We start from the raw sequence: 57,413 nt of genomic DNA, 5'->3' as shown, positions 1-57,413 counted from the left end.
GCCCGCCGCCGACGAGAAGCTCGCAGACCTGGTCGACCGGGCCGCAGAAGGCAGGAACCGCACGTGACCCAGACCCCGCGCACCCCCTCCGTCGACGACCCGTTCGCCGCGGCGCGCTTCGACTTCCGGGCCCCCGTGCCCGACGCCGCAGACCTCGGTCGCGTGCACTTCCTCGCGATCGGCGGAGCCGGCATGTCGGGTGTCGCGCGCATCATGCTGGCGCGCGGCATCCGGGTCACCGGCAGCGACGCCAAGGACGTGCCCGTCCTCAAGGCCCTCGAGAGCGAGGGGGCCGGCGTGTGGGTCGGCTTCCACGCGGGGCACCAGGAGCGCGCCGACGCGATCGTCATGAGCTCCTCGATCCGCGACGACAACATCGAGCTCGTCGCCGCCCGTGAGCGGGGGGTGCCGGTGCTGCACCGCGCCCAGGGACTCGCGGCACTCATGCAGGGTCGCCGCCCGGTCGCCGTGGCCGGCGCGAACGGCAAGACGACGACGACCTCCATGCTCACGGTCGCGCTGCAGGGCTGCGGTCTCGACCCGTCGTTCGCGGTCGGTGGCGAGCTGGCCAAGCACGGCACCAACGCCCACGACGGGTCCGACGACGTCTTCGTCGTCGAGGCGGACGAGAGCGACGGCTCGTTCGTCGTCTACCGTCCCGAGGTCGCGATCGTCACCAACGTGCAGCCGGACCACCTCGACTTCTACTCGAACTTCACGGTTGTCCAGGCCGCCTACGACGCCTTCGTGGACACGATCCGGCCCGGTGGACTGCTCGTGACGTGCGCCGACGACGCCGGAGCCGTCGCGCTGGCCGAGCGGGCCAGGGCCACGGGCACGCGCGTCGTCACCTATGGCTTCGACCCCTCCTCCGACGTCGTCCTGGGCGACCACCAGCAGGACGGCGTCACCGCGTCGGTCACGCTGCTCGACGAGGGCACCGAGCGGCGCATGACCCTCGGCGTGCCCGGGCGCCACAACGCGCTCAACGCCGCGGCCGCGTACGCCGCCGCCGTCCACGGGCTCGGCCAGAACCCCGACCGCGTCCTCTCCGGGCTGGCGTCCTTCACGGGGACGCGCCGCCGCTTCGAGCCGAAGGGCGAGGCCCGGGGAGTGGTCGTCGTCGACGACTACGCCCACAACGCGGGCAAGGTCGCAGCCGTCGTCGAGACGGCCAAGTCCCTCGTCGGCGACACCGGCCGGCTCCTCGTCGTCTTCCAGCCCCACCTGTACAGCCGTACGCGTGACTTCGCGGCGGAGCTCGGGGCCGGGCTGTCGCCGGCCGACGTCGTGGTGCTCATGGACGTCTACGCCGCCCGCGAGGACCCCGTGCCCGGTGTGTCCGGGCGTCTCGTCGCCGATGCGGTCACGGCGGCCCGGCCCGAGGTCGAGGTCCACTACGTGCCCTCGTGGTCCGAGGTCGCCGGACGCGTCGCGAGGCTGGCCCGTCCCGGAGACCTCGTGCTCACCGTGGGAGCCGGCGACGTCACGATGATCGGCCCGGAGGTGCTGCGGATCCTCGAAGAAGGGGCGCCATGATGCTCGAGCACAGCACGGCCCGTCGCCGCGTCGCGGGCACGGGGCTCGCGTCGTCACGCACGCGCTTCGAGCGACGCGCCGCGGCTGCTCGCCGCCGCCCCCGCCTCGTCGCGGGCGTCCTCGTCGCCCTCCTGGTGCTGGCGGGGCTCGTCGCCTGGCTGGGGTGGTTCAGCAGCGTCCTCACGGCGTCGCGGGTCGAGGTCCGAGGGGTGAGCGCGTCCGTGTCCGCCCAGGTGCGCAGGTCCGCGGAGGTGCCGCTCGGTGGGCCCCTGATGCGCGTCGACACCGATGCGGTGGCCCAGCGCCTGCTCGCCGACAAGGCCTGGAGCGCCGTCTCGGTCGGCCGCAGCCTGCCGGACACCGTCGTCATCACGTTGACCCCCCGGATCGCCGTGCTCGCGGTCCGTAACCCTCGAGGTGAGGTCGACGTCGTGGATCGGGACGGTGTCACCTTCCGCACCGTCGGCACGGCCCCCGAGGGCGTGCCGCTCGTCAGCTCCGGGGCCGCGCAGGTGACGAAGGAGGGGGTCGACGCAGCGCTGGCGGCCCTCGGGTCGCTCGACCCCTCGTTGCGCGCCGACGTCTCCGGGGTGTCGGTGTCGACGGCCGACCAGGTCTCCTTCACCGTCAAGGCCAAGGGCGAGAAGCGCAAGACGGTCGTCTGGGGTGGCGCGGCCGACGGCGCGCGCAAGGCAGAGCTGGTGAAGATCCTTCTGCCGGAACCGGGTTCGACGATCGACGTCAGCGTCCCGTCGTCGCCCGTAACCCGCTGACGCCCACCGGTCCGAGCCGCCGTCCGGGTCGGGGACCCGGCCGCGTGGCCGCGCGGCGTCCGTGGGAGGGTGAGGCCCGGCGGTCGGGACCCCAGTGTCCGGTGGTGCTGGTGTGGCCCGTGGGGCGCCCCCTTCGGAATTGGGGCAATCCCCGCGACGACACGCCGCGACGTGGGTTGATCGACCCTGTGCCTCGTCATACCGTCAGGGCACTGGTTCGTGACCAAACTGTAACCTTTATGTCTACGTTTAAGGTTTGAGGGCTACACGCTCGGAACGAGCCGCACCACCCGCACCACGCACTGTCCGTCCCCAGACCACCAGCAGCACCGGCACCATCAGTCAGGAAGGCCCACTCTCGTGGCAGCAGCACCGCAGAACTACTTGGCCGTCATCAAGGTCGTCGGCATCGGCGGCGGCGGCGTCAATGCCATCAATCGCATGATCGAGGTCGGCCTCAAGGGTGTCGAGTTCATCGCCATCAACACCGATGCCCAGGCGCTGCTCATGAGCGACGCCGACGTCAAGCTCGACGTCGGCCGCGAGCTGACGCGCGGCCTCGGTGCCGGCGCCGACCCCGAGGTCGGCAAGAAGGCCGCCGAGGACCACGCCGAGGAGATCGAGGAGGTCCTCAAGGGGGCCGACATGGTCTTCGTCACCGCCGGTGAGGGCGGCGGCACGGGCACCGGCGGCGCTCCCGTCGTGGCCCGTATCGCCCGCGAGCTCGGTGCCCTGACGATAGGTGTCGTCACGCGCCCGTTCACCTTCGAGGGTCGCCGTCGCGCCAACCAGGCCGAGTCCGGCATCGGCAGCCTCCGCGAGGAGGTCGACACCCTGATCGTCATCCCCAACGACCGGCTGCTGTCGATCAGCGACCGCAACGTCTCGATGATGGACGCCTTCCGCTCGGCCGACCAGGTCCTGCTCTCCGGTGTCCAGGGCATCACCGACCTCATCACGACGCCCGGACTCATCAACCTCGACTTCGCCGACGTCAAGTCGGTCATGCAGGGTGCCGGCTCGGCACTCATGGGCATCGGCTCCGCGCGCGGCGAGGACCGGGCGGTCCAGGCCGCCGAGCTCGCCATCAGCAGCCCGCTGCTCGAGGCGTCCATCGACGGTGCCCACGGCGTGCTGCTCTCGGTCCAGGGCGGCTCCGACCTCGGACTCTTCGAGATCAACGAGGCCGCCCGCCTCGTCCAGGAGGCTGCGCACCCGGAGGCCAACATCATCTTCGGTGCGGTCATCGACGACGCCCTCGGCGACGAGGTCCGGGTCACGGTCATCGCTGCAGGCTTCGACAGCGGCGGCCCCAGCCAGCGGCACGACGACCGCGCCCTCGGGCAGGTCATGGGTCGCTCGCAGGCGGCCCAGCAGCGTCCGGCCACGCCGGCGCCGCAGCACTCCAACGGTGTGCCGCAGGCGGCGCCGCAGCAGTCGATCCCCCAGCAGGCGCCGGCCGCACCGGTGCACCAGTCACAGCCGGCCCAGCAGCTGCCCACCCAGCAGCCGGCCGCGCCGGCGCCGCAGCAGCCCCAGCACCACGTCCCGGCCCCCGCGGCCCAGCCGGTGCAGCAGCCGCCTCGGCAGGTGACGTTCGACGAGGGCGACGACCTCGACGTGCCCGACTTCCTCAAGTAGGACCGAGGGCCGGCTCCGAGCCGAGATCCGTACCGACGGGCGGGAGATGCGTTCAGCGTCTCCCGCCCGTCGGCGTGCTGACCCGCTCTTGCCGGAACGGGTGCCCCCGACTCCCCGGGACCGGCGGGATAGGTTTGTCATCGTGTTCTACTGGCGCACCACCATCGCGAGCGACGGCGACTCGTGCGCCGTCGACCTCGGCTTCACGGGCCGGTCGGCGGGCCGGGGGAGCGGGCCGTATGCCGGCCTCAACCTCGGCGGTCACGTCGGCGACGACGCCGCCGACGTCGAGGGCAACCGCACGGCGCTCGCGCACGAGATCAACCTCCCTCGCGAGCGTCTCGTGCTCATGAACCAGGTGCACGGCTCCGACGTCGCGCAGGTCGACGGACCCTGGGGCGCCGAGCCGCCGGCCGTCGACGGGATCGTCACCCGCGCAACGGATCTCGCGCTCGCGGTGCTCGTCGCCGACTGCGTTCCCGTGCTGCTGCACGACGCTGCCGCAGGGGTCGTCGGGGCGGTCCACGCGGGTCGACCGGGGATGCTCGCCGGCATCGTCGGACGGGCCGTCGCAGCGATGCGAGACCTTGGCGCCTCGGCGGTCTCGGCCACCGTCGGGCCGTCCGTCTGCGGCCGGTGCTACGAGGTCCCGGCGGAGATGGCACACAGCGCTGCCGCGGTCTCCCCGGCAGCTGCGGCGCGGTCGTGGACCGGTACCGCCGCCATCGACGTGGCAGCCGGGGTCGTCGAGCAGCTCGCAGCGGCCGACGTTGCCGTGCAATGGGTTCCGGGGTGCACCCGGGAGAGCGGTGACCTCTACTCCTACCGTCGGGACGGCCGCACCGGCCGCTTTGCGGGTGTCGTCGCGCTGCGGCCGGCAGTCGCATGAGCCGTATGCCGTCGGGCGACGACCGGGCCCGCCGTGAACAGCTGGGCGAAGGTCTCGCGACCGTGCGCGAGCGCATCGAGCGCGGATGCGCCGAAGCCGGCCGCGATCCCGACGACATCACCCTCGTCGTCGTCACGAAGTTCTTCCCGGCGTCCGACGTCCTGCTGCTTCACGACCTCGGCGTCGGACACTTCGGCGAGAACCGCGACCAGGAGGCCGCAGAGAAGTTCCGTGAGGTCCGACACGTCCTCTCGGAGGGCGGCGCCCCGGCGCTGACCCTCCACTTCATCGGCCGGCTCCAGAGCAACAAGGCGGCGCACGTCGCGGGCTACGCCGACGTCATCCAGTCGGTCGACCGCACGAAGCTCGTGGGAGCTCTCGCGAAGGGCGCGCACACCTCCGACCGGACCGTCCAGGTGCTCCTCCAGGTGAGCCTCGACGGCGACACGTCGCGTGGCGGGGTCCTGCCCGGCGACGTCGACGCCCTCGCGGATGCCGTTGCGGCACAACAGCTCCTGGACCTGCGCGGCGTCATGGCCGTGGCCCCCCTGGGTGCCGACCCGGATGTGTCGTTCGCGCGTCTTCGGGACGTCGCGGACGGCATACGTGCTCGGCACCCGCGGGCCGACTGGGTCTCCGCGGGCATGAGCGGTGACCTCGAGGCCGGCCTGCGGCACGGTGCGACACACCTGCGTGTCGGCACGGCAATCCTCGGTTCACGCCCGTCACTTCTGTAACGTCGTCAACGATCACAATCCGACGTTTTGGGAGTTGGCCATGGCAGGGGCACTGCGCAAGACGATGGTGTACCTCGGACTGAGCGAGGAGGACCAGCGTCACGACCGTTACGACGACTACGACGCCTACGACGAGTCCGACCGCTACGACGACGAGACCGAGCACACCGCTGCCGTGACGCAGCTGCCCACGAAGCGACCGGTGGCCGCCGTCGTGCGCGACGTCGAGGTCGGGTCGCTCAACCGGATCACGACGATCCACCCGCGCACCTACAACGAGGCCAAGAACATCGGCGAGTGGTTCCGCGACCAGGTCCCCGTCATCATGAACCTCAGCGACATGGACGACGCCGACGCCAAGCGCCTCGTCGACTTCGCCGCCGGGCTCGTCTTCGGTCTGCACGGCACCATCGAGCGGGTCACCTCCAAGGTGTTCCTGCTCTCGCCCGCCCATGTCGAGATCTCCGCCGACGAGCCCGAGGCCCCGGCGGCCGCCACGCGCGGATTCTTCAACCAGAGCTGAGCCACCGACCCTCGGCCATGAGCGCAAACCGCGGTCGCAGGCGCAACGACCTGGGCCCCGGTTCACACTCCTGCCCCGACATCAGGGACACTGACCGACATGGACGCGTTCTGGACGATCTACGGGGTGGTGGTCTTCACCTTCTTCATCGCCCTCATCGGCCGCTTCGTCATCGACTGGGTGCAGGTGCTGGCCCGGTCCTGGCGACCCACCGGGGTCGTCCTGGTCCTGGCCGAGGCCGTCTACACCGTGACCGACCCGCCCCTGCGCGCCCTGCGCAAGGTCATCCCGTCACCGAGCCTCGGTGGCGTCCGACTCGACCTCAGCTTCCTCGTCCTGATGTTGCTGACCTCTCTCGCTCTCAACGTGCCGAGCTTCTTCTGACCGACCGGCCTTCACCCGTCCCGCAGCGCGGGTCAGGGGTCTCCACACGCCGATCGGTGAGCATGGCTTTGGTTCGTGACCGGAACGTTAGATACCGTTGACCCGAACCATTACGTCTGTATCGAGGTGACACATGGCGCTTACGCCTGAACAGGTGCTCAACAAGCACTTCCAGACCACGCAGTTCCGTCGTGGCTACGAGGAGCGGGACGTTGACGACTTCCTGGACGAGATCGTGGCGGAGATGCGTTCGCTCATCGAGCAGCGTGACGACTATCTGAAGCAGCTCAACGACTGCCGCGCGAGCAAGAACCAGTCGGCCGTCCGCGCCGACGGCGCGACGGCGGCCATGCCGGCCGTCGGACGCCCCGGTGACGACGCCAAGCTCGGCGGCCTCACCGCGAAGATCCAGGACGCGGAGCGCGCCTTCAAGGCCGCCACCGACCGTGCGGCCAAGGCCAAGGCCGACGCCGACAACGCCGAACGGGCCGCCAAGGAGCGCATCGACCGCGCCAAGGCCGAGGCCGAGCGAGCCGAGGCGGCCGCCAAGTCGGCCGTCGACTCCCAGGCCCTCAACGACGCCCAGGCCAAGCTCAACGGCCTCAACTCGCAGGTCGCCGACGCCGAGGGCAAGCTCGCCAAGGCGCAGGAGAACGCCCGCGCCGCCGATGAGCGTGCCGCCAAGGCGCAGTCCGATGCCGAGGCCGCGGCGGCCAACGCGGCACGCCTGCGCGAGGAGGCCGCCAAGGCCCCGGCGCCCGCCGCGGCTGCAGCAGCCGCTCCGGCCGCCGCCGGCAACGTCGACGCCGCAGGCGTCATCGCACTCGCGCAGCGCCTGCACGACGAGCACGTGGCCGCCGGCGAGACCCGCCGCAACGAGCTCATCTCGGAGGCCGAGAACCGCCACCGCGAGCTGCTCGCTGCGGCCCAGGCCCGCCACGACGACCTCATCAACACCGGCCAGAGCCGCCACGACCAGGCCACCCAGCAGGCCGAGCAGATCTCAGCCGCAGCCACGGCCCAGCGTGACCAGATGATCGCCGAGGCCACCTCGCAGCGCGACCAGATGATCGCCGAGGCCACGTCCAAGCGCGACGAGATGCTCACCGAGGCGCGCGAGCGTGCCACCGGGATGGTCGCGGAGGCCCAGCAGAAGAAGGCTGCTCTCCTCGAGGAGCTCGACAAGCAGAAGGGCCTGCTCGACCGCAAGATCGCCGAGCTGCGCGGCTTCGAGAAGAACTACCGCACCAACCTCAAGTCCTACATCGAGGGTCAGCTCCACGACCTCGACTCGAGCGTCCAGGAGCCGGCCCACGCCGGCGCCGGCGACGGCAACCAGGGCTGAGTCCCACCTCGAACAGACGCACGGCAGGCCGTCCGGGAACATCCCGGACGGCCTGTGGTGTATCCGAGGGGCGAACACTTCGCCCGCATAAGCGTTTCGCGTTTGTGCGCGACCCGTGCGGGGCTTATTGTCAGCCCCACTTGTCAGCGTCGACGGCGTGACCGACGGAGGGTCTGATGGCGGCGAAGAAGACGGCGGCGGCGACAGCCGCGGCCAAGCGGTCCACCGCGAGCAGGACGACGGGCGCAGCCACGAAGGCGGCGCCTGCGAGGAAGACTGTCACGAAGGCCGCGCCGGTGAGGAAGGCCGCGACGAAGGCCGCGGTCAAGACGACGGCGACGAAGGCTGCGCCGGCCACGAGGACGGCGACCAGGTCCGCGACCAAGGCCGCCCCGGTCAAGAAGACGGTGACGAAGGCCGCCGCCGCGAAGAAGGCCACGACCAAGGCCGCGCCGCCCGCGAGGACGGCGACGAAGGCGACCCCCGTCAAGAAGGCCGCCACCAAGTCCGCGACCAAAGCCACGAGCAAGGCCACGAGCAAGGCCGCGCCCGCCAAGAGGGCAGTGACGAAGACGGCTCCCGCGAAGAAGGCCGCGACCAAGGCCGCGCCGGCCACGAGGACGGCGACCAAGGCGACCCCCGTCAAGAAGACCGCGACCGCAGCCAAGGCCGCGACGGCCACGAAGACGGCGACCAAGGCGACCCCCGCGAAGAAGGCCGCTCCGGCGGCTCGCGGCACGACCCGGTCGACGGCGGCGAAGAAGCCGACCCCCACGACGTCCACCCGAGCAGGTGCCGCGAGCGCGAAGCCCGCCGCCAAGGCACCGGCTACCCGAACCAAGAAGGCACCAGTGACGACGAGCTCCACGGCAGGACCCCGCGCGGCGACCAAGAAGGCCGCGAGCAGCACCACGACCCGGACCAACGCGCGCAAGATCGCCGAGCGCCTCCGGGTCAAGGACGACGAGAGCCCGTGGAGCGAGGACGAGATCGGCGAGGTGCGCGGCGTCCTGCTCGAGGAGATCGACCAGCACCGCGTCGAGCTCAAGCTCGCCGAGGACGAGCTCGACGACCTGCTCCGCGCTTCGGGCGACGGGTCCGGCGACGACCAGGCGGACGCCGGGGCCAAGACGGCAGAGCGCGAGCACGAGATCTCCGTCGCGGCCAACGCCCGCGCGAGCCTGCGTCAGGCGGAGCACGCGCTCGAGCAGCTCGAGGCCGGCACGTACGGCATCTGCGAGAACTGCGGCAACCCGATCGGCAAGCTTCGACTTCAGGCCCGTCCTCGTGCGACCCTGTGCATGACATGCCAGGAGAAGCAAGACCGCCACTGACGCCCACGCACGCCACGTCGACCCCCCGCGCGGGGGTCGACGGCGTGTCCACCACTACATCGACCACATCGACCGAGACCGTGAGTTCGACGCCTGCCGACGAGACCCGACCGACAACTGACCGGCGCACCCGGATGTTCGTCGTCCTCGGGGCCGTCGCCGTCCTCGCCTACGTCAGTGACCAGCTGACGAAGGTGGTCGCGCTCGACGTGCTCGCCGACGGGGAGTCGCGTCCCTTCGTCGGAGAGTTCATCCGTTTCAAGCTCATCGGCAACCCCGGTGCGGCCCTGTCGCTCGGCGCGGGCAACACGTGGGTCATGACGGGCATCGCCCTCGCCGTGCTGATCGCGATCATCGTCGTCGCCCGCCAGCTCGGGTCATGGGCCTGGGCGATCGCGCTCGGGCTGCTGCTCGGCGCCGCGATCGGCAACCTCACGGACCGGTTCGTCCGCCCGCCCGGCGGCGGCCAGGGGCACGTCGTGGACTTCATCGACTACAACCGCTGGTTCATCGGCAACGTCGCCGACATCTGGATCGTCTCGGCCGCGGCGCTCGTCGTCATCCTGGCGCTGCTCGGGATCGGCGTCGACGGTCGCCGTGACCACGGCCGTCCCGCCACCCGCACCGTCGCGTCCGAGCCCAGCGCCGGCGACGGAGAGACCACGTCCGATAGCCCAGCGAACGGCGAGACCGACATGACGCAGCAGCCCGGCGGGTCGGCCGTGTCGACCGAGACGCCCGACCCGACCGAGACGCGCGAGAAACACGCCGTGCGGCGTCAGGGGGACGACCATGCCTGACGTGCGCACCGTGCTCGTGCCGGACGGCCTCGAGGGCGAACGCGTCGACGCGGGCGTCGCGCGGCTCTTCGGGGTGTCCCGCACCAAGGCCGCCGACCTCGCGGCAGACGGCGCCGTCGTGCTCGACGGCAAGGCCGTCGCGAAGTCCGAGCGGCTCTCGGCCGGCTCGATGCTCGAGGTGTCGCTGCCGCGTGCCGAGGAGGGCCCGAGCCTGAGGGTCGTCGCACAGCCCGTGCCGGGCATGTCGATCATCCACGACGACGACGACATCGTGGTCGTCGACAAGCCGGTGGGCGTCGCCGCGCACCCCAGCGTCGGCTGGAGCGGGCCCGACGTCGTGTCCGGGCTCGCCGCGGCGGGCTACCGCATCTCGACCTCCGGCGCCCCGGAGCGCCAGGGGATCGTCAGCCGGCTCGACGTCGGCACGTCCGGTCTCATGGTGGTCGCGAAGAGCGAGAACGCCTACTCGCGTCTCAAGCAGGCGTTCCGCAGCCGCACGGTCGACAAGACGTACCACGCCCTCGTCCAGGGCCTACCCGACCCGGTCGTCGGCACCGTCGACGCCCCGATCGGTCGCCACCCGGGCCACGACTACAAGTTCGCGGTGATGAAGAGCGGCAAGCCGTCGGTGACGCACTACGAGGTCCTCGAGGCGTTCCGCTACGCGAGCCTGCTCGACATCCATCTCGAGACCGGGCGCACCCACCAGATCCGCGTCCACTTCGCGGCGTTGCACCACCCGTGCTGCGGCGACCCGACCTACGGGGCGGACCCGAAGCTCGCGGCACGCCTCAAGCTGGATCGTCAGTGGCTGCACGCCGTGGGACTCGGCTTCGAGCACCCGGGCACGGGGGAGTACGTCCGCTTCGAGAGCCCCTATCCGGAGGACCTCCAGCGCGCACTCGACATCATCGCGACCTTGTGACCTTCACCCTCGACGCGAGGGTGAAGGTCACGGCGAGCCATTCCGTATGCCGCCTGGCGGCGTGGGGTCGGTGCTGAACCCGACCGGGGCGGTGCGTTCCGGGCCGAGCGGCCGCGTGTCAGTGGCGGTTCCGGCGCCGGAGTCTGCTCGTGGCCGCCGTCCGAGGGCGATCCCCAGCCCGAGGGCGACCACCGCGGCGACGGTCGTCGCCCACCACGGCACTCCACCCGGGGGCACGGCGTCACCGGTGCCGCGCGTCACCGGCGCCGCGACCGGGGCAGCTGCCGCAGGTCGTGCGACCGGCGGGGTCGTCGACGTCCTCGCCGGCTTCGCGTCGCCGTAGACGCCGAGGGAGGTCAGCGTCGCGAGGAGCAGCGCGGCGTCCTTGGGTCGGTGCAGCACGGCGGGCGCCTGGAAGAGGTCCTTGCCGTCGGCGAGGTTCATCGACGTCTCGACCCAGACGTCGTCGCCGTCGACGAGGACGGCGTCGACGCGCCACGGCGTGACGTCGTGGATCAGCCACGTCAGCCGGACCTGCGAGTCCATGAACGAGGCCGCGGGCATCGCGTCACCGGTGGGGGTGTTGTACGCGTCGAGGGCCTTCTCGAGGTTCGCGTAGGCCGTGCCTCCGGTCAGGGCGGCCGCGGCGCGAGACCCGCTGTAGTTGACGGCGAGGACCGAGGTCGGGCCTCCGGCGGAGGCCTGCGGGGCGACGGCGACGAGCAGGGCCGCGGCGACGGCTGCGGCGGCGGCGAGGGGGGCGAGTCTGCGCATGTTCTCCTCCGTGGGCGAGTGGGCCGGCGCACGGGCCGACGACACCTCAACACCGCTGCGGAAGTGGAGGTTCGCGGTCAGCCGGCGGACCGGGCCACGCGCAGCGCCTCGGTGAGGGTGTCCACACCCTCGAGGCGGTAGGTCACGTCGCCGGCCGGGGACGGGACGACCCAGACGAGGGTCGGCCCGGCGAGGCGCGGCGGCTCGGAGTGCGTGCCGCCGACCCGGTCCACCCACTCGACGAGGTGCGGCGACCCGAGCCACACCGCCTCGTGGTCGGCCACCGTGGTCGGCGTGACCGCCTCCCACACCGTCTTGAGGTAGCCCCACGACAACGAGCCGACGAACACGTCGAGACGCGTCGTGCCGGCGCCCGGCCCCCACACCAGCTCGGCGACGCGCCCGTCGTGCGTGACGGTGACGGACGTCGGCGGGCCGAGCGCCGTGGGCGCCCCGATGTCCGCGCCGACGAGGTGCTCTGCCTGCCCCAGCGTCACGGGCGTCGCCGGAGCACCACTGGTGCTCGTGCCGGTCGCCCGAGACGTCGTCGAGGGAGTCGGGGCCGGTGTGGGCACCTCCCGCACCACGATGCCGCCGATGCGGAGCAGCTCGACGACCGCGGCACGGACCGGCGGGACGAGAGCGAGCACGAGCACGACGACGGCGGCCGCTGCCCACCCGAGTCGGTGGGTCATGACGCGCGTCGGGCGTGGGGCGGCGGGGACCGGCGCCACGGCCTCACGCTGCGGCACGGGTGGCGGCTCGGCGTCCAGGCGGGCGAGCACGAGCGTCGCGAGATCCGCTCCGGGCGGCTCGGTCACAAGCGTGCGGCCGAGGGCGACGAGCTCGTCCTCGAGGTCGAGGTGGTCAGGCATCGGCCATCACCTCCCGGAGCGAGCCGAGGGCGCGATGGAGCCGGGACTTGACCGTGCCCGCCGGGATGTCGAGCGTCCCGGCGGTCTCGGCCTCCGACAGCTCGAGCAGGTAGCGGCAGGTCACTACGTCGCGCAGGTCGTCGGGCAGCCCCTCGACCGCGTCGATGAGCCCGTCGAGCCGGTCGCGCGAGACCGCGGCGTCCGCCGGGTCCGGGACGGCGTGCGTCACGGCCCTCTCCGCGGCCACCCGGAGCTCGCGCAGGGCGCGCCGTGACCGCCCGCGCTGCAGGTTGCGTGTCTCGTTGACGACGATCCGCAGCAGCCACGGACGGAAACCCGCGCCCTCGTGGAAGCGCGGCAGTGCCTGGTATGCCTTCACGAACGCCTCCTGCACGACGTCGTCGGCCTCGCTCCCGGCGCCGGAGAGCACCGCGAGCCGTTTGGCGATCGGGGCGTGGAGCGTGACGAGCACCGCGTACGCCGACGCGTCCCCCGCGCGTACGCGCGCCAGTGCTGCCGCCTCCTCGGACGTGTCGATCGCTGCCTCCGTCCCACCGACGACCATGCCTCGGCACCATCGTGCCGTCCCGACGCCCCCTCAACACCGCTCGCGCCGGATCGGTTCGCGCGGACCCCGCGACACCCGCACCGACACGCCGAGGAGTGTCCTCGCGGAGGCTTAGACTCGTCCACGATGTCGACCGAAGCCGCCCCGAGAAACGACCCGAACTTCGTGCACCTCCACGTGCACACGGAGTACTCCATGCTCGACGGGGCGGCGCGCATCGGCGACCTCTTAAGCGAGGCGGCGCGGATGGGCATGCCGGCCCTCGCGACGACCGACCACGGCTACGTGTTCGGCGCCTACGAGTTCTGGAAGAAGGCGCAGGGCACGGGCGTCAAGCCGATCATCGGCGTCGAGGCCTACATCACGCCGGGCACGCACCGCACCGACCGCACCAAGGTCAGCTGGGGCGACGGCGGCCGCGACGACATCTCGGGCAGCGGCGCCTACACCCACATGACGATGCTCGCCGAGAACAACCAGGGCATGCACAACCTGTTCCGGATGAGCTCCATCGCGAGCCTCGACCAGGTGTACACCAAGTGGCCGCGCATCGACCGCGACCTGCTCTCGACCTACGGCAAGGGCCTCATCGTCACGACGGGCTGCCCGTCGAGCGAGATCCAGACCAAGCTGCGCTTCGGGATGTACGACGAGGCGCGCGAGGTCGCCGGCGAGCTGCGCGACATCTTCGGCAACGACAACGTCTACGTCGAGCTCATGGACCATGGCCTCGACATCGAGCGCCGCACGCAGAAGGACCTCATCCGGCTCGCGCGCGACCTCAAGCTCCCGCTCGTGGCCACCAACGACCTGCACTACACCCGCGCCGAGGACGCCAAGGCCCACGCGGCGCTGCTCTGTGTCCAGTCCGGCTCGACCCTGATGGACCCCAACCGGTTCAAGTTCGACGCCGACGACTTCTACCTCAAGTCCGCCCAGGAGATGCGCCACCTGTGGCGCGAGCTGCCCGAGGCGTGCGACAACACCCTGCTCATCGCCGAGCGCTGCGAGGTGTCCTTCACCGAGGGCGAGGGGCGCTTCATGCCGCGCTTCCCGGTGCCCGAGGGCGAGGACGAGACGTCGTGGTTCATCAAGGAGGTCGAGACCGGCCTCTCGCGTCGCTTCCCCGAAGGGGTGCCCGACTACGCCCGCAAGCAGGCGGCCTTCGAGGAGGACGTCATCGTCTCCAAGGGCTACCCGGGCTACTTCCTCGTCGTCGCCGACTTCATCAACTGGGCCAAGCGCAACGGCATCCGCGTCGGCCCCGGCCGAGGCTCGGGTGCCGGCTCGATGTGCGCCTACGCCATGGGCATCACCGACCTCGACCCCATCCCGCACGGCCTCATCTTCGAGCGGTTCCTGAACCCCGAGCGAATGTCGATGCCCGACTTCGACGTCGACTTCGACGAGCGCCGGCGCGGTGAGGTGATCCGCTACGTCACCGAGAAGTACGGCGAGGAGCGCGTCGCCCAGATCGTCACCTACGGCACGATCAAGGCCAAGCAGGCCCTCAAGGACGCGAGCCGCGTCCTCGGCCACCCCTTCGCGATGGGCGAGAAGCTCACCAAGGCGATGCCGCCCGACGTCATGGGGAAGGGCATGCCGCTCGCCGACGTCTTCAAGCCCGACTCCAAGCGCTACAACGAGGCGGGCGACTTCCGCGTCGTCCACGACGAGGACCCGCAGGCGCAGGAGGTCGTCGCCACGGCGCTCGGCCTCGAGGGCCTGAAGCGCCAGTGGGGCGTGCACGCGGCCGGCGTCATCATGTCCAGCGAACCGCTCGTCGACGTCATCCCGATCATGCGCCGCCTGCAGGACGGCCAGATCATCACGCAGTTCGACTACCCCAGCTGCGAGTCGCTGGGCCTGGTCAAGATGGACTTCCTCGGCCTGCGCAACCTGACGATCCTCGACGACGCCATCGAGAACATCAAGCTCAACCGCGACGAGGACATCGACCTCGACGAGCTGTCCAAGACCCTCGACGACCGGGCCACCTACGACCTGCTCGGTCGCGGCGACACCCTCGGTGTCTTCCAGCTCGACGGCGGCGGCATGCGCTCGCTGCTGCGCCTCATGCAGCCCGACAACTTCGAGGACATCTCGGCCGCCCTCGCGCTCTACCGACCGGGCCCGATGGGCGTCAACGCCCACACGAACTTCGCGCTGCGCAAGAACGGCAAGCAGGAGGTCGTCCCGCTCGACCCCCAGCTCAAGGGCAAGCTCCAGCAGGAGATGATCGACGCCCTCGACCCGATCCTCGGGATGACCTACGGCCTGGTCATCTACCAGGAGCAGGTCATGGAGATCGCCCAGAAGCTCGCCGGCTACACACTCGGCAACGCCGACCTGCTCCGCCGCGCCATGGGCAAGAAGAAGAAGGAGGTCCTCGACGCCGAGTACGTCCCCTTCTCCGAGGGCATGAAGTCCCAGGGCTTCAACGAGGCCTCCATCGCGGCGCTGTGGGGCGTCCTCGTCCCCTTCTCGGACTACGCGTTCAACAAGGCGCACACGGCGGCATACGGCCTCGTGTCGTACTGGACGGGCTACCTCAAGGCCAACTACCCCGCCGAGTACATGGCGGCGCTACTGACGAGCGTGCGCGACGACAAGGACAAGTCGGCGCTCTACCTCAACGAGTGCCGGCACATGGGCATCAAGGTGCTGCCGCCCGACGTCAACGAGTCGATCGCCAACTTCGCCGCCGTCGGCACCGACATCCGCTTCGGCCTCGCGGCGATCCGCAACGTCGGGCTGCCCGTCGTGCAGGCCGTCATCAAGGCCCGCGAGGAGAAGGGCGCCTTCGCCTCGTTCAAGGACTTCCTCTCGAAGGTGCCGGCCGTCGTGTGCAACAAGCGCACCATCGAGTCGCTCATCAAGGGTGGCGCCTTCGACTCGCTCGGCGAGAGCCGCCGCGGCATGGTCGAGGTGCACGAGCGCTACATCGACGCCCTCGTCGAGGTGAAGAAGCAGGAGGCCATCGGCCAGGACAGCCTCTTCGGCAGCTTCGGTGACGACACCGGCGACGCTGGCAGCGCTGACGGGCCGGGCGCGTTCGACGGGCTGCCGCCGGTGCCGACGCTCGAGTGGGACAAGGCCAGCCTGCTCTCCTTCGAGCGCGAGATGCTCGGCCTCTACGTCAGCGACCACCCGCTCTTCGGCATCGAGCACATCCTCGCCACGCACGCCGACACCTCGATCGCCTCGCTCATGGGCGACGACCCCAAGGCCGACGGCACCCCGGTCACGGTGGCCGGCCTCATCACGAGCCTGCAGCTCAAGCGCACGAAGAAGGGTGACCTCTGGGCCATCGCGACCGTCGAGGACCTCGACGGCGCCATCGAGTGCCTCTTCTTCCCCTCGGCCTACATGACCTACTCGACGATGCTGGCCCAGGACACCGTCTGTGCCGTCAAGGGCCGCATCAGTGCCCGCGACGACTCGATCTCGATCTTCGCCCAGGAGCTGACGATCCCCGACATCAAGGAGGGCCCGCGCGGCCCGGTCGTGCTGACGCTCCCGCTCGGTCGGGCGACGCCGGCCGTGGCCGAGAGCCTCAAGCGCGTGCTGGGGGAGCACCCGGGGGCGACCGAGGTGCAGGTCAAGCTGACCCAGCCGGGGCGTTCGGTCCTGATGTCCCTCGACGACTCGCTCCGGGTCAACGCCACCTCCGCGCTCTTCGGAGACCTCAAGGCCCTGCTGGGTCCGGCCTGCCTCAGCTGATGCGCGAAGCCGACCGCCGGCGGCTGCGTCGGGCGCGGATGGCCGCGCTCGGCCTGACGCCCGCGCTCAGCAGCGACGGACCCGTGTCGGCGCTCGGGGTCGCCCGTGAGCTCGGCGCGTTGCAGGCCCAGGACTACGGGAGCGGGGTGTGGTCCCTCGGGGTGCGCTCGGGCCTCACGCTCGAGCAGGTCGAGCAGGCCGTGCTCGACCGCCAGGTCGTGCGCACGTGGCCGATGCGCGGGACGATCCACTGGGTGCCGGCCGAGGACGCCCGCTGGATGTGCGAGCTGCTTGCGGCCCCCCGCAGCACGACCCTCGCCACGCGGTTCGCCCAGCTGGGCCTCACCGAGGCCGACGTCGAGCTGTCCGGCCGGCTCTTCGAGGAGCACCTGCGCGAGCCGATGAGCCGACCCGAGGTCGCGGCTCTGCTCGTCGAGCACGGCATCGACCCGACCGACCAGCGCAACTACCACCTCATCGGCCACCACTGCATGAGCGGCCTCATCTGCCAGGGCCCGGTCATCGGCAAGCAGCCGAGCTTCGTCCTCATCGACTCGTGGGTTCCTCACTCCCGCAGGCTTTCCCGCGAGGAGGGCCTCGCGACGGTTGCGGAGCGCTACGTCCGCAGCCACGGACCGGTGACGGAGAAGGACCTCGCCGGCTGGCTCCTCAAGCCGCTCGGGCTCACGAGGGAGGCGCTCGCCCTCGTCGGCGACCGGCTCGTGCGCGAGGACGTCGACGACCAGACCTGGCTGACGCACGCCGAGGCCCGGCCCGCCCCGGACGGTCCGGGCGGCGTGCACCTGCTGCCCCAGTGGGACGAGTTCCTGCTCGGCTACAAGTCGCGTGACGTGACCCTCCCACCCGAGCACTTCGTCAAGGTCGTGCCCGGCCGCAACATGGTCTTCAAGCCGACACTCGTCGTCGACGGCGAGGTCGCGGGCACGTGGCGTCGGGTCCAGAAGCGGTCGCACGTCCTCCTCGAGGTGCAGCCGTTCGTCCCGCTGTCCGCGAGCCGGTGGCGCGAGGTGGAGCGGGCCGCGAACGCCTACGGCACGTTCCTCGGCACCGACACCGAGGTCGTACGCGTCGGGCCGGCCGACGGGACCGCCTGAGGTGGCGCGTGGGTCGGTCCCGCCGTCGCCGCTGCCGCCACGCCACGGTGTCGACGCCCAGCGCTTCCGGATGCCGCAGGACGGGTCCTGGTCATCACTGCGTGACCATCTCGTCGAACGGCTCTCGCCGGGGCTGACGGCCGCCGAGGTGGACCGGATGCTGGCCGCAGGTGAGTTCGTCGACGCCTCCGGAGCGCCCGTGCCGGCGGACGCGCCGTTCGTGCCACAGTCGGCCGTCTGGGCCCACCGCGACCTGCCGCTGGAGGTCGCACACCCCGAGGAGGTCGTCGTGCTGCACCGCGACGAGCGGATCGTCGTCGTCGACAAGCCCCACGACATGGCGACGATGCCCCGTGGACGGCACGTCGTACAGAGCGCCCTCGCCCGCACCCGCGTCCTGACGGGCGAGCACCGCCTCACCCCGGCGCACCGCCTCGACCGGCCGACGGCAGGTGTCCTGATGTTCACGACCGAGCAGCGCTGGCGCGGCGCGTACCAACGCGTCTTCGCCGAGGGCCTCGCCCACAAGCAGTACCTCGCCGTCGCGCCGGTCCGGGACGGGCTCGAGCTGCCGCTCGTGCGGCGGACGCACCTCGTCAAGGAGCACGGCATCCACCAGGCGCACGAGGTCCCGGGAGCCGAGCCCAACGCCGAGACGCTCGTCGAGCTCCTCGACAGGTCGACCGGTGCCGGGCGGGCGGGGGAGGACCTCGGGCTCTACCTCCTGACGCCGCGCACCGGCCGCACCCACCAGCTGCGCTGCCAGCTCGAGGGGCTGGGCATCCCCATCGTCGACGACCCGCTCTACCCGGTCGAGCGGGACGTGCCGGCGGGCGACTTCAGCGTGCCGCTGCAGCTGCTGGCGGCGGTCCTGGCCTTCGAGGACCCCGTCGACGGCACCCCGCGGCGCTTCGTCACCCGCCGCCGGCTGGGCCGGTGGCCAGGTCGCTGGCCGATCCTCTGAGGCCGTGCCCGGGTGTGACGACGCGATGTCATCGGGCGTTCAGCAACCCGTGGGCATCTCGCCGCGCGAGACCGGGGAGCGCGGTCTAGGGTGACCCGCAGACCGCGCGGAAGAGCCGGTCCCAGGGAGGAAATCCATGCGTCAATCTCGTCCTGCCCTGCGCCGGGTCGCCGCGGTCACCACCGCCGCGCTCGCCGCGGGCATCACCCCGTTCGTCATGGCCGCACCGGCCTCGGCGGCCCCGACGGAGCTGTTCATCAGCGAGTACGTCGAGGGCTCGAGCAACAACAAAGCGCTCGAGATCTACAACGGCACCGGCGCGACGGTCGATCTCGCGGCTGCCAAGTACAACGTCCAGGTCTTCGCCAACGGTGCCGCTACCACCACGAACACCATCGCTCTGAGCGGCAAAGTTGCCTCGGGCGACGTCTTCGTCCTCGCCAACACCTCGGCGGGTTCGGGAATCACCGGGCAGGCCGACCTGCTGAGTGGGAGCGCCAACTGGAACGGCGACGACGCCGTCGTCCTGCGCAAGGACGGGGCCGTCGTCGACGCCTTCGGCCAGGTCGGCCTCCGCCCCGTCAACGAGTGGGGCACCGGCCTCACCTCGACCATGGACAACACCCTCCGACGCAAGTCGTCCGTCACGGCGGGCGACGCCAACGGCGCCGACGTGTTCGACCCCTCCGTCCAATGGGACGGGTTCGCCATCGACACCTTCGACGGTCTCGGCGCCCACACCGTCGACGGTGGTCCGGCGACCGATGTCGCTCCGGGCGTCACCGCCACGACCCCGACCGACGGTTCGTCGAACGTCGCCGTCGGCGCGAGCCCGACGGTCACCTTCTCCGAGCCGGTGAACGTCGCCGCCGGAGCCTTCACCGTCGCGTGCTCCCTCTCGGGCACCAAGATCCTCGCCGTCTCCGGCGGTCCGACGACCTTCACGCTCGACCCGTCGGCCGACTTCACCCTCGGCGACGCCTGCACCCTGACGGTCACGGCATCCGCCGTCACCGACCAGGACGCCATCGACCCGCCGGACTCACCGGCGAGCGACGTCGTCGTGCGCTTCTCGGTCCCGGCCGCCAACCCGTGCGAGGTGACCGCGACCCCGATCCCGGCCATCCAGGGCAGCGGCGACACCGCTGCGGTCACCGGCAGCGTCACGACCCGTGGCGTCGTCGTCGGCGACTACGAGGGCCCCTCACCGGCCCTGCGCGGCTTCTTCCTGCAGGACCCGTCCGGTGACGGCGACCCTGCGACGTCCGACGGCATCTTCGTGTTCGAGGGCAGCAACGCCAACTCCGTCAAGATCGGTGACCTCGTCACCGTGACGGGCAACGCGGGCGAGAACCAGGGTCAGACCCAGGTCAGCGCCGGCACGGTCACGGTCTGCGGCACCGGCACGGTCGCCCCGACCGAGGTGCGTTTCCCCGTGGCCAGCGGCACCGCCCTCGAGCGCTACGAGGGCATGCTCGTCACGCTCCCGCAGGACATGTCGGTGACCGAGCACTTCCAGCTCGGCCGCTTCGGCCAGGTCACCCTCTCGCAGGGAGGCCGCCTCGAGCAGCCCACCAACGTCGTCGCCCCGGGAGACCCCGCCGCCGCGCTTCAGGCGTCGAACGACCTGCGCAAGATCATCCTCGACGACACGACGCAGGCCCAGAACGTCGACCCGATCGTGTTCGGTCGCGGCGGCCAGCCGCTCACCGCTGCCAACACGCTCCGCGGTGGCGACACCGTCACCGACCTGACCGGGGTGCTCAACTACACGTGGGGTGGCAACGCGGCCAGCGCCAACGCGTACCGCATCCGCCCGGTGAACCCGTCCGCGACGGTCGACTTCCAGCCGACCAACCCGCGTCCGACGAGCCCGCCCGCCGTCGGTGGCGACACCCGCGTCGTCGGGATGAACCTGCTCAACTTCTTCAACACGCTCGACACGTCCGGCAACAACTGCCGCGGTGGCCTCACCGGGGTGGTCATGGACTGTCGCGGCGCCAACACCGCCGCCGAGTTCGACCGCCAGTGGCACAAGACGCTGGCCGCCGTCTCGGGCACCCAGGCCGACGTCGTCGCCTTCATGGAGATGGAGAACGACGGCTACGGCCCGGACAGCGCCGAGCAGTTCCTCGTCGGCAAGCTCAACGAGCAGGACGGTGCCGGCACGTGGGCGTTCATCGATGCCGACGCCCGCACCGGGCAGGTCGACGCCCTCGGCAACGACGCCATCAAGGTGGGCATGCTCTACAAGCCGGCCGCGGTGACGCCGGTGGGGGCGACCGCCGCGCTCAACTCCGACGACTTCGTCACCGGTGGCGACTCCGGCCCGCGCAACCGTCCGTCGCTCGCCCAGGCGTTCCGCGACAACACGACCGGTGGCACCTTCGTCGCCGTGGCGAACCACCTGAAGAGCAAGGGCAGCGCGTGCGACAAACCCGACGCCGGCGACGGCCAGGGCAACTGCTCCAAGGTCCGCGTCGTCTCGGCAGACCTGCTCGCCTCGTGGCTGGCCGGCGACCCGACGGGCACCGGTGACCCCGACGTCCTCATCCTCGGCGACATGAACTCCTACGCCAAGGAGGACCCGATCACGACGCTCGAGAAGGCCGGCTTCACCAACCTCATCGAGCAGCGCAACGGGCGCGAGGCGTACTCCTACGCGTTCGACGGGCAGTGGGGCTACCTCGACCACGCGCTCGGCTCGGCGTCGATGAGCAGCCAGGTGACGGGAGTCGGCGACTGGCACGTCAACGCCGACGAGCCCTCGATCCTCGACTACAACACCGAGTTCAAGACACCGGCGCAGGTCACGAGCCTCTACGCTCCCGACCAGTTCCGGATCTCGGACCACGACCCCGTCGTCGTCGGGCTCGACCTGACGAACGCCGACCCGGTCGTCGGCACGGTCACCGGTCCGTCCGCTGCAGTCTCGGTCGGTGCCCCGGCCGGTGTGAGTGCGACCTTCACCGACGCGGACCCGCTCGACACCCACACGGCGACCGTCGCGTGGGGTGACGGGCAGTCCTCGGCCGGCACCGTGACCGGTGGCACCGTCAGTGGCAGCCACGTCTACACGGCCGCGGGCATCTACACCGTGACCGTCACCGTCACGGACCAGTGGGGCAACGCCGACAGCGGCACGACGACCGTCGTCGTCTACGACCGCGCGGCAGGCTTCGCCACGGGGGGCGGCACCATCGCGTCGCCCGTCGGGGCGCTGGCCTCCGACCCGTCGCACAGCGGCAAGGGCAGCCTGCAGCTGTCCGTGGCGTACCCGAGCGGGGCCACCGTCCCGACCGGCTCGTTCACGTACAGCCTCGCGGGCACGACGTTCGCCGTCGCCACCACGACGTTCGACTGGCTCGTCGTGACGGGCACCACGGCGACGTTCTCGGCACCCGTGACGGTGAACGGCCAGGCGGGCTACCGCGCGGTCGTCACCGTGACCGACCCGGGCAAGAACGACACGTTCCGCCTCGTCGTGACAGGTGCCGGCGGCTCCGTGACGTACGACTCCGGCACGCAGGCCGTCAAGGGTCAGGTCGTCGTCCACTGACGTCGCACTGACCGCGTTCCACGACGCGTTCGGCCCGGGATCGACCGATCCCGGGCCGAACGCGTCTCCGTCGGCCCGTCAGGGCGGCGCACCCGGATACGGTGACGCCATGAGGCGAGCACTGTTCGTACGGGTCAACCGGGTCGCGAACGTCGTCGTGCGGCGGCTCGGGCTGCGGCGCTTCCGAGGCGGCGACCTGCTGATGCTGACCACGACGGGTCGCCGGAGCGGGCAGCGGCGCACGACGCCGCTCCTCCACCTCGCGCGCGACGGCGGCTGGCTGGTCGTCGCCTCCAACGGGGGTGCCGACTGGGAGCCGGGCTGGTGGCTCAACCTGCGGGCGGGGTCGCCCGCGACCGTCGAGGTCGGGGGGCGCTCGGTGCCCGTGCGCGGCGAGGAGGTCACGGGCCAGGAGCGTGAGCAGCTCTGGACCGAGCTCAACCACGCCGTCTTCGACTTCGACTCCTACCAGTCGAAGGTGAGCCGGCGTATCGCCGTCGTGCGGCTGACGCCGACCACCGGCTGACCGCTCCCTCGGTGCAGACACCGCCCGACGGTCCGCGGTGGGCCGCGACCTAGACTGCGCGGATGCAGCACCCCCCGACCGCCCGGCGCGACCCCGTCGCCCGCGAGCACCACGGCGACCGCTTCGACGACCCCTATGCGTGGATGGCCGACCGGGACTCGGACGAGCTGCGCGAGCTCCTCGTCGCCGAGAACGCCCACGCCACCGAGCGCACCGAGCACCTGCGTCCGCTCGCCGACCAGGTCTTCGAGGAGTTCCGCTCCCGCATCGAGGAGACGGACCTGTCGGTCCCCGTGCGCCACGACCGCTGGTGGTACTACTCGCGGACGGTCGAGGGGGAGCAGTATGCCGTCGAGGCGCGGGTGCTCGTCGCCGACCACCCGCAGCGGCCCACGCTCGACGACGGCCGTCCCCCGGTCGGCGAGCAGGTGCTCCTCGACCAGAACGAGGAGGGGCGCGACCGTGAGTTCTTCGCCGTCGGGGTGAGCGAGGTGTCGCCGGCCGGCGACCTGCTGGCGTATGCCGTCGACGTCGTCGGCGACGAACGCTACGACGTGTGCGTGCGCCGGATCGAGGACGGCGTGGTGCTCGACGACGTCGTGCGCCGGACCGGCGGGTCCTTCGCGTGGTCGCTCGACGCCCGGCACTTCTTCTACACGCGGGTCGACGACGCGTGGCGGCCGCACCAGGTGTGGCGGCACGAGCTCGGTACGCCTGCAACCGACGACGTGCTCGTGCACGAGGAGACCGACGAGCGCTTCTTCGTCGGCGTGGGCACCTCGCGCGACGACCGTCTCGTCATCATCGCCATCGGGTCCAAGACGACGAGCGAGTTCCGCCTGCTCGACGCCGACGACCCCCTCGGCACGCCCCGCCTCGTGGCCGAGCGTCGTCAGGGCGTCGAGTACGACATCGAGCCGTTCGGCGACCAGCTGCTCGTGACGCACAACGCGAACCGGGTCAACTTCGAGCTGGCCACGGCCGCCGTCACGAGCACGTCGGCCGACGACTGGGTGCCCCTCGAGGTGACGACCGACGACGAGTACGTCACGGGCGCCGAGGGGTTCGACGACTTCATCGCCGTGTCCCTGCGTCGTGAGGGCGGCACGGGCGTGCGCGTCGTGCTGCGCGACCCGGCCGCGCCCAACGGACTGGGCGAGGCGCACGACATCGCCGTCGGCGAGCCCATCGGCACCCTGCACGTCGGGGTCAACCCCGAGGCGTCGACCCCGACGCTGCAGGTGGTCCACGAGTCACTCGTCACGCCCCGCACGGTCGAGGACTACGACGTGCGCTCCCGCACCTTCACCCTCCTCAAGCAGCAGCACGTGCGCGGCGACGTCGACCTGGCGCGGTACCGCCAGCGGCGCGAGTGGGCCACTGCCCCCGACGGCACCCGCATCCCGATCTCCGTCGTGCACCGCCACGACGTACCGGCCGACGGCACGGCGCCCGGCCTGCTCAACGCGTACGGCGCCTACGGCATCTCGAGCGACCCCTGGTTCTCAGTGCTGCGGCTCTCGCTGCTCGACCGGGGCTGGGTCTTCGCCATCGCGCACGTGCGCGGAGGGTCGGAGATGGGGCGGTCGTGGTACGACGACGGCAAGCTCGAGGCCAAGCCCAACACGTTCACCGACTTCGTCGCGTGCGCCGACCACCTCGTCGCGACGAGGATCGTCGCGACGGACCGCCTTGCAGCAGAAGGCGGCTCGGCGGGTGGCCTGCTCATGGGCGCCGTCGTCAACCTCGCCCCCGACCGCTTCCGCTTCGTCCATGCGCAGGTGCCCTTCGTGGACGCCCTGACGACGGTGCTCGACCCCAGCCTGCCGCTCACCGTGGCCGAGTGGGAGGAGTGGGGCAACCCGCTGGAGGACCCGGCGGCTTACGCCCTCATGAAGTCGTACGCCCCCTACGAGAACGTCCGCCCGACCCGGCACCCGAGCCTCCTCGTGACGGCAGGTCTCGACGACACACGGGTCTACGTCACCGAGCCGGCCAAGTGGGTCGCGGCCCTGCGCCACGCCGACCTCGAGGTCGACGACCCTGCGCAGATCCTCTTCCGCACCGAGATGGCCGCCGGCCACGGTGGTCGGTCGGGTCGCTACGACCTGTGGCGCGAATGGGCTTGGGAGACGGCCGTGCTCATCGACCAGACGTCGTGAGCACGGCCGCCGCCGAGGGAGTCAGGAAGGCTCAGGAGCCGTAGATCTCGGTGACCCACTCCGGGTGGTCGATGAACGGGTTCCGGTTGTGCTGCCACGTGTCGAAGATGACCTGGTTGCGGCGCTTCTCGAATGCGTCGGGCGGGTCCTGCAGGTTCCACTGCCTGAGCACCGACATCTTGCCGATGTGCGGGGCGGTGCCGTTGCCGACGAGGTTGTTCGGCTCGAGGTCGGCGAAGCCGTCACCGCCGTCCCAGCGCACCGCCATGTAGAAGATCATCCGGGCCACGTCGCCCTTGACCGCGTTGCGCGGCTCGAAGGAGTCGCCGTCGCTCAGGCAGCCGGTGCACTGCGACACCGCCGAGCCGCCGAGGTCGAAGTCGAGGTTGCCGCGCGTGGAGTTGACCGTGACGTCCTCCGGCCGCAGGTGGTGCACGTCGGTGCCGGGGCCGCTGACCGTGCCGAAGTCGCCGTGGCTCTTGGCCCAGACGTGCTCGCGGTTCCACTGGTCGACGCCGCCGCCGTTGTCGGACTTGGCCATCGAGCGGCCCGAGTAGATCTCGACGACGTTGTTGGTGTTGCCCGGGTCCTGGTCGGTGTCCTTGAGCGCCGTCCAGACCTGGTCGTAGGTGAGCGTCGTGACACCGCTCGAGATGATGCGGTGCAGCTCGGTGTGCAGCGCCGAGCCGGTCCTGCCGATCGCGGACGTGTAGTAGGTCGAGTCGTAGGGGCTGGTCGTGCCGGTCGGGCTCGGGCTCGACGTCGGGCTCGTGGTCGTGCTCGTCGGGCTGGTCGTGGTCGTCGACGAGCCGCTGAACGCGAAGGCGCTCGTCGACGTCATGCCCGGGTGCGAGAAGTACGCCGACAGGGCGCCGGTGACGTCGAGCTGGAGGCCCATGAGGGAGGGGTTGCTCCGCAGGCCCCACGAGGACCGGAAGGCCGACGGGATCTGGACGTAGAGCATCCGGCTCGTCGACGTCTCGGACGCGGAGTCAGCGATCGCGAGCGCGTAGTCGCTGGGGAAGCTCGACCGCACGACGGTGCTCGTCGCGGTCGGCTGGCCCACGACGTAGCCGCGGACGGTGGCGCTCTGGCCGGTCTGCGAGCCGATGGCCTGCGACACCGTGAGGGGTGCCGCTGCGACGAGTGCCGGCGCGGCAGCGGCACGGGGGAGCGCAATCGTAGTGGCGGGCGAGCCGGCCGCGCTCGTGAGCGCGAGGCTGGGCGGGACGAGGGCGACGGCGATGCCGGTGACGACGGCTGCGATGCGACGCCGGGGGATGACGACGGGCACGGGTTCTCCTGTCGGGCGGGGGAGTCGGGTGGATGACGCACCCACCGCCCGGTCGGGCGGCGACCTCACGAGCGTGGCGGATCGGCCGTGAACGCCGGGTCAGTCGTTGGTCTGCCCTTCGTCAGGCCCGGTCCAAGATTCGGCAGCCCGCACCGCGCCCGCACCGCGCCCGCACCGCGTCAGCGCCGCCTCGGCACCGCCTCGGCACCGCGTACGGGCGTCCTGGCATGCTCCGCACGCTGAGACCGTGGTCCTCGCCCCCGGCACCGCCTTCTAGACTGGTGAACCATGATGTCCTCCCTCGACCTGCGCGGACGCACGCTAGACGTGCGCTTCCTGCGCCGGGCCCTGCCCCGAGCCGAGTTCGACGTCACGGCCGCCCTCGAGCAGGTGCGGCCGATCTGCGAGGACGTCGAGCATCGGGGGGCCGCCGCGCTGCGCGACCTCGGCGAGCGGTTCGACGGGGTGCGGCCGACGCACCTGCGAGTGCCGCGGGCCGTCCTCCAGTCCGCCCTCGCTGCTCTCGACCCCGACCTGCGCGCCGCGCTCGAGGAGTCGATCCGACGCGCCCGCATCGTCCACGCCGACCAGCGCCGCACCGACACGACGACCCAGGTCGTCCCCGGTGGCACGGTGACCGAGCGGTGGGTCCCCGTCGACCGCGTGGGCCTCTACGTGCCCGGCGGCCTGGCGGTCTACCCGAGCAGCGTCATCATGAACGTCGTCCCCGCCCAGCTCGCCGGGGTCGGCTCGCTGGCGGTCGCGTCCCCGCCGCAGCGCGAGAACGTCGGCGAGTTCGTCGGCTACCCCAACCCCACGATCCTCGCGGCGTGCGCGCTGCTCGGTGTCGACGAGGTGTATGCCGTCGGCGGCGCCCAGGCGGTCGCGATGTTCGCGCACGGCTTCGTCGACGACGACCCCGAGTGGGCCGTGGTCGACGGCGAGCCGGTCGTGTGCGACCCCGTGTCGCTCGTCACCGGCCCGGGCAACATCTGGGTCGTCGCGGCCAAGCGGCTGCTCAAGGGCCTGATCGGCATCGACGCCGAGGCCGGGCCCACCGAGATCGCGATCCTCGCCGACGACTCGGCCGACCCCGACCACGTGGCGGCCGACCTCGTGAGCCAGGCCGAGCACGACCCGCTCGCGGCCTCGGTGCTCGTCACCGACAGTCAGGAGCTCGCCGAGAAGACCGTGCGGGCCCTGGCCCGGCGCGTCCCCGCCACGAAGCACTCGGAACGTGTCACCGAGGCGCTCGAGGGCACGCAGTCGCGCATCGTCCTCGTCGACGACGTCGACGCGGGTCTCGACGTCGTCAACGCGTATGCCGCCGAGCACCTCGAGATCCAGACCCGCGACGCTGCGGGAGTCGCCGCCCGCGTGCGCAACGCGGGTGCCGTCTTCGTCGGTCCGCACAGCCCGGTCAGCCTCGGTGACTACGCCGCCGGCTCCAACCACGTGCTGCCCACCGCCGGGTGCGCATGCCACTCGAGCGGCCTGTCGGTGCAGTCCTTCCTGCGCGGCATCCACGTCGTCGACTACGACGAGCCGGCCCTGCGCGGGGTCGCCCGCCACGTCGTGACGCTCGCCCAGGCCGAGGACCTCCCGGCCCACGGTGAGGCCGTGACGGCGCGCTTCGGCGACGAGGTGCCCCGGTGACCGAGGGCCCCACGGCTGCCGACGAGGTCCAGCGGCTCCTGCGGCCGGACCTGCGTGGCCGCACGCCCTACGGCGCCCCGCAGCTCGACGTGCCGGTGCGGCTCAACACCAACGAGAACTCCTACCCGGTGCCGCAGGTCGTCGTCGACGCCGTGGTCGCGGCGCTCGCCGACGACGTGGCGTCGCTCAACCGCTACCCCGACCGCGAGTTCACCGACCTGCGCAAGGCGCTTACGGCATACCTCGAGAAGCAGTCGGGGGTGTCGGTGACGCCTGAGCAGGTGTGGGCGGGCAACGGCTCCAACGAGGTGCTCTCGCACATCGTCCAGGCCTTCGGCGGCCACGGGCGCGTGGCGCTCGGGTTCACCCCGAGCTACTCGATGCACCCGATCATCAGCGAGACGCACGGCACCACGTGGGTCGACGGGCTCCGTTCTGCCGCAACGGATCCCGACGCCTTCGACCTGACCGCGGAGTCGGCAGCGCAGCAGGCGCGGGCGCACGACCCGTCCATCGTCTTCCTCTGCTCGCCCAACAACCCGACCGGCACGGCGCTGCCGTTCGAGGTCATCGGTGCCGTGCTCGAGGCGGCCCCGAACGCCATTGTCGTCGTCGACGAGGCCTACGCCGAGTTCGCCCGTCCCGGCACGCGGTCCGCGCTGACGCTGCTCGCCGAACACCCCCGGCTCGTGGTGACGCGCACCATGAGCAAGGCGTTCGCCTTCGCCGGCGGTCGTCTCGGCTACCTCGTGGCGGCACCCGAGCTCGTCGACGCGCTCCGTCTCGTGCGCCTGCCCTACCACCTGAGCAGCCCGACGCAGACGATCGCCCGGATCGCCCTCGAGCACGCCGACGTGATGCTCGGCACGGTCGAGGTCATCAAGCACCAGCGCGACCGCATCGTCGACCGCCTCTCCGAGCTCGGCGCGCGCCCCGTCGCCAGCGACAGCAACTTCGTCCTGTTCGGTGGCCTCCGCGACGAGAAGGCCACGTGGAACGCCCTGCTCGACGAGGGGGTCCTGGTCCGCGACATGGGCATCGCCCATCACCTGCGCGTCACGGCGGGCGACCCCCACGAGACGACCGCATTCCTCGAGGCGATGACCCGTCTCGCCCCGGCCCACGTCCTCCCCAGCAGCGCCGACCGGCAGGAGCCGCCCGCATGAGCCCCACCAGCCGCACCGCGACGATCAGCCGTGCGACGTCCGAGTCGTCCGTCGAGCTCTGGCTCGACCTCGACGGCACCGGCACGTCCGACATCTCGACCGGCGTCCCGTTCTACGACCACATGCTCCACTCGCTGAGCAAGCACTCGCTCATCGACCTCACCGTCAAGGCCACCGGAGACGTCGACGTCGACGTGCACCACACGGTCGAGGACACCGCGATCGTCCTCGGCCGGGCCCTGCGCGAGGCCCTGGGCGACAAGGCCGGCATCTCCCGCTTCGGCGACGCCACGGTCCCGCTCGACGAGGCCCTGTGCCACGCCGTCGTCGACGTGGCCGGCCGTCCCTACGTCGTGCACGAGGGCGAGCCCGAGGGGCAGCAGTACGCCCTCATCGGCGGACACTTCACCGGCTCGATGACCCGCCACGTCCTCGAGTCCTTCGCCTACAACGCAGGACTGTGCCTGCACGTCCGCGTCCTCGCCGGTCGCGACCCCCACCACATCGTCGAGGCGCAGTTCAAGGCGGTCGCCCGGGCGCTTCGCGCCGCGATCGCGCCCGACCCCCGCGTCGTGGGCATCCCGAGCGCCAAGGGAGCGCTCTGACGATGGTGGTTCGTCGATGAGTGCCGAGGTCGTCGTCCTCGACTACGGCAGCGGCAACGTCCGGTCGGCCGTGCGCGCCCTCGAGCGCGTCGGCGCCACGGTCACGCTGACGTCCGACCCCGTCCGCGCCCTCGAGGCCGACGGCCTCTTCGTGCCGGGCGTCGGCAACTTCCATGCCTGCGTGGCGGGCCTCGCGGCCGCGCACGGACCCCGCATCATCGGTCGACGGATCAGCGGGGGCCGGGCGGTCCTCGGCGTCTGCGTCGGCATGCAGGCGCTCTTCGACGGCTCGACCGAGCCGTCCGACCACCCCCTCGAGGGGCTCGCGGAGTGGCCCGGCACCGTCGAGCGCCTCCCGGCCGACGTCGTGCCGCACATGGGCTGGTCCGAGGTCGAGGTCGCCGAGGGCTCGCGCCTCTTCGCCGGGGTCGAGCACGAGCGCTTCTACTTCGTCCACTCCTATGCGGTGCAGCAGTGGACGCTCGAGGCCACTGGCGCCTTCGCCCGGGTCGCACCTGCGGTCACGTGGGCGCGTCACGGTGCGAAGTTCGTCGCGGCGGTCGAGAATGGGCCCCTGAGCGCGACCCAGTTCCACCCCGAGAAGTCCGGCGACGCCGGGCTGCACCTGCTCGAGAACTGGGTCCGCAACCTGTGACCGGGTTGCCGTCCGCCGACTGACCGGCGGCCGGGACCTCGACGAGGAGTGGATCGTGGCGACGAGGAAGACGGCGAGCAGCTCCAGCAGTTCGAGCAGGAAGCGCACGACCAGGACGACCACGAGTGCGACGAAGAGCACGACCGGGCGGACCGCGTCGTCGACGCGGCGGTCCTCGTCCGGCGCGCTCTACCCGCGGCGCCGGAGCAGCCGCCCGGGCCTGCCGACGGCGGTGGGCACGGCACTCGGCACGCTCGTCGTGACGACCCTGCTCGACCTTTCGTGGCCTGCGCGCATCGTCCTCGTCGTCGTGGTCGTCGTCGCCGGGCTGGGATACGTCCTCTGGCGTCACCGGGCCGAGCTCGCCGCCGGGGGAGGCGTCGACACCACTCCGGACGGCCCGTCCGCTCCGGAGGTGGCTCCCGCGCCGGGCGGGGGCGAGCCGACCGCACCGGCCACCGCGCCGGCATCGGAGCCGCCGGCTCCCACCGCCCCGCCCGCCACGCCGGGGCCGTGACACCGTTCAGCGCAAGCGGTCTCGGTCGACGACGCCCGGGTCGACGCCCCAGAGCCGTGCGACGTGAGAGGCGTCGGTGCCACAGCACCCTCCGACGACCGTGACACCCGGGAGCCGTCCGACCACCCGGTCGTGTCCCGCCGAGATCGTGTCGAGGTCGCCCGCGTCCAGGTCGTCGGCGTCGTCAAGCTCCGCATGGCTGCGCGTCGACGCGTTGTAGCGCAGCCCGAGCAGCCTGCTGCGCCAACCGCTCACGTCGACGTCGGCGTCCAGCCCTGCGAGCACGTGCTGCGGGTGGGCACAGTTGACGAGGTAGTAGTCCGGCGCTGCCCGGTCGTCGACCTCGGAGATCGTCTCGGCGAGCGTCGTCCCGTCGGGGAGCCGCCCGTCGACCTCCACCGTGAACGAGATCGCCACGGGCAGCCCGCGCTCCCGGCATGACTGGACGACCCCGATCGCCTCGCCGGCGGTGGTGAGGGTGTATGCCGTGACGACGTCCACGCCCGCCTTGGCGAACGTCGTCACCTGAGCGAGGTGGTAGTCGGCGGCCTCGGCCGGGCTCGGCGCGCCGGCACTGAGGTAGCCGTCGCCACGCGGGCCCACCACCCCGACGACGACGACGTCGCGCAGCCCGAGCTCGGCGGCATACCTGACACGCAGCGACGCCAGCAGGTCGACGGCGTCCGAGTTGGCACGGTCCAGGTCGGCCGTCGAGTGCCCGAGCCGCGCGCCCCAGTCCGGGTTGGCACGCCACGTGGGTGACTCGAGGAGCAGGCCTGCCCCGGCCCGGGCGGCGATGGAGGCGTAGGCGTCGTAGTAGCCCGTGAGCAGCTCGCGGCCGGCCGGGTCGCCGAGCAACGGGTAGGCGGCGAACTCCTCGAGCTCGACCCCGTGGTTGAAGATGAGGTCGGTCTCCAGGCCACCGTCCGTCACCATCGGCCGACCGGCCAGCTGTGGCAGGTGATCCATGTCGGCTCCCGTGCGTCGCGAGGTTCGGGTCCCTCCGGTGTACCAGACGCCACCACATGGCACGCGCAGAACGTGGGGAGGGCGACCGCGCCGTGGTGGGCGTGCGATCCACGGACCGACACGTCGGGAGCGGCGCCGCGGGCACACGGCATACTCGGTGGTCGCACGTCCGGGGTCCCGAGCCCCGGGCACACCTGACACCGACCACGACCCACCGACCACGACCGCGACGGTCGTGACCGACCCGAGGAGCCGACCCGATGACCGGCCAGCACCACGACGCCCAGCCCCACCTCGAGCTGCTGCCCGCCGTCGACATCGCGGGCGGCCGTGCCGTCCAGCTGGTCCAGGGCGTCGCCGGCACCGGCGGCGAGTTCGGCGACCCGTGGGAGGCGGCCCTGCGCTGGCAGGAGCAGGGAGCCGAGTGGATCCACCTCGTCGACCTCGACGCCGCCTTCGGTCGCGGCACCAACCGCGACCTCATCGCCTCGATCGTCGGGCGACTCGACCTGCAGGTCGAGCTCTCGGGCGGCATCCGAGACACCGACTCGCTCGACGCGGCGCTCGCGACCGGCTGTCGCCGCGTCAACATCGGCACCGCGGCCCTGGAGGACCCGGAGTGGACGGCCTCGGTCATCGCCGCCCACGGTGACCGTGTCGCGATCGGCCTCGACGTGCGGGGCACGACGCTCGCGGCCCGCGGGTGGACCCGCGAGGGCGGTGACCTCTGGGAGACGCTCGCGCGCCTCGACGCCGAGGGCTGCGCGCGCTACGTCGTCACCGACGTCAACAAGGACGGCATGCTCCAGGGACCCAACGTCCAGCTGCTGCGAGACGTGTGCGCCCGCACCGACCGTCCGGTGGTCGCGAGCGGAGGCGTCTCGACCCTCGGGGACATCGCGACGATCCGCGAGCTCGTCGGCGAGGGTGTCGAGGGGGCCATCGTCGGATCGGCCCTCTACCGTGGCGCGTTCACCCTGCCCGAGGCCCTTGACGTCGCCGGGCACCCGGGCTCATGACCGGCGCGACCCCCGCCTCGGGACGTCACGACGAGCAGGGGAGACCGGCCGACTCCGCCGGCCAGGCCTGGGAGGGCAAGGCGATCCCCTCACACGGCTTCGCGGGCGACACGGGAGCGGCCGACGCCGAGCTCGTCGCGGCACTGGTCGCGGCGCACGACGTGCCGGGCGACGACGCGGAGACGGCTGTCATGGAACGCGTCGCGCAGGCACGCTGGCTCGTCCCGGTGGTCGCCGTGGCGTCCGAGGTGGACGAGTCCGGGCCACACGCCGTCGACACGCGCAGCGACATGGCCGCCGTCACCCTGACGTCCCCCGACGGGTCACGGGCGCTGCCGATGTTCACCTCCCTCGAGAGCCTCGCCGCGTGGGACCCGAGTGCCCGGCCCGTGCCGGTGCGCGCGGCCGCCGCGGCGCAGGCGGCGATCAGCGAGGAGTGCCACGTGCTGCTCGTCGACGTCGCCTCGTCCCACGCGACCGTCCTGCGGCCGAGCATGCTGTGGGCGCTCGCGCAGGAGCGGCCGTGGGAGCCGAGTCATCGCGACGCGCACGTGGCGGCGGCGGTGCGAGCGGCCGTCGAGGCCGAACCGCAGGTGTCGGGCCACCGGGTGGAGGCCGGTGAGCCGGCCGGAGCCGGCGTGCTGCGGGTCGTGCTGACCCTGGCGCCCGGCCGCGACGCCGACCTCGTCGGCGCGATCGCGACACGGATCGGGGAGCGGATCGCGACCGACGGCGAGACCCGTGCGAGGATCGATGCTCTGACCTTCGCGCTCGAAGCGGCGCGCTGAGCACATCACCCGTGGAGGTGCCGGACGTGGACACCACACCCCAGGCGACTCGGGAGCGCGACCCCGAGGTCCCTCCCGAGACGCGCGCTGGCGGGAAACCGACGCCCGCCCGGCACAGCGGCCCCGGCGGCGGCCCGAGCGGGCCCCTCGGCTTCATCGTCGACCCCGCCCTCGACGCACAGCGCCGACGCGACCTTCGGCGGATGCGGCTCGTCGCCACCGGGCTCCTCGTGTTCGCTGCTGTCGTCTACGTCCTGACGCGGGGGCACGACGACGGCCTCCTCGGTTTCGTCAACGCCGGCGCCGAGGCCTCGATGGTCGGCGCCTGCGCCGACTGGTTCGCCGTCACCGCGATCTTCCGGCACCCGCTGGGCCTGCCCATCCCGCACACGGCACTCATCCCGCGCAAGAAGGAGATGATCGGGCGCAGCCTCGAGGAGTTCGTCAGCGAGAACTTCATGCGCGAGGACATCATCCGCGAGCGGGTGCTCGATGCGGAGCCCACGCGCCGTGCGGCCGAGTGGGCGCTCCACCCCGGTCACGCGAAGCGGCTCGTCGACGAGGTGGCCACGGTCACGGTCCACGCACTGCACCGCATCCCCGACGAGGACGTCCGCGCCGTCATCGAGCAGGCCCTGCTGCCGCGTCTCGCGCAGGAGCCGATCAGCTCGCTCGCCGGTGGGCTCCTCGACCAGGTGGTGCGCGACGAGGCGCACGTCGGCCTGGTCGACCTCGCGCTCGACGAGATCCGCATCTGGCTCGTGGACAACGAGGACGTCTTCGAGTCGCTCATCACGCAGCGCGCGCCGGCCTGGGTGCCCGACGCCATCAACGACATCGTGGCGCGCAAGGTCCACGTCGAGGCCCTCAAGTGGCTCGGCGACATCCGCAACGACCCCCGCCACGACGTGCGCCTCGCGCTCGACAAGCTGCTCATCGACCTCGCGGACGACCTGCAGCACGACCCCGTGACACAGGCCAAGGCGGAGCGCCTCAAGGAGCGGGTCCTGTCGCACCCGCAGGTGGCCGACACGGCGATGTCGCTGTGGGGCTCGTTCCGTGCCGTCGTCATCGCGGCGCTCGAGGACGAGGGCGGCCCCGTGCGCGTCCGCGCCGTCACGGAGGTGACGGCGCTCGCCGAGCGACTGCTCGCCGATGCCGCCCTGCGCGAGCGCATCGACGTCCGCATCTGCGACGCGACGATCTATGCGATCGACCGCTACGGCACGGAGCTGACCCGCATCATCAGCGACACCGTCGACCGCTGGGACGGCAAGGAGACCGCCGAGCGCGTCGAGCTGCAGGTGGGTCGGGACCTCCAGTTCATCCGGATCAACGGCACGCTCGTGGGTGGACTCATCGGCATGCTCATACACGCGGTCTCGATCGTGCTGCCCTCCTGAGGCAGGCCGACGATCGCGACGTGACCGGGCTCAGGCGCCGGTGTCGAGACGTTCGGTGACCTGGCGCAGCGTGCGGTGGAGGTCGACCAGCTCCCGCCGCGAGAGGCCGCTTCGGACCGCGATCTGGTGGGGCACGTCGCCCAGGGCGCCGATGCGGTCGCGTCCGGCGGCGGTCGCTGACACGAGGACCCGCCGCTCGTCCTCGGGGTCGCGAGTGCGCGCCACGAGCCCGGCCGCCTCCATCCGCTTGAGCAGCGGGGAGAGCGTCCCCGAGTCGAGGCGCATGAGCTCGCCGAGCCGGCTGACCGTGAGCGGCCCGTGCTCGGCGACGCCCATGAGCGCGATGTACTGGGGGTAGGAGAGGCCGTGCTCGGAGAGCAGCTCGCGGTAGACGGCGTCGAAGGCCCGCACGGTCGTGTGCATGGCGTAGCAGATCTGCTGCTCGAGACTGAGCGGGCTCGAGGCGGCCGAGGTCGAACTGGACGGGCTCATGACCCAAGCGTACTATCAAATTGCGCACAATCTAATTGTTGGCAATACAAGGAGCCTCGATGACCACCACCACCCAGACCGCCCAGTACGTCGCCTCGGCCACCGCCTCAGGACGTGAGGGCCGCGCCGTCACCTCCGACGGTGGCCTCGACGTCATGCTCGCCGCCCCGCGCGAGCTCGGCGGCAGCGGGGAGGGCACCAACCCCGAGCAGCTCTTCGCGGCCGGGTATGCCGCGTGCTTCGCGAGCGCCCTCGGGATCGTCGCGCGCAAGCGTCGGGTCGAGGACTTCGACGTCGCCGTGACCGCGGACGTCAGCCTCTCGGGATCGTCGACCACCGGCTTCGGCCTCGGGGTCGTGCTCCACGTCGAGCTGCCCGAGGGCATCGACCCGCAGCTCGGCCGTGAGCTCGTCGACACCGCGCACCAGGTGTGCCCCTACTCCAACGCCACGCGCGGCAACGTCCCCGTCGAGATCCTCGTCGACTGAGTGTCGGCACCTCACGCGGTCCCCGCCGCACCCCCCCGGAAACCCCTGCCCCCGAAGGAGACCCGATGACCACCACCCGTGAGGTCCAGCTCAAGAGCCGCCCCGTCGGCTGGCCCACCCACGACGACTTCGAGCTCGTCGAGAGCGCACCCGTCGACCTGGCCGACGGCCAGGTCCGCGTGCGCAACGAGGTCATGTCGGTCGACCCCTACATGCGGGGTCGCATGAGCGACGCCAAGTCGTATGCCGAGCCGTACGCGCTCGGCGAGGCCATGCACGGCGGCGCCGTGGGCGTGGTCACCGAGTCCAGGGCCGACGGTGTCGCCGTGGGCGACCACGTGCTGCACGGTCTGGGCTGGCGCGAGGAGGCCGTCGTCGACGCCTCCGGTGTCCGTGTCGTCGACACGTCGGTCGCCCCCGCGTCCGCCTACCTCGGCGTGCTCGGCATGACCGGCCTGACGGCATACGCCGGCCTGACCCGCGTCGCCGGGCTCAAGGAAGGTGACGTCGTGTTCGTGTCCGGCGCCGCCGGAGCCGTGGGCAGCGTCGTCGGCCAGGTGGCCAGGGCGCTCGGTGCGAGCCGCGTCATCGGCAGCGCGGGCTCCGACGAGAAGGTCCGCCACCTCATCGACGACCTGGGCTTCGACGCGGCGTTCAACTACAAGGACGGACGCGTCTCCGACCTGCTGCGCGAGGCCGCCCCGGACGGCATCGACGTCTACTTCGACAACGTCGGTGGCGACCACCTCGAGGCCGCGATCGGGTCGCTGCGACTCGGCGGACGCATCGCGGTCTGCGGCGCCATCTCGGTCTACAACAACACCGAGCCCGCCCCCGGCCCGCGCAACCTCGCGCGCCTGATCCAGACGCGAGGCACCATCACGGGCTTCCTCGTCGGCGACCACTGGGACCTCGCGGGCGAGTATGCCCAGCGGGCGTCCGGCTGGATCGCGGACGGCACGCTGACCTCCCGCGAGACCTTCGCTGACGGGATCGACCACGCGGTCGACGCCTTCCTCGGCGTCCTACGAGGCGAGAACGTCGGCAAGATGGTCGTCCGCCTCTGAGCCCCCCGACGAGGGCGGGTGAGGACAGCACGAGGGGGCGGGCGCCACGGCGCCCGCCCCCTCGTCGTGGTCCCGGCGGTCAGCCCCCGAGCAGCTCCTTGGCCTTGTCGGCCGGCAGCAGGTCATGGCGCAGCGGCTCGCGCACGAAGGACCCGGTGCCGTGCGACACGGACCGCAGGTCGATGGGGTAGCGCGACAGCTCGGACTGCGGCACCTCCGCGTGCACGACCGTCCAGCCGCCCTCGGGCCCCATCCCGTCGGCCGGCTCGGTGCCGAGCACCTGCCCCCGACGTCCGCGCAGGTCGGACATGACAGCACCGAGGTACTCGTCGGCGATGGTGATGTCGACGCGGTCGATCGGCTCGAGCAGCGCCATCGTCGAGGCGTTCGCGGCCTCCTTGAGGGCCAGCGCCGCCGCTGTCTGGAACGCGACGTCGGAGGAGTCGACCGAGTGCGACTTGCCGTCCGTGAGCGTGACGCGCACGTCGACGACCGGGTGGCCGGTGAGCAGTCCCTTCTCGAGCTGGAGCCGGGCACCCTTCTCGACGGACGGGATGAACTGGCGAGGCACCGAGCCGCCGACGACCTTGTCGACGAACTCGAAGCCCGACCCGCGGGGGAGTGGCTCGATCTCGATCGAGCACACGGCATACTGCCCGTGGCCGCCCGACTGCTTGACGTGTCGACCCTGCACCGAGCAGCGCCGGACGAACGTCTCGCGCAGCGAGGTGCGGTAGGGCTCCGCCGTCACGGTGACGCCGTAGCGCTCGGCGAGCTGGCCGATGAGGTCGTCGACGTGGGCCTGGCCCATGGTCCAGAGCACCACCTGGTCGGTCTCGTGGGAGTGCTCCATGCGCATCGTCACGTCCTCGGCGACGAGGCGCTGCAGGGCGCCGCCGAGCTTGTCGTCGTCGGACTTCGTCGCGGCCCGGATCGCGACCGGCAGCTGCGGCTCGGGCAGCAGCCAGGGCGCGACGACGGCGGGACGGTCGACCGAGGAGAGGGTGTCGGAGGTCTCGGCCCGGGTCAGCTTGGTCACGAGTACCAGGTCACCGGCGATGGCGGTGCCCCGGGGACGGTGCGTCTCGACGAAGGGCGACGCGAGCGGCCCGACGCGCTCGTCGTCGTCGTGCGCCGGGTGCCCGGCGACCTCGTGCCCGACGAAGTCGCCGAGGTGTCCGGACACGTGCACGGTCTCGTCGACCCGGAGCGTCCCGGAGAAGACGCGCACGAGGGACAGGCGGCCGACGTAGGGGTCGGTCGTCGTGCGGACGACCTCGGCCACGAGCGGCTGGGACGGGTCGCACGCGACGCCATTGACGGCCCCGCCGACGGGCGAGGCGATGGCCGGGAGCGGGTGCACGGTCGGGTCGGGGAACGCCTGCTCGACCATCGCGAGCAGCTCCTCGACCCCGGCGCCGGTGAGCGGGGACACCGGGACGATGGGGAAGAAGGTGCCCTGCGCGATCGCGGTGCGCAGGTCGCCGAGCAGCGACTCGGTGTCGATCGTCTCGCCCTCGAGGTAGCGGTCGAGCAGGGTCGCGTCCTCGGACTCCTCGATGACGGACTCGATGAGGGCGGAGCGGGCGTCCTCGTGCTCCTCGGACGTCTCGCCGGTGAGGAGGCCGACGACGCCGGTGACGGAGCCGTTCTCGACGACCGGCCAGTGCGTGGCCCGGGCGTCACCGAACGTGCGGCGACACGTCTCGACGGTCGCCCCGAAGTCGGCGCGCGGCTGGTCGAGGTGGGTCACGACGACGGCGCGGGGCATGCCGACCGCCGCGCACTCGCGCCAGAGCAGCGAGACGGGCCGGTCGATGTCGTCGGCGCCCGAGACGACGAAGACGGCGGCGTCGGCGGCCCGCAGGCCGGCACGGAGGTCGCCGACGAAGTCGGGGTAGCCGGGCGTGTCGAGGAGGTTGAGGGTGACCGGGCCGGAGTCGAAGGACGCGGCCGTGAGGGTCGTCGTGCGCACGTGGTCGCCGGTGCTGGTGCGCTGACCGGGGACGCGCGCTGCGACGAGCGCCTCGAAGAGTGCGGTCTTTCCGGCCCCGCCGGGTCCGACCAGCACGACGTTGCGGATGTCCTGCGGCGAGGCGGGGTTGGGGGCCGCAGGAAGATCTGATCTGCCGGGCGTCTTTGCCATGCCCCCACCCTTCACCTGTCTCCCAACGCTCACAAGACCCCGGACGTATGCCGCCTGCCACGCCCCCGGTCGAGCCGACAAACCCGCGTGCGCACCGTCGGTGGGGGATGACAGGCTGGCGCCATGGATCTGGGGGCCTACCGGCCGGTGCTGGCCAACCGGGACACGCGCACCGCGCTGCTGCTCGGCTTCCTCATCCGCGTCCCCATGTGGGCGGGCGGCGTGATCCTCACCCTCCACGTCGTGTCCACGCTCGGGCGCAGCTACGGCGCGGCCGGCCTGGTCACGGCGGCGTCGACCGTCGCCGTCGCCGTCTCGGGCCCGTGGCGCGGCCGGCTGCTCGACCGCATCGGCCTGCGCCGCACGGTCGGCCCCTCGCTCGTCGTGCAGGTCGTGTGCTGGTCGATCGCCCCCTGGGTGGGCTATGCACCGCTCATCGGGTTCGCGGCGCTCGCAGGGCTCTTCGTCGTCCCGACCTTCTCGATCCTGCGGCAGGTCATCATCCGCTCGGTGCCGAGCGAGCAGCGCCGCACGGCCCTCTCCCTCGACTCGTCGGCGACCGAGCTGTCGTTCATGGCCGGTCCCGCCATCGGCGTGTGGCTCGCGACGTCATGGGACACGGCCTGGGCCCTGCTCGTGTGCGAGCTCACCTCCGTCGCAGCGGGATTCGTGCTGTGGGTCGTCAACCCCAGGCTGACGTCGGACCCCGGCGAGGGTGACTCCAATGGAGAGTCGGCGGGCGATCCGGTCGCCGGCGACGAGCACGGTGAGGCCGCCCGGGCCGAGGCGATCGCGGCGCCGGCCGTCCCGGGCGACGCCGCACCCAGCCGTGCGATCCGCGGCTTCATCACCGTCCCCGTCGCGGCCGTCTACCTCGCCGCCGCCTGCTCGACGCTCGTCCTCAGCGGCACCGACGTGTCCATCGTCGCCGCCCTGCGGTCCTTCGAGGCCACCGGCTCGATCGGGTGGGTCCTCGCGCTCTGGGGTGCCGGGTCGCTCGTCGGCGGCATCGTCTACGGCGCCTGGCACCGCTCCTTCTCGGTGTTCTGGCTGCTCGGCGGCCTCGCGGCCACCACGGCCCCCGTCGCGCTCGCGGTCGGTGTGCCCAGCTTCGCCGTTCTCGTCACCGTCTCCGGCTTCCTCTGCGCCCCGACCATCACGGCCACGGTCGAGCAGCTGAGCCGTCACGTGCCCGAGCGGTTCCGCGGCGAGATGATGGGGTGGCACGGCTCGGCCATGACTGCGGGCTCGGCCGTCGGTGCCCCCGTGGCCGGGTTCGCGATCGACCAGGGCGGCTGGCAGTGGGGGTTCATCGTCGTGTCGGCCCTCGGGGTCCTCGTCGCCGCCGCCGGGCTCGTCGGCTCGCGCACGAGCCGGAGGGCGACCGCCCGGGCGGCCGCCACCGATTCGGAGCACGGCGTCGCGGCTGCTAGCATGGAGCACTGACCAGCCGTCACCCATGCTTCCGCTCCGGCGGAGGCGGTGACGACGTGCAAGAGAAGCTCGCTTCCACCCGCGTCGACCTCACGGTCGCCGGGTCAAGGTCTGCTCGACCGGGTGCCGTCCGCGGCGCACGCGTCGAGCCGTGTGACGCGACGGCGACCGTCCGGCATACGCGACCCTTGGGCTCCTCGTGCACACACGGGGAGCCCTTTTCTCGTTGTGGTCGCAGCAGGACAGGCACCACCCCGTCTGGTCACACCATTCATCGAACTTAGGAGCACCACATCAGCGAGCCTCGCATCAACGAGCGCATCCGGGTCCCGGAAGTGCGCTTGGTTGGCCCCAACGGCGAGCAGGTCGGCATCGTCCGCGTCGAGGACGCGCTGCGTCTGGCCGAGGAGGCGAACCTCGACCTCGTCGAGGTGGCCCCCATGGCCAAGCCGCCGGTCGCCAAGCTCATGGACTTCGGCAAGTTCAAGTACGAAGCCGCCATGAAGGCACGGGAAGCGCGCAAGAACCAGGTCAACACGGTCATCAAGGAGATCAAGCTCCGTCCGAAGATCGACCCGCACGACTACGGCACCAAGAAGGGCCACGTCGAGCGGTTCCTCAAGGCGGGTGACAAGGTCAAGGTGACGATCATGTTCCGCGGTCGCGAACAGTCGCGACCCGAGCTCGGCCGCCGTCTGCTCGAGCGCCTCGCCGAGGACATCGCCGAGCTCGGCTTCGTCGAGTCGGCCCCGAAGCAGGACGGCCGCAACATGATCATGGTGATCGGCCCGACCAAGAAGAAGGCGGAGGCCAAGGCCGAGCAGCGTCGCTCCCGCGAGCAGCACGACCAGCGCCCTGCTGCCGAGCAGGCCGCGTCCGGCGAGCAGCCGGAGGCCCAGGCCCCGCAGACCGACGAGGCCACCGCCGCCGCCGAGTGATCGGCGGGCGGTGACCCGCCGGAGGCGAGAGCCCCCGGCACGACACACCACGTGCGTCCACTGACGCACGCAACACGAAGGAGATCGGCCCCCATGCCGAAGATGAAGACGCACAGCGGTGCGAAGAAGCGTTTCCGCCTCACGGGCACCGGCAAGGTCATGCGCGAGCAGGCCGGCGGTCGCCACCTGCTCGAGCACAAGTCGAGCAAGAAGATGCGTTCCATCGCGAACGACGTCGAGCTCGCCAAGCCGGACGCCAAGAAGGCCAAGAAGCTCCTCGGCAAGTGAGCCGGGACCCCCACCCATCAGCGATTCGCTGAGCAGCCGGGTCTCCGGTAAGCCAGCAGCAGCAGCAGCAAGCACTGCGCCAAGCAGAGAAGGAGTATTCACGTGGCACGCGTGAAGCGGGCGGTCAACGCCCAGAAGAAGCGTCGAGTCGTTCTCGAGCGCGCCAGCGGCTACCGCGGACAGCGGTCGCGCCTCTACCGCAAGGCCAAGGAGCAGGTGACCCACTCGCTGGGTTACGCCTACCGTGACCGTCGCGCCAGGAAGGGTGACTTCCGTCGCCTCTGGATCCAGCGCATCAACGCTGCGGCCCGCGCCAACGGCATGACCTACAACCGGTTCATGCAGGGCCTCAAGGCCGCCGGTGTCGAGGTCGACCGCAAGATCCTCGCGGACCTCGCCGTCAACGACGCGCCGGCCTTCGTCGCGCTCGTGGAGCTCTCCCGCGCCAACGTCCCGGCCGCTGTCAACGCAGCCGAGGCGAAGGTCGCCGGCGACGCCGCCTGAGCGACGTCGTCCGACGACACACACGCATCTCGAGCGCCGGGACGCCCCCGTGCTGACCAACCCCCGATCCGATCGGGTCAAGGCGGTACGGGCGCTGTCCCGGCGCTCGGTGCGTTCGCGCACGGGTGAGTTCCTCGCCGAGGGTCCCCAGGCGGTCCGCGAGGCGGTCGCGTTCCGGCCAGAGCTCGTCCGCGACGTCTACGTCACGCCCGAGGCTGCCGACCGTCATCCCGCCATCGTCGAGTCGGCCCGCGGCGCGCAGCTGTGGGTGCACGAGGTGACGCCCGAGGTCCTCGCCGCGATGTGTGACACGGAGTCCCCGCAGGGGATCGCTGCCGTGTGCCGGGTCCTCGACGTGCCGCTGCAGGACGTCCTCGCGGACCTTCCGCCCGACGCGCTCGTGTGTGTCCTGACGAACGTCCGCGACCCCGGGAACGCCGGCACGGTGATCCGGGGTGCCGACGCGGCCGGGGCTGACGCCGTCATCGTCAGCGACGCGAGCGTCGACGTCTACAACAGCAAGGTCGTCCGGTCGACCGTCGGCTCGCTCTGGCACCTGCCGGTGAGCCTCGGTGCATCCGTCCCCGAGATCCTCGAGGCGCTGCGCCAGCACGGGGTGAGGCTGCTGGCCGCCGACGGCGCGGGGACGACGCTGCTCCACGACGCCGACCTGACCGGTGCGCACGCGTGGGTCATGGGCAACGAGGCATGGGGTCTCCCGCAGGAGGTGCGCGACGCCTGTGACGACGTCGTCCGTGTGCCCATCCACGGTCATGCGGAGTCGCTCAACCTCGCCATGGCCGCTACGATCTGTCTCTACGCCTCCGCCGAGTCACGCCGCACGAGCCGCTGACCGAGCCCTCCTCCCGTGCCCGTGACTATCCTCGGGCCATGACCTCCGTCGACGGGCTCGGTGCGCAGCTGCCCGGATCGGCGTCCGCGATGGCACCGGTCGCCATGATGGGAGAGCTGCTCCCCGACGGGCTCGTCGTGGTCGGCGGCGACCAGCGCATCCGGTTCGCCAACGCCGAGGCGCTCCGCATCCTCGACTGCGACCACGACGACGTCGTCGGCCGCACGCTGCACGAGGGCCTGCCCTTCACCGACAAGTACGGCCGGGACTGGTGGGCGCACACGGACCCCTGGAACGGCCTGGCGACCCGCGCCGGCCACAAGGAGAAGCTCCTCGTCGCGCCGAAGGGCCAGGACGTCCTCGTCACCGCGCGCTACGTGCGGTCCGAGCCGGGCGGCCCCGTCGAACGGGTCATGCTCGGGCTGCGTGACGCCGAGGCGCGGCAGCGTGCCGAGCGCGACCAGGCGACGGTCCTGTCGACCGTGGCGCACGAGCTGCGCGCCCCCCTCACGTCGGTGACCGGCTTCACGAGCAGCCTCCTGCGTCGCTGGGACCGCTTCACCGACGAGCAGAAGCGCCTCATGATCGAGACGATCGAGGCCGACGCGACCCGCCTGACGCGCCTGATCACCGAGCTGCTCGACATCTCGCGCCTCGACTCCGACAGCCTCAACCTGAGGCGGGGACCCGTCGACCTGCACGCGCTGCTCACGATGCACGTCGTTCGCTACGAGCTCGGGCGCTCGTCCGGGGTCGTCCAGCTCGGACTCGGTGAGGCCGCCCGCGCCGACGGGCTGCCGGAGATGTGGGCCGACACCGACCGGCTCGAGCAGATCTTCTTCAACCTCATCGAGAACGGCCTGCTGCACGGCGCCGGCAAGGTCACGGTGACCCTGGACCGTGGTGGCGCGCTCGGTGAGGCACCAGAGTCGGTGGTCGTCGAGGTCGACGACGAGGGGGACGGCATACCCCCGTCCGACCGCGAGAAGATCTTCGGTCGCTTCTGGCACGGCCCCTCCAACGCGAGCACCGGGCTCGGCCTCTACGTCGTCCGGGGCCTGGTCGAGGCCCACGGCGGCTCGGTCCTCGTGGGCGACAACGACGCAGGCGGCGCTCGCTTCGTCGTGACACTGCCGGCGGGCCTGCCCGACGTCGTCGGCAGCTGACCCTCCGCTGGGCGGATGGCCCGGGAAACCGGCTCGACGCCGCCCCTAGACTGGGCACCCGCACGAACAGCCACCCGTGAACCCGAGCGAGAGCAGTGAACGCACGCCGATGTCCGGACCCAACACGAACTACGACCCGGTCGAGGTCTCCGCGCTCGACCCGGCGAACGTCGACGCAGCGGTGCAGGACGCCATCTCCGCGATCACCGCGGCGTCGTCCCTCGACGACCTCAAGGCCGCGCGCATCGCGCACCAGGGGGAGAAGAGCCCGCTGGCTCTGGCCAACCGCGAGATCGGCGCGCTGCCGCCGAGCGCCAAGGCCGAGGCCGGCAAGCGCGTCGGCCAGGCCCGCGGCCGGGTCGGCCAGGCCCTCGCTGCCCGGCAGGCCGAGCTCGAGGCCGAGCGCGACGAGCGCATCCTCGTCGACGAGCGCGTCGACGTCACCGTCCCGGCCCTGCGTCGTGAGCCGGGCTCCCGCCACCCGATCGATCTCGTCGCCCAGCGCCTCGTCGACGCCTTCGTCGGCATGGGCTGGGAGGTCGCCGAGGGGCCGGAGCTCGAGAGCGAGTGGCTCAACTTCGACGCCCTCAACCTCGGCCCCGACCACCCCGCCCGGCAGATGCAGGACACCTTCTTCCTCGACCCGGTCGACTCCGGACTCGTGCTGCGCACGCAGACGTCACCCGTCCAGATCCGGACCATGCTCGAGAAGGAGCCGCCGATCTACGTCGTGGCTCCCGGCAAGGTGTTCCGCACCGACGACCTCGACGCGACGCACACGCCGGTCTTCCACCAGATCGAGTGCCTCGCCATCGACAAGGGCCTGACGATGGCCCACCTGCGCGGCGCGCTCGACGCGTTCGTGCGCATCATGTTCGGCGAGGAGACGCGCACCCGCGTCCGCGCGAACTACTTCCCGTTCACCGAGCCGAGCATGGAGACCGACTTCCTCTGCTTCGCCTGCCACGGCGAGGAGACCTGGGGCAGCGCCGAGCCGTGCCGCACGTGCGGCGGTTCGGGCTGGATCGAGCTCGGCGGCTCCGGCATGGTCAACCGCAAGGTGCTGCGCACGTGCGGGATCGACCCCGACGTCTACTCCGGCTTCGCGTTCGGGCTCGGGATCGAGCGGGCGCTCCAGCTGCGCCACGGGGTGCAGGGGATGCACGACATCGTCGAGGGCGACGTCCGCTTCTCGCAGCAGTTCGGGATGGGGGTCTGACATGCGTATGCCGCTCAGCTGGCTCGCCGAGTACACCGACCTCGCGCCCGGGGTCCGGGGTGCCGACGTGGCCGCCAGCCTCGTCCGCGTGGGTCTCGAGGAGGAGGACCTCCACGGTGGCGACATCACGGGTCCGCTCGTCGTCGGCCGGGTCCTGTCGTTCGAGCTCGAGCCGCAGAAGAACGGCAAGACGATCCGCTGGTGCACCGTCGACGTGGGCCGGAACGGCCAGATGCTGGCCGAGGGCAAGCACCAGGAGATCGTCTGCGGTGCCCACAACTTCGAGGTCGGCGACCTCGTGGTCTGCGTGCTGCCCGGTGCCGTGCTGCCCGGGGGCTTCGAGATCGCCGCGCGCAAGACGTACGGCCACGTCTCCAACGGCATGATCTGCGCCGAGGACGAGATCGGCCTCGGTCATGACCACGAGGGCATCATCGTGCTCAGCCGTCTGCTCGGTGAGGAGAAGGCGGCGACCCTCCAGCCGGGCGACGACGCCATCGCGCTCCTCGGCCTCGGCGAGGAGACCGTCGAGACCAACGTGACACCCGACCGGGGCTACTGCTTCTCGGTCCGCGGCCTGGCTCGCGAGTACTGGCACGCGCAGGGCAGCCCCGAGGGCGGCTACCGCGACCCGGCCGACGTGGCGACGCCTCGGCACGGGGCCGGCGGCTACGCCGTGGAGCTCAAGGACGACTCGCCGATCGACGGCAACGAGGGGTGTGACCGCTACGTCGCCCGGATCGTGCGGGGCATCGACCCGACGCGGCCGTCGCCGGCGTGGATGGGCAAGCGCCTGACCCAGATGGGCATGCGTCCCATCTCGCTTGCCGTCGACGTCACCAACTACGTCATGCTCGCCGTCGGGCAGCCGCTCCACGCCTTCGACGTCGACACGCTCTCCGGCTCGATCGTCGTGCGCCGTGCCCGCGCCGGCGAGACGCTGACGACCCTCGACGACGTCGAGCGCACGCTGTCGCCGGAGGACCTGCTCATCACCGACGGCGGCGAGCAGGCGTTGGCGATCGCCGGGGTCATGGGTGGCGCCTCCTCGGAGGTGTCCGACACGACGACCGACGTGCTCATCGAGGCCGCCCACTTCGACCCCACGACCGTGGCCCGCTCGTCCCGGCGCCACCGCCTCATCACCGAGGCGTCCAAGCGCTTCGAGCGTGGCGTCGATCCCCGGGTGACCGCCGCAGCGGCGCAGCTCGCCGTCGACCTGCTCGTCGAGCACGGTGGGGGCACCGTCGACGACGCCGTCACCGACGTCGACCGCACGACGGACCGGACGGCATACCTCCTCGACGTCACGGAGCCCGCGCGCATCGTGGGCGTCGACTACCCGCGCGAGCGGGTCGTGGGCATCCTGCGCGACCTCGGCTGCGTCGTCGAGGAGTCCGGCGAGGGCACCGACGAGACCCACGTCCTCGTGACGCCTCCGTCGTGGCGACCCGACCTGGTCGACGCCCCCGACTACGCGGAGGAGGTCGCCCGGATCGACGGCTACAACAACATCCCGTCGATCACCCCGACGCCGAGCGACGGCCGTGGGCTGACCCATGGCCAGAAGGCCCGCCGGGTCGTCGCGGACGCGCTGGCCGGTGCCGGTCTCACGGAGGTCCTCAGCTACCCGTTCGTGTCCGAGGAGCTCGCCGACCAGCTGATGCTGGCGGCCGACGACGACCGCCGCCACGCCGTCCGGCTCGCCAACCCGCTGTCGGAGGAGCGGCCGCTCCTGCGCACGTCGATCCTCGCGAGCCTCGTGGACACGCTGCGGCGCAACGTCGCGCGCGGCCGCAAGGACGTCGCGATCTACGAGCTCGGTCTCGTCTTCCGTCCGGGCGGCGCCGTCGGCACCGCACCGGTCCCCGGCGTCGCCACCCGTCCCGACGCCGAGACGCTCGAAGAGCTGTATGCCGCCGTCCCCGCCCAGCCGCGTCGTGCGGGCATGCTCGCGACGGGGCAGGCGGAGCAGGCCGGGTGGTGGGGCCCCGGCCGCGCCGCCGACTGGAGCGACATGGTCGCCGCGGTGCAGACCGTCGCGGCCGCGCTCGCGGTGCCGGTGGTCGTCGCGAACGACCCCGGACACGCTCCGTGGCACCCCGGCCGCTGCGCACGCATCTCCCTCGCCGACGGCACGCTCGTGGGCCACGCGGGCGAGCTGCACCCCAAGGTGGTCGCGGCGCTCGACCTGCCCGCCCGCACCGTGGCCGCCGAGTTCGATGTCGACGTGCTCGTCGTGGCCAGCGCCGAGCCGGTCCAGGCCCGTCCGTTCTCGACGTTCCCGCCGGCGATGACCGACATCGCCCTGCTCGTGGCGTCCGACGTCGCGGCGGCCGACGTGGAGGCCGCCCTGCGCTCCGGCGCGGGGGACTGGCTCGAGTCGGTCGTGCTCTTCGACGTCTACGAGGGCGAGCGCATCGAGTCCGACCACCGGTCCCTCGCCTACCGCCTCACCTTCCGGGCGCCCGACCGGACCCTGACGACCGACGAGGTCAACGGCTTCCGCGACGCGGCGGTCGCGTCGGCGACGTCGGCGACGGGGGCCGTGCAGCGCTGAGACCCTGAATGCACGAATATGCATGAGCGTGTATAGTCATGCATCGTGATCAGGGCAGCAGTAGCGGGGGCGAGCGGCTACGCCGGAGGAGAGATCCTCCGGCTGCTGCTCGCCCATCCGCAGTTCGAGGTCGGCGCCGTCACGGCGGCCAGCAGTGCGGGTGAACGACTCGGGGGCGTCCACCCGCACCTGGTCCCCCTCGCGGACCGCGTGCTCGAGGCGACCAGCCTCGAGACGCTGTCCGGCCATGACGTCGTCTTCCTCGCGCTGCCGCACGGCCACTCGGGGGCCCTCGCCGCCCAGCTGCCCGACTCGGTCGTCGTGATCGACTGCGGGGCGGACTTCCGCCTCGAGTCCGAGACGGCCTGGACGAGCTTCTACGACACCGCGTATGCCGGGTCGTGGCCCTACGGGCTCCCCGAGCTCCCCGGGCCGGCGGGCACCGTGCAGCGCGACCGCCTCGCCGGCAAGAGCCGTATCGCCGTGCCGGGCTGCTACCCGACCGGCATCTCCCTCGCGCTGGCCCCGGGCTTCGCCGCGGGTCTGCTCGAGGCAGACGACGTCGTCGTCGTCGCGGCGTCCGGCACGTCCGGCGCGGGCAGGTCGCTCAAGCCGCACCTGCTCGGCAGCGAGGTCATGGGCTCCATGTCGCCCTACGGGGTCGGCGGCGTGCACCGACACACCCCGGAGATCGAGCAGAACCTGTCCCGCGCGGCCGGCGAGCCCGTCACCGTCTCGTTCACCCCGACGCTCGCGCCGATGCCGCGCGGCATCCTCGCGACCTGCACGGCGCGCCTCCGGCCCGGTGTCGACCCTGCCGCCGTGCGAGCGGCCTGGGAGTCTGCCTACGCCGACGAGCCCTTCGTCCACCTCCTGCCGGAGGGCTCGTGGCCCGCCACGGCCTCGGTCGTGGGCAGCAACCACGTCCAGCTGCAGGTGGCCGTCGACGAGCGGCTCGGTCGGGTCGTCGTCGTCTCGGCCATCGACAACCTCACCAAGGGCACCGCCGGCGCCGCCGTCCAGTGCGCCAACCTCGCCCTGGGTCTCGAGGAGACCCTCGGCCTCCCGATCGCAGGAGTCGCACCGTGAGTGGCACCCCGTCCGTCCGGCTTCCCGCGGGCTTCCGCGCCGCCGGCGTCACCGCCGGGCTCAAGGCGAGCGGCACACCCGACCTCGCGCTGGTCGTCAACGACGGTCCCGACCACCACGCCGCGGCCGTCTTCACGAGCAACCGCGTCGAGGCGGCGCCCGTCACGTGGTCGCGCCAGGTGGTCGTCGACGGGCGGGTCGACGCCGTCGTCCTCAACTCCGGGGGCGCCAACGCGTGCACCGGCGCCCAGGGCTTCCTCGACACCCATCGCACCGCCGAACACGTCGCGACGACGCTCGGCATCTCGGCGGGTGACGTCGTCGTGTGCTCGACCGGGCTCATTGGCGAGCTGCTCCCGATGGACAAGGTCACGGGCGGCGTCGACGCCGCGGTCACCGCCCTGTCGCCGGAGGGCCACGAGGCGGCCGCCGTCGCGATCAAGACGACCGACACCGTGCACAAGGTGTCGACCCACCTCGGCGCTGGCTGGTCGGTGTCCGGCATGGCCAAGGGCGCGGGGATGCTGGCGCCGGCGCTCGCGACGATGCTCGTCGTCGTCACGACCGACGCCGTCGTCGACCCCGACGAGCTCGACGCCGCCCTACGCGCCGCGACGGCCGTTTCGTTCGACCGCATCGACTCCGACGCCTGCATGTCGACCAACGACACCGTCGTCGTGCTCGCGTCGGGCGCGTCGGGCGTGGTCGTCGACGAGAGCGACCTCACCGACGGCCTGACCGCCGTCTGCTCCGACCTCGCCCGTCAGCTCATCGCCGACGCCGAGGGTGCGGCACACGACATCGCCATCGAGGTCGTCGGCGCGGCGAGCGTGGACGACGCGCTGGAGGTGGCGCGGTCGGTGGCGCGCAACAACCTCTTCAAGTGCGCCGTCTTCGGCAACGACCCCAACTGGGGACGCGTGCTCGCGGCCGTCGGCACGACGAAGGCCGTGTTCGACCCGGCGACGCTCGACGTGACGATGAACGGCGTCCAGGTGTGCCGGGCCGGTGGGGTCGGCGAGGACCGCACCCTCGTCGACCTCGCCCCGCGTGAGGTGCATGTCGTCGTCGACCTGCACGCAGGCCCGGAGGCCGCCACGATCTGGACCAACGACCTGACCCACGACTACGTCCACGAGAACTCGGCCTACAGCACATGAGCAGCGTCAGCACCCGTCCCGACCCGCCCGCCGACCTGCGTGGCCTCATCGACGCCGCCGCGATCCGGGTGGCCGCGGGCAAGGCCGCCACCCTCGTCGAGGCGCTGCCGTGGCTCGAGCGCTTCCGCGGCGCCCTCGTCGTCGTCAAGTACGGCGGCAACGCCATGGTCGACGACGAGCTCAAGGCCGCCTTCGCCGAGGACATCGCCTTCCTCCGGTACGCCGGCCTGCGCCCCGTCGTCGTCCACGGCGGGGGTCCGCAGATCAAGGCGATGCTCGAGAGGGTCGGGCTCGAGAGCGAGTTCAAGGGCGGTCTGCGCGTCACGACGCCCGAGGTCATGGACGTCGTGCGGATGGTCCTGACGGGCCAGGTCGGACGCGAGCTCGTCGGCCTGCTCAACCAGCACGGACCGATCGCCGTGGGACTCTCGGGCGAGGACGCCGCCCTGCTCGGCGCGCGCCGTCGCGGCACCGTCGTCGACGGCGAGGAGGTCGACCTCGGCCTCGTCGGTGACGTCGAGTCGGTCAACCCGTCGGCGATCATCGACATCCTCGACGCCGGTCGCGTGCCTGTCGTCTCCACCGTCGCACCCGATCTCGACGTCGACGGCCAGGTGCTCAACGTCAACGCCGACACGGCGGCCGCCGCGATCGCCGTGGCCCTCGGCGCCGAGAAGCTCGTCGTCCTCACCGACGTCGAGGGCATCTACGCCGACTGGCCCGACCGCGGCTCGCTGCTCTCGACCATCACCGTCAGCGCCGCGCGAGAGCTGCTCTCGCGCGTCGACCACGGGATGGTGCCCAAGCTCGAGGCCTGCATCCGCGCGGTCGAGGGGGGCGTGCCGCAGACGCACGTCGTCGACGGCCGGAAGCCGCACTCGATCCTGCTCGAGATCTTCACCGACGAGGGGATCGGCACCATGGTCCTGCCCGACATCACGGGTTCCGAGCCCACGAGGCCACGTGCGTCCGCGACACCTGACGCACCTGATGCATCCGATGCGCCCAGCACCGTCGGCACGACCGAGGAGGAGTCATGACCGCAGGGAGCGACCTGCTCGGCCGTTATGCCGGCTCGATGGTGCAGGTCTTCGGCACGCCCCAGCTCGTCCTCGCCTCGGGTGACGGCTGCTGGGTCACCGACGTCGACGGCAAGCGCTACCTCGACCTGCTCTCCGGCATCGCCGTCAACGCCCTCGGGCACGGGCACCCGGCGCTCGTGCAGGCCGTGACGAAGCAGGCCGAGTCGGCCATCCACGTGTCCAACTTCTTCACGTCCGAGCCGGCCATCGCCCTCGCCGAGCGCATCCTCGCCGTCGCCGACGCCCCCGAGGGGTCGGGCGTCTTCTTCGCCAACTCCGGCACCGAGGCAACCGAGGCCGCGATCAAGCTCTCCCGACGAACGGGTCGCACCCGGATCATCGCGCTCGAGGGGTCCTTCCACGGCCGGTCGACGGGGGCCCTCGCCCTGACCCACAAGGCGGCCTACCGCGAGCCGTTCGAGCCGCTCATCCCCGAGGTCGTCTTCGTCCCGCCCGGTGACGCCGAGGCGTTGACAGCGGCCGTCGACGACGCGACGGCGGCGGTCTTCCTCGAGCCGGTCCAGGGTGAGGCCGGCGTGCGCGAGCTGTCGGTCGACTACCTACGTCTCGCCCGCGAGCTGACGTCCGTCCACGGCGCCCTGCTCGTCGTCGACGAGATCCAGACCGGCATCGGTCGCACCGGCGACTGGTTCGCGCACCAGGCGTCGGGCATCGTCCCGGATGCCATGACGCTGGCCAAGGGCCTCGGCGGCGGCGTCCCGATCGGCGCGCTCGTCACGTTCGGCCCCGACGTCACCGCGCTCCTCACCACGGGCCAGCACGGCACGACCTTCGGCGGCAACCCGCTCGCATGCGCGGCGGGTCTCGCGGTCCTCGACACCATCGAGCGTGACCACCTGCTCGAGCACGTCCGGCGCGTCGCCGCGCTGCTCGACGACGTCCGGATCGAGGGCGTGGCGGGCACGCGCGGACGGGGCCTGCTCCGCGCGATCGAGCTGGACGGCATACCGTCGGCCGCCGTCATGGTGGCCGCCCGCGACGCGGGCTTCATCGTCAACGCGGTGACCCCGACCGCCCTGCGTCTGGCGCCCCCGCTCGTCATCTCCGAGGAGCAGCTGCAGGGCTTCCTCGACGCCCTTCCGTCGATCCTCGAGGCGGCCCGTGCTGCGGGGGAGGCGGCGCCGTGAGCCGCACCCACCGCCAGCGCCGCATCGTCGAGCTGCTCGGCGCGCACGAGGTGCACAGCCAGGGCGAGCTGTCCGACCTGCTCGTCGCCGAGGGCACCGAGGTGACCCAGGCGACCCTGTCACGCGACCTCGTCGAGCTCGGCGCCGTCAAGGTCCGTCGCGGCCGCTCGCTCGTGTATGCCGTCCCGGGGGAGGGCGGCGAGGTCGCCGCCGTCGGGTCCATCGGCGACGCCGCCTCGGCCCGCCTGCGACGCACGTGCGAAGAGCTGCTCGTATCGGCCGCGGCCGCCGTCAACCTCGTCGTGCTGCGCACCCCGCCGGGCGCGGCCAACTACCTCGCCTCGGCCATCGACCAGACCCGAGACCCCGAGGTGGTCGGCACCATCGCCGGAGACGACACGATCCTGCTCGTCACCGGGAGCGTCGAGCAGGCTGCCGCGGTGGCCGAACGCCTCCAGTCGCTCGCAGGCACGCGAGACTGAGCACCGCCCGGCGCCTCGTCGACGACCGACATCCACCAAGCCCGACCCCACGAGGAGACCACGCGATGACCGACCCCACCCGCACGAGCGCCACCGACGGCACGGAGGGCGCGCAGGGCACCCCGGCCGCCCGCGTGAGCCTGTGGGGCGGACGCTTCGCCGGCGGTCCCGACCAGGCGCTGGCGGCCCTGTCGAAGAGCACCCACTTCGACTGGCGCCTCGCCCCGCACGACATCGCGGGGTCGCGCGCCCACGCCCGCGTGCTCCACTCCGCGGGGCTGCTCTCCGACGAGCACCTGGCGCAGATGCTCTCGGGCCTGGACCGGCTCGAGGCCGACGTCCTCTCCGGCGCCTTCCTGCCCGCCGAGGACGACGAGGACGTCCACACCGCGCTCGAGCGCGGCCTCATCGAGTGCGTGGGCACCGACGTCGGCGGCCGACTGCGCGCCGGCCGGTCCCGCAACGACCAGGTGGCGACCCTCTTCCGCATGTACCTGCGCGAGCACGCGCGCGTCGTCGGAGGCCTCGTGCTCGACGTCGTCGACGCCCTCGTGGCGCAGGCCGACCGGCACCTCGGCGTCGCGATGCCCGGGCGCACGCACCTGCAGCACGCCCAGCCCGTGCTCCTGTCCCACCACCTGCTCGCCCACGCCTGGGCGCTGCTGCGCGACGTCGACCGGCTGCGCGACTGGGACGTCCGGGCCGATGCCTCGCCCTACGGCTCCGGCGCCCTCGCCGGCTCCTCCCTCGGACTCGACCCGGAGGCCGTGGCCCACGACCTCGGGTTCGCCCACGCGGTCGAGAACTCGATCGACGGCACTGCCTCACGCGACTTCGTGGCCGAGTTCTCGTTCGTGTCGGCCATGACGGCCGTTGACATCTCCCGGCTCGCCGAGGAGGTCGTCCTGTGGGCCACGAAGGAGTTCTCGTTCGTCACGCTGCACGACTCGTACTCGACCGGGTCGAGCATCATGCCGCAGAAGAAGAACCCGGACGTCGCCGAGCTCGCGCGCGGCAAGGCCGGTCGCCTCGTGGGAGACCTCGCGGGGCTGCTGACGACGCTCAAGGCGCTGCCGCTCGCCTACAACCGGGACCTGCAGGAGGACAAGGAGCCGGTCTTCGACGCGGTCGACACGCTCGAGGTCCTCCTGCCCGCCTTCTCGGGGATGGTCGACACCTTGACGTTCAACACCGAGCGGCTCGAGTCGCTCGCGCCGCAGGGTTTCGCGCTGGCCACCGACATCGCCGAGTGGCTCGTGCGGCAGGGGGTCCCGTTCCGCGTGGCCCACGAGGTCGCCGGCGCCTGCGTGCGCGAGTGCGAGCCGCGCGGTATCGAGCTGTGGGACCTCAGCGACGAGGACTTCGCCCGGATCAGCGAGCACCTGACGCCCGAGGTGCGCTCGGTGCTGTCCGTCGAGGGGTCGCTCGCGTCGCGGGACGCCCTCGGTGGCACCGCCCCGGTCCGCGTCACCGAGCAGCTCGCCGCGGCTCGCGACCGTCTCGCCGACGCGCGCGTGTGGGCGTCGGCCGGCGTCTGACCCTGCCGTTACGGTGTCGAGGGTGAGCCTCGACGACACCCGACTGCCTCGCGAGTTCTTCGCGCGACCGTCGGTGGAGGTGGCCCCCGACCTGCTCGGCCGGCACCTGTCGTTCGGTGGCGTCGTGCTGCGCCTGACCGAGCTCGAGGCGTATGCCGGTGAGCTCGACCCCGGGTCGCACGCCTACCGGGGCGAGACGCCGCGCACGCGGCCGATGTTCGGGCCTCCCGGGTTCACCTACGTGTACTTCACCTACGGCCACCACTGGTGCGTCAACCTCGTGGTGGGCGAGGAGGGGGCGGCCTCGGCGGTGCTCGTGCGGGCCGGTGAGGTGGTGGCCGGCCACGACCTCGTCCGGGCGCGACGGGGGCCGGTGCGTGAGCGCGACTGGGCGCGTGGACCGGGCCGGCTCGGCCAGGCGCTCGCGATGACCAAGGAGCACACCGGGCTCGACTTCTGCCGCCCGCCGGTGGGGGAGCCCATCGACCTCGTCGTCTCCGAGGGAGACCCGGTCCGTCGCGCCCGGGTCGGGGTCGGCCCACGCGTCGGCGTCAGTGGTCCCGGAGGCGACGGCACGGCATACCCCTGGCGCTTCTGGGTCGACGGTGACCCGAGCGTGTCCGCATACCGCGCCGGTGTCGTGCGGCGTCGAGCCTGACGCCCGGCATGCGGGACCGGGCGGTACTCGGTGGCTTGCGCGCGGCGGCATACGGCAGGCTGTGTGCGGGGTGGGCAGGGAGCCCACCGGAACGAGAGGACACCGATACCCGTGACGGACATCTTCGACGAGCTGCAGTGGCGCGGCCTGGTGGCACAGACCACCGACGAGGCGGCGCTGCGCGAAGCACTCGCTGAGGGACCCCTCACGTTGTATTGCGGGTTCGACCCGAGCGCGCCCTCGCTCCACTTCGGGAACTTCGTCCAGCTGTCCGTCATGCGCCGGATGCAGGCTGCGGGCCACCGGGTCATCTGCCTCGTCGGCGGGTCGACCGGACTCATCGGCGACCCCAAGCCCGACGCGGAGCGCGTCCTGCAGGACAAGGACACCATCGCGGCAGCGGTGAGCCGCATCCAGCAGCTCGTCGGGCCACTGCTCGACTTCGAGGGCGAGAACGCGGCGATGCTCGTCAACAACCTCGACTGGACGGCGCCGTTGAGCGCCCTCGACTTCCTGCGCGACGTCGGCCGGCACTTCCGCGTCAACCAGATGATCCGCAAGGAGGCGGTGGCGCGGCGGCTCGAGAGCGACCAGGGGATCTCCTACACCGAGTTCAGCTACCAGATGCTCCAGGCGCTCGACTACCTCGAGCTCTACCGGAGCCGCGGGTGCACCCTGCAGATCGGCGGCAGCGACCAGTGGGGCAACATCACGGCGGGCGTCGATCTCGTGCACCGCGCCGAGGGACGGTCGGTGCACGCGCTCGCGACGCCGCTGCTCGTCGACTCGACGGGGCGCAAGTTCGGCAAGTCGGAGGGCAACGCCGTGTGGCTGAGCGCCGACATGACGAGCCCGTACGTCTTCTACCAGTACTTCCTCAACGTGGAGGACGCCTCGGTCATCAGCATGCTCAAGGCCCTGTCCGACCGGTCCCGTGAGGAGATCCACGAGCTGGAGCGGCAGGTGGCCGAGGAGCCGTTCCGCCGGGCCGCCCAGAAGGCGCTCGCTGCCGACGTCACCACCCTCGTGCACGGTCCCGACGCGACGGCCGCGGTCCAGGCCGCCTCCGAGGCGCTGTTCGGCAAGGGCGACCTCGCCGGTCTCGACGTCTCGACGTTGAGGGACGCCACGGCCGAGCTGCCGGGTGCACCGGTGTCGGTCGGGACGTCGGTCGTCGATGCACTCGTCGCGGTCGGGCTCGTCGACTCCCGCAACGGCGCGAGGCGGGCTATCGGCGACGGCGGTGCCTCGCTCAACAACGTCAGGCTGACCGATCCGGAGCAGGTGCTGGGGGAGGGCGACTTCCTGCACGGGACGGTCGCCGTCATCAAGCGGGGCCGCCGCAACCTGGCAGCGGCGCGACGCGCCTGAGCGGAGCGTGGATCGGGCTCGAATCGGGGCTCGGATCGGGCTGAGGACGGCCTTCCATGGGGCCTCGGAGGGGCGGATCCTGTTGGCAGACAACGGGATCCGCCCCTCCGGCGTCCTTCCGGCGTCATCCGCGAGAGTGGATTTGTGTTTCTCCGGAAGGCCGGGTTAATGTTCTCTTCGTCAGCCCGACAGGGAGGAACGGACACCACCGCAGAGCGAGCGATCGCGACGCGAAGTAGGCCGGTCCCGGGGCTGAGAGAAGGTCCGAAGCACTCGAGTCGATCGGGTAGGATTCGGAAGGTCCGGAGCGGCTCTCGAGTGATCGAGACGCTGCGGATCCCGTCCGAAGCACTCTGGTTGATCCGGTAGGCTTTGGGGGTAGTGCCGCTGATTCCAAGCGGGTTGGGCCTGGTCGTCCTGAAGGGCGGTTCGCGGGTTTGACTCCCAAGCTTGAGGCGGGTAAGTTTGAAGGGTTGCCCCGGAGGCTGGCTCGTTGAGCTGG

52 protein-coding genes (1 of these 52 running past the window's edge) are annotated in these 57,413 nt (G+C 71.8%); 44 read left to right on the top strand and 8 right to left on the bottom strand.

Annotated features, from left to right (window positions below; all coding sequences use genetic code 11):
- From murG to ASD90_RS16655, 9 genes are all read left to right on the top strand, one after another.
- A protein-coding gene (gene murG, locus ASD90_RS16695) for an undecaprenyldiphospho-muramoylpentapeptide beta-N-acetylglucosaminyltransferase (protein WP_056759104.1) crosses the window boundary here: on the top strand, nt 1-67 show its end. The gene continues 1,046 nt to the left of window position 1, outside the view; the window shows 67 of its 1,113 coding nt (coding positions 1,047-1,113); its start codon lies off the left edge, out of view; it ends in the stop codon at nt 65-67.
- The gene (gene murC / locus ASD90_RS16690; RefSeq protein ID WP_056759102.1) at nt 64-1,539 is read left to right on the top strand and encodes a UDP-N-acetylmuramate--L-alanine ligase; all 1,476 of its coding nucleotides are present in this window, start codon (nt 64-66) and stop codon (nt 1,537-1,539) included. Before murG ends, murC begins: the two co-directional genes overlap by 4 nt.
- Complete coding sequence (locus ASD90_RS16685; protein ID WP_056759099.1) at nt 1,536-2,312, top strand: cell division protein FtsQ/DivIB; 777 nt, start codon at nt 1,536-1,538, stop codon at nt 2,310-2,312. Before murC ends, ASD90_RS16685 begins: the two co-directional genes overlap by 4 nt.
- Nucleotides 2,313-2,672: 360 nt before the next feature.
- Nucleotides 2,673-3,953, top strand: a complete 1,281-nt coding sequence (gene ftsZ, locus ASD90_RS16680; protein WP_056759097.1) for a cell division protein FtsZ — start codon at nt 2,673-2,675, stop codon at nt 3,951-3,953.
- A gap of 142 nt (nt 3,954-4,095) precedes the next feature.
- Nucleotides 4,096-4,842, top strand: coding sequence for a peptidoglycan editing factor PgeF (pgeF, locus tag ASD90_RS16675; RefSeq protein WP_056759095.1), 747 nt, complete (start codon nt 4,096-4,098; stop codon nt 4,840-4,842).
- Between the two features lie 5 nt (nt 4,843-4,847).
- A complete protein-coding gene (locus ASD90_RS16670) occupies nt 4,848-5,579 on the top strand; it encodes a YggS family pyridoxal phosphate-dependent enzyme (RefSeq protein ID WP_200958653.1) in 732 nt (243 codons plus the stop codon).
- Nucleotides 5,580-5,619: 40 nt separating this feature from the next.
- Complete coding sequence (locus tag ASD90_RS16665) at nt 5,620-6,102, top strand: cell division protein SepF (RefSeq protein ID WP_026864635.1); 483 nt, start codon at nt 5,620-5,622, stop codon at nt 6,100-6,102.
- Nucleotides 6,103-6,201: 99 nt separating this feature from the next.
- Entirely contained in the window at nt 6,202-6,486 is a 285-nt protein-coding gene (locus ASD90_RS16660) for a YggT family protein (protein WP_020144665.1), read from the top strand.
- A 133-nt stretch (nt 6,487-6,619) separates the two neighbouring features.
- Nucleotides 6,620-7,831 carry a DivIVA domain-containing protein gene (locus ASD90_RS16655; protein ID WP_056759090.1) on the top strand — a complete coding sequence of 404 codons (1,212 nt, stop codon included), beginning with the start codon at nt 6,620-6,622 and terminating at the stop codon, nt 7,829-7,831.
- Between the two features lie 130 nt (nt 7,832-7,961).
- On the opposite strand, the gene ASD90_RS23610 is transcribed toward ASD90_RS16655, so the two are convergent.
- Nucleotides 7,962-8,699 (bottom strand): hypothetical protein, encoded by a 738-nt coding sequence (locus ASD90_RS23610; protein ID WP_057588639.1) that lies wholly within the window; start codon nt 8,697-8,699, stop codon nt 7,962-7,964.
- On the opposite strand from ASD90_RS23610, the gene ASD90_RS16645 reads away from it, so the two are divergent.
- From ASD90_RS16645 to ASD90_RS16635, 3 genes are all read left to right on the top strand, one after another.
- Entirely contained in the window at nt 8,683-9,165 is a 483-nt protein-coding gene (locus tag ASD90_RS16645; RefSeq protein ID WP_056759086.1) for a TraR/DksA C4-type zinc finger protein, read from the top strand. The genes ASD90_RS23610 and ASD90_RS16645 overlap by 17 nt on opposite strands.
- Before the next feature lie 80 nt (nt 9,166-9,245).
- Nucleotides 9,246-9,965: a signal peptidase II gene (gene lspA, locus ASD90_RS16640; protein WP_235506726.1), complete on the top strand. Its 720-nt coding sequence runs from the start codon at nt 9,246-9,248 to the stop codon at nt 9,963-9,965.
- Nucleotides 9,958-10,890: an RluA family pseudouridine synthase gene (locus ASD90_RS16635; protein WP_056759078.1), complete on the top strand. Its 933-nt coding sequence runs from the start codon at nt 9,958-9,960 to the stop codon at nt 10,888-10,890. Before lspA ends, ASD90_RS16635 begins: the two co-directional genes overlap by 8 nt.
- 27 nt (nt 10,891-10,917) lie before the next feature.
- Here ASD90_RS16635 and ASD90_RS23605 read toward each other — a convergent pair whose 3' ends face one another.
- From ASD90_RS23605 to ASD90_RS16620, 3 genes are all read right to left on the bottom strand, one after another.
- A complete protein-coding gene (locus ASD90_RS23605) occupies nt 10,918-11,664 on the bottom strand; it encodes a hypothetical protein (protein WP_157623212.1) in 747 nt (248 codons plus the stop codon).
- Between the two features lie 77 nt (nt 11,665-11,741).
- Nucleotides 11,742-12,539 carry a hypothetical protein gene (locus ASD90_RS16625; RefSeq protein ID WP_056759074.1) on the bottom strand — a complete coding sequence of 266 codons (798 nt, stop codon included), beginning with the start codon at nt 12,537-12,539 and terminating at the stop codon, nt 11,742-11,744.
- On the bottom strand, nt 12,532-13,104 hold the full coding sequence (locus tag ASD90_RS16620; RefSeq protein ID WP_056759072.1) for an RNA polymerase sigma factor: 573 nt from the start codon (nt 13,102-13,104) through the stop codon (nt 12,532-12,534). Before ASD90_RS16620 ends, ASD90_RS16625 begins: the two co-directional genes overlap by 8 nt.
- 129 nt (nt 13,105-13,233) lie before the next feature.
- Here ASD90_RS16620 and dnaE point away from each other — a divergent pair, with 129 nt between their 5' ends.
- From dnaE to ASD90_RS16590, 6 genes are all read left to right on the top strand, one after another.
- Nucleotides 13,234-16,830 (top strand): DNA polymerase III subunit alpha, encoded by a 3,597-nt coding sequence (dnaE, locus tag ASD90_RS16615; protein ID WP_056759070.1) that lies wholly within the window; start codon nt 13,234-13,236, stop codon nt 16,828-16,830.
- Nucleotides 16,830-17,945 carry a winged helix DNA-binding domain-containing protein gene (locus ASD90_RS16610; RefSeq protein WP_235506724.1) on the top strand — a complete coding sequence of 372 codons (1,116 nt, stop codon included), beginning with the start codon at nt 16,830-16,832 and terminating at the stop codon, nt 17,943-17,945. Before dnaE ends, ASD90_RS16610 begins: the two co-directional genes overlap by 1 nt.
- 1 nt (nt 17,946) lies before the next feature.
- Nucleotides 17,947-18,909, top strand: coding sequence for a pseudouridine synthase (locus ASD90_RS16605; protein ID WP_056759067.1), 963 nt, complete (start codon nt 17,947-17,949; stop codon nt 18,907-18,909).
- Between the two features lie 136 nt (nt 18,910-19,045).
- Nucleotides 19,046-22,468, top strand: a complete 3,423-nt coding sequence (locus tag ASD90_RS16600) for an ExeM/NucH family extracellular endonuclease (RefSeq protein ID WP_056759064.1) — start codon at nt 19,046-19,048, stop codon at nt 22,466-22,468.
- A 109-nt stretch (nt 22,469-22,577) separates the two neighbouring features.
- Nucleotides 22,578-22,994, top strand: coding sequence for a nitroreductase/quinone reductase family protein (locus tag ASD90_RS16595; protein WP_056759063.1), 417 nt, complete (start codon nt 22,578-22,580; stop codon nt 22,992-22,994).
- Nucleotides 22,995-23,056: 62 nt separating this feature from the next.
- Nucleotides 23,057-25,156, top strand: coding sequence for a S9 family peptidase (locus ASD90_RS16590; RefSeq protein ID WP_056759061.1), 2,100 nt, complete (start codon nt 23,057-23,059; stop codon nt 25,154-25,156).
- 31 nt (nt 25,157-25,187) lie between these two features.
- Here the strand turns inward: ASD90_RS16590 and ASD90_RS16585 are convergent, their stop codons facing one another.
- Nucleotides 25,188-26,450, bottom strand: a complete 1,263-nt coding sequence (locus ASD90_RS16585; RefSeq protein ID WP_056759058.1) for an endonuclease — start codon at nt 26,448-26,450, stop codon at nt 25,188-25,190.
- 288 nt (nt 26,451-26,738) lie between these two features.
- On the opposite strand from ASD90_RS16585, the gene hisD reads away from it, so the two are divergent.
- Genes hisD through ASD90_RS16560 form a run of 5 tightly spaced genes read left to right on the top strand, consistent with a single transcriptional unit; the run spans nt 26,739 to nt 31,049 of the window.
- Entirely contained in the window at nt 26,739-28,106 is a 1,368-nt protein-coding gene (hisD, locus tag ASD90_RS16580; protein WP_056759055.1) for a histidinol dehydrogenase, read from the top strand.
- Nucleotides 28,103-29,272, top strand: a complete 1,170-nt coding sequence (locus ASD90_RS16575; RefSeq protein WP_056759053.1) for a histidinol-phosphate transaminase — start codon at nt 28,103-28,105, stop codon at nt 29,270-29,272. Before hisD ends, ASD90_RS16575 begins: the two co-directional genes overlap by 4 nt.
- On the top strand, nt 29,269-29,877 hold the full coding sequence (gene hisB / locus ASD90_RS16570; RefSeq protein ID WP_056759051.1) for an imidazoleglycerol-phosphate dehydratase HisB: 609 nt from the start codon (nt 29,269-29,271) through the stop codon (nt 29,875-29,877). Before ASD90_RS16575 ends, hisB begins: the two co-directional genes overlap by 4 nt.
- A gap of 16 nt (nt 29,878-29,893) precedes the next feature.
- On the top strand, nt 29,894-30,532 hold the full coding sequence (gene hisH, locus ASD90_RS16565; RefSeq protein WP_056759049.1) for an imidazole glycerol phosphate synthase subunit HisH: 639 nt from the start codon (nt 29,894-29,896) through the stop codon (nt 30,530-30,532).
- Nucleotides 30,533-30,587: 55 nt separating this feature from the next.
- Nucleotides 30,588-31,049, top strand: coding sequence for a hypothetical protein (locus tag ASD90_RS16560; protein WP_056759047.1), 462 nt, complete (start codon nt 30,588-30,590; stop codon nt 31,047-31,049).
- A gap of 6 nt (nt 31,050-31,055) precedes the next feature.
- On the opposite strand, the gene ASD90_RS16555 is transcribed toward ASD90_RS16560, so the two are convergent.
- The gene (locus ASD90_RS16555; protein WP_235506722.1) at nt 31,056-32,018 is read right to left on the bottom strand and encodes a homocysteine S-methyltransferase family protein; all 963 of its coding nucleotides are present in this window, start codon (nt 32,016-32,018) and stop codon (nt 31,056-31,058) included.
- 260 nt (nt 32,019-32,278) lie between these two features.
- On the opposite strand from ASD90_RS16555, the gene priA reads away from it, so the two are divergent.
- From priA to ASD90_RS16540, 3 genes are read left to right on the top strand one after another with little or no spacing between them, the layout of a single operon-like run.
- On the top strand, nt 32,279-33,037 hold the full coding sequence (gene priA / locus ASD90_RS16550) for a bifunctional 1-(5-phosphoribosyl)-5-((5-phosphoribosylamino)methylideneamino)imidazole-4-carboxamide isomerase/phosphoribosylanthranilate isomerase PriA (protein ID WP_056759044.1): 759 nt from the start codon (nt 32,279-32,281) through the stop codon (nt 33,035-33,037).
- Nucleotides 33,034-33,825, top strand: a complete 792-nt coding sequence (locus ASD90_RS16545; RefSeq protein WP_056759042.1) for an SseB family protein — start codon at nt 33,034-33,036, stop codon at nt 33,823-33,825. The genes priA and ASD90_RS16545 overlap by 4 nt, the downstream gene beginning before the upstream one ends.
- Nucleotides 33,826-33,851: 26 nt before the next feature.
- Nucleotides 33,852-35,228, top strand: coding sequence for a DUF445 domain-containing protein (locus tag ASD90_RS16540; protein WP_082588835.1), 1,377 nt, complete (start codon nt 33,852-33,854; stop codon nt 35,226-35,228).
- 30 nt (nt 35,229-35,258) lie between these two features.
- On the opposite strand, the gene ASD90_RS16535 is transcribed toward ASD90_RS16540, so the two are convergent.
- Nucleotides 35,259-35,720 (bottom strand): MarR family winged helix-turn-helix transcriptional regulator, encoded by a 462-nt coding sequence (locus ASD90_RS16535; RefSeq protein WP_056759040.1) that lies wholly within the window; start codon nt 35,718-35,720, stop codon nt 35,259-35,261.
- 59 nt (nt 35,721-35,779) lie between these two features.
- Here ASD90_RS16535 and ASD90_RS16530 point away from each other — a divergent pair, with 59 nt between their 5' ends.
- Both ASD90_RS16530 and ASD90_RS16525 read left to right on the top strand, forming a co-directional pair.
- Nucleotides 35,780-36,208: an organic hydroperoxide resistance protein gene (locus tag ASD90_RS16530; protein WP_056759038.1), complete on the top strand. Its 429-nt coding sequence runs from the start codon at nt 35,780-35,782 to the stop codon at nt 36,206-36,208.
- A 65-nt stretch (nt 36,209-36,273) separates the two neighbouring features.
- On the top strand, nt 36,274-37,275 hold the full coding sequence (locus ASD90_RS16525) for an NADP-dependent oxidoreductase (protein ID WP_056759036.1): 1,002 nt from the start codon (nt 36,274-36,276) through the stop codon (nt 37,273-37,275).
- 79 nt (nt 37,276-37,354) lie between these two features.
- On the opposite strand, the gene ASD90_RS16520 is transcribed toward ASD90_RS16525, so the two are convergent.
- Nucleotides 37,355-39,421 carry an elongation factor G-like protein EF-G2 gene (locus tag ASD90_RS16520; RefSeq protein ID WP_056759032.1) on the bottom strand — a complete coding sequence of 689 codons (2,067 nt, stop codon included), beginning with the start codon at nt 39,419-39,421 and terminating at the stop codon, nt 37,355-37,357.
- 123 nt (nt 39,422-39,544) lie between these two features.
- Between ASD90_RS16520 and ASD90_RS16515 the strand changes: the two genes are divergently transcribed.
- From ASD90_RS16515 to tyrS, 16 genes are all read left to right on the top strand, one after another.
- A complete protein-coding gene (locus ASD90_RS16515; RefSeq protein WP_056759030.1) occupies nt 39,545-40,867 on the top strand; it encodes an MFS transporter in 1,323 nt (440 codons plus the stop codon).
- A gap of 329 nt (nt 40,868-41,196) precedes the next feature.
- The gene (infC, locus tag ASD90_RS16510; protein ID WP_235506721.1) at nt 41,197-41,793 is read left to right on the top strand and encodes a translation initiation factor IF-3; all 597 of its coding nucleotides are present in this window, start codon (nt 41,197-41,199) and stop codon (nt 41,791-41,793) included.
- 93 nt (nt 41,794-41,886) lie between these two features.
- Nucleotides 41,887-42,081 (top strand): 50S ribosomal protein L35, encoded by a 195-nt coding sequence (rpmI, locus tag ASD90_RS16505; RefSeq protein ID WP_020144695.1) that lies wholly within the window; start codon nt 41,887-41,889, stop codon nt 42,079-42,081.
- Between the two features lie 102 nt (nt 42,082-42,183).
- Complete coding sequence (gene rplT, locus ASD90_RS16500; RefSeq protein WP_056759027.1) at nt 42,184-42,585, top strand: 50S ribosomal protein L20; 402 nt, start codon at nt 42,184-42,186, stop codon at nt 42,583-42,585.
- A gap of 49 nt (nt 42,586-42,634) precedes the next feature.
- Complete coding sequence (locus ASD90_RS16495; protein ID WP_056759025.1) at nt 42,635-43,438, top strand: RNA methyltransferase; 804 nt, start codon at nt 42,635-42,637, stop codon at nt 43,436-43,438.
- A 38-nt stretch (nt 43,439-43,476) separates the two neighbouring features.
- A complete protein-coding gene (locus ASD90_RS16490) occupies nt 43,477-44,604 on the top strand; it encodes an ATP-binding protein (RefSeq protein ID WP_056759022.1) in 1,128 nt (375 codons plus the stop codon).
- Nucleotides 44,605-44,713: 109 nt separating this feature from the next.
- On the top strand, nt 44,714-45,823 hold the full coding sequence (gene pheS, locus ASD90_RS16485) for a phenylalanine--tRNA ligase subunit alpha (RefSeq protein WP_056759595.1): 1,110 nt from the start codon (nt 44,714-44,716) through the stop codon (nt 45,821-45,823).
- A 1-nt stretch (nt 45,824) separates the two neighbouring features.
- A complete protein-coding gene (gene pheT / locus ASD90_RS16480) occupies nt 45,825-48,383 on the top strand; it encodes a phenylalanine--tRNA ligase subunit beta (RefSeq protein ID WP_056759020.1) in 2,559 nt (852 codons plus the stop codon).
- Between the two features lie 45 nt (nt 48,384-48,428).
- Nucleotides 48,429-49,472: an N-acetyl-gamma-glutamyl-phosphate reductase gene (argC, locus tag ASD90_RS16475; RefSeq protein ID WP_200958645.1), complete on the top strand. Its 1,044-nt coding sequence runs from the start codon at nt 48,429-48,431 to the stop codon at nt 49,470-49,472.
- Nucleotides 49,469-50,632 (top strand): bifunctional glutamate N-acetyltransferase/amino-acid acetyltransferase ArgJ, encoded by a 1,164-nt coding sequence (gene argJ, locus ASD90_RS16470; protein WP_056759017.1) that lies wholly within the window; start codon nt 49,469-49,471, stop codon nt 50,630-50,632. The genes argC and argJ overlap by 4 nt, the downstream gene beginning before the upstream one ends.
- On the top strand, nt 50,629-51,672 hold the full coding sequence (argB, locus tag ASD90_RS16465) for an acetylglutamate kinase (RefSeq protein ID WP_056759015.1): 1,044 nt from the start codon (nt 50,629-50,631) through the stop codon (nt 51,670-51,672). Before argJ ends, argB begins: the two co-directional genes overlap by 4 nt.
- Nucleotides 51,669-52,862, top strand: a complete 1,194-nt coding sequence (locus ASD90_RS16460; protein WP_056759013.1) for an acetylornithine transaminase — start codon at nt 51,669-51,671, stop codon at nt 52,860-52,862. Before argB ends, ASD90_RS16460 begins: the two co-directional genes overlap by 4 nt.
- Nucleotides 52,859-53,344 carry an arginine repressor gene (gene argR, locus ASD90_RS16455; protein WP_056759011.1) on the top strand — a complete coding sequence of 162 codons (486 nt, stop codon included), beginning with the start codon at nt 52,859-52,861 and terminating at the stop codon, nt 53,342-53,344. Before ASD90_RS16460 ends, argR begins: the two co-directional genes overlap by 4 nt.
- A gap of 65 nt (nt 53,345-53,409) precedes the next feature.
- Nucleotides 53,410-54,882: an argininosuccinate lyase gene (gene argH / locus ASD90_RS16450; protein WP_056759008.1), complete on the top strand. Its 1,473-nt coding sequence runs from the start codon at nt 53,410-53,412 to the stop codon at nt 54,880-54,882.
- A gap of 22 nt (nt 54,883-54,904) precedes the next feature.
- Nucleotides 54,905-55,540, top strand: coding sequence for a DNA-3-methyladenine glycosylase (locus ASD90_RS16445; RefSeq protein WP_056759006.1), 636 nt, complete (start codon nt 54,905-54,907; stop codon nt 55,538-55,540).
- Nucleotides 55,541-55,651: 111 nt separating this feature from the next.
- Nucleotides 55,652-56,911, top strand: a complete 1,260-nt coding sequence (tyrS, locus tag ASD90_RS16440; RefSeq protein ID WP_056759004.1) for a tyrosine--tRNA ligase — start codon at nt 55,652-55,654, stop codon at nt 56,909-56,911.
- The last annotated feature ends 502 nt before the right edge of the window (nt 56,912-57,413 follow it).

It is taken from the genome of Terrabacter sp. Root181, assembly GCF_001428505.1.
Classification (GTDB): Bacteria; Actinomycetota; Actinomycetes; order Actinomycetales; family Dermatophilaceae; genus Terrabacter.
Note: the sequence above shows the minus strand (reverse complement) of the source record. Positions and strands in the feature narration are given on the sequence as shown.

Excerpts from the sequence above, each read along its gene's own strand:
- ASD90_RS16625 (WP_056759074.1), bottom strand. The coding sequence starts at position 12,539 with ATGCCTGACCACCTCGACCTCGAGGACGAGCTCGTCGCCCTCGGCCGC.
- ASD90_RS16525 (WP_056759036.1), top strand. The coding sequence starts at position 36,274 with ATGACCACCACCCGTGAGGTCCAGCTCAAGAGCCGCCCCGTCGGCTGG.
- priA (WP_056759044.1), top strand. The coding sequence starts at position 32,279 with ATGACCGGCCAGCACCACGACGCCCAGCCCCACCTCGAGCTGCTGCCC.
- ASD90_RS16655 (WP_056759090.1), top strand. The coding sequence starts at position 6,620 with ATGGCGCTTACGCCTGAACAGGTGCTCAACAAGCACTTCCAGACCACG.
- ASD90_RS16535 (WP_056759040.1), bottom strand. The coding sequence starts at position 35,720 with ATGAGCCCGTCCAGTTCGACCTCGGCCGCCTCGAGCCCGCTCAGTCTC.
- pheT (WP_056759020.1), top strand. The coding sequence starts at position 45,825 with ATGCGTATGCCGCTCAGCTGGCTCGCCGAGTACACCGACCTCGCGCCC.
- ASD90_RS16660 (WP_020144665.1), top strand. The coding sequence starts at position 6,202 with ATGGACGCGTTCTGGACGATCTACGGGGTGGTGGTCTTCACCTTCTTC.
- ASD90_RS16490 (WP_056759022.1), top strand. The coding sequence starts at position 43,477 with ATGACCTCCGTCGACGGGCTCGGTGCGCAGCTGCCCGGATCGGCGTCC.
- ASD90_RS16595 (WP_056759063.1), top strand. The coding sequence starts at position 22,578 with ATGAGGCGAGCACTGTTCGTACGGGTCAACCGGGTCGCGAACGTCGTC.
- hisD (WP_056759055.1), top strand. The coding sequence starts at position 26,739 with ATGATGTCCTCCCTCGACCTGCGCGGACGCACGCTAGACGTGCGCTTC.
- ASD90_RS16620 (WP_056759072.1), bottom strand. The coding sequence starts at position 13,104 with ATGGTCGTCGGTGGGACGGAGGCAGCGATCGACACGTCCGAGGAGGCG.
- ASD90_RS16545 (WP_056759042.1), top strand. The coding sequence starts at position 33,034 with ATGACCGGCGCGACCCCCGCCTCGGGACGTCACGACGAGCAGGGGAGA.
- ASD90_RS16600 (WP_056759064.1), top strand. The coding sequence starts at position 19,046 with ATGCGTCAATCTCGTCCTGCCCTGCGCCGGGTCGCCGCGGTCACCACC.
- ASD90_RS16515 (WP_056759030.1), top strand. The coding sequence starts at position 39,545 with ATGGATCTGGGGGCCTACCGGCCGGTGCTGGCCAACCGGGACACGCGC.
- argH (WP_056759008.1), top strand. The coding sequence starts at position 53,410 with ATGACCGACCCCACCCGCACGAGCGCCACCGACGGCACGGAGGGCGCG.
- argB (WP_056759015.1), top strand. The coding sequence starts at position 50,629 with ATGAGCAGCGTCAGCACCCGTCCCGACCCGCCCGCCGACCTGCGTGGC.
- dnaE (WP_056759070.1), top strand. The coding sequence starts at position 13,234 with ATGTCGACCGAAGCCGCCCCGAGAAACGACCCGAACTTCGTGCACCTC.
- ASD90_RS16635 (WP_056759078.1), top strand. The coding sequence starts at position 9,958 with ATGCCTGACGTGCGCACCGTGCTCGTGCCGGACGGCCTCGAGGGCGAA.
- ASD90_RS16590 (WP_056759061.1), top strand. The coding sequence starts at position 23,057 with ATGCAGCACCCCCCGACCGCCCGGCGCGACCCCGTCGCCCGCGAGCAC.
- hisH (WP_056759049.1), top strand. The coding sequence starts at position 29,894 with ATGAGTGCCGAGGTCGTCGTCCTCGACTACGGCAGCGGCAACGTCCGG.
- ASD90_RS16530 (WP_056759038.1), top strand. The coding sequence starts at position 35,780 with ATGACCACCACCACCCAGACCGCCCAGTACGTCGCCTCGGCCACCGCC.
- ASD90_RS16520 (WP_056759032.1), bottom strand. The coding sequence starts at position 39,421 with ATGGCAAAGACGCCCGGCAGATCAGATCTTCCTGCGGCCCCCAACCCC.
- ASD90_RS16610 (WP_235506724.1), top strand. The coding sequence starts at position 16,830 with ATGCGCGAAGCCGACCGCCGGCGGCTGCGTCGGGCGCGGATGGCCGCG.
- pheS (WP_056759595.1), top strand. The coding sequence starts at position 44,714 with ATGTCCGGACCCAACACGAACTACGACCCGGTCGAGGTCTCCGCGCTC.
- ASD90_RS16460 (WP_056759013.1), top strand. The coding sequence starts at position 51,669 with ATGACCGCAGGGAGCGACCTGCTCGGCCGTTATGCCGGCTCGATGGTG.
- rpmI (WP_020144695.1), top strand. The coding sequence starts at position 41,887 with ATGCCGAAGATGAAGACGCACAGCGGTGCGAAGAAGCGTTTCCGCCTC.
- ASD90_RS16555 (WP_235506722.1), bottom strand. The coding sequence starts at position 32,018 with ATGGATCACCTGCCACAGCTGGCCGGTCGGCCGATGGTGACGGACGGT.
- ASD90_RS16670 (WP_200958653.1), top strand. The coding sequence starts at position 4,848 with ATGCCGTCGGGCGACGACCGGGCCCGCCGTGAACAGCTGGGCGAAGGT.
- hisB (WP_056759051.1), top strand. The coding sequence starts at position 29,269 with ATGAGCCCCACCAGCCGCACCGCGACGATCAGCCGTGCGACGTCCGAG.
- ASD90_RS16685 (WP_056759099.1), top strand. The coding sequence starts at position 1,536 with ATGATGCTCGAGCACAGCACGGCCCGTCGCCGCGTCGCGGGCACGGGG.
- ASD90_RS23605 (WP_157623212.1), bottom strand. The coding sequence starts at position 11,664 with ATGCGCAGACTCGCCCCCCTCGCCGCCGCCGCAGCCGTCGCCGCGGCC.
- ASD90_RS16665 (WP_026864635.1), top strand. The coding sequence starts at position 5,620 with ATGGCAGGGGCACTGCGCAAGACGATGGTGTACCTCGGACTGAGCGAG.